This window comes from Enterocloster aldenensis, from assembly GCF_003434055.1.
Taxonomy (GTDB): domain Bacteria; phylum Bacillota; class Clostridia; order Lachnospirales; family Lachnospiraceae; genus Enterocloster; species Enterocloster aldenensis.
Genome location: NZ_QVEX01000004.1, coordinates 173015 through 230685 on the forward strand (window position 1 = coordinate 173015; position 57671 = coordinate 230685).

Annotated in this window: 60 protein-coding genes (2 of these 60 running past the window's edge); 37 read left to right on the top strand and 23 right to left on the bottom strand. The window is 47.1% G+C overall.

Going from position 1 to position 57671, the window contains the following annotated elements; genetic code table 11:
* From DWX59_RS10850 to DWX59_RS10875, 6 genes are all read left to right on the top strand, one after another.
* Positions 1-290, top strand: the end of a protein-coding gene (locus DWX59_RS10850; RefSeq protein WP_117558941.1) for a LysR family transcriptional regulator. The gene continues 604 nt to the left of window position 1, outside the view; the window shows 290 of its 894 coding nt (coding positions 605-894); the start codon falls outside the window, past its left edge; it ends in the stop codon at positions 288-290.
* A gap of 79 nt (positions 291-369) precedes the next feature.
* Positions 370-2145, top strand: coding sequence for an ABC transporter ATP-binding protein (locus DWX59_RS10855; RefSeq protein ID WP_117558943.1), 1776 nt, complete (start codon positions 370-372; stop codon positions 2143-2145).
* Between the two features lie 26 nt (positions 2146-2171).
* A complete protein-coding gene (locus tag DWX59_RS10860) occupies positions 2172-3041 on the top strand; it encodes a DegV family protein (protein WP_117558945.1) in 870 nt (289 codons plus the stop codon).
* An 18-nt stretch (positions 3042-3059) separates the two neighbouring features.
* Complete coding sequence (locus DWX59_RS10865) at positions 3060-4511, top strand: sensor histidine kinase (RefSeq protein WP_409337934.1); 1452 nt, start codon at positions 3060-3062, stop codon at positions 4509-4511.
* Positions 4508-5455, top strand: coding sequence for a GerMN domain-containing protein (locus tag DWX59_RS10870; protein ID WP_117558949.1), 948 nt, complete (start codon positions 4508-4510; stop codon positions 5453-5455). Before DWX59_RS10865 ends, DWX59_RS10870 begins: the two co-directional genes overlap by 4 nt.
* 77 nt (positions 5456-5532) lie before the next feature.
* A complete protein-coding gene (locus DWX59_RS10875) occupies positions 5533-8154 on the top strand; it encodes a ComEC/Rec2 family competence protein (RefSeq protein ID WP_117558951.1) in 2622 nt (873 codons plus the stop codon).
* 90 nt (positions 8155-8244) lie between these two features.
* On the opposite strand, the gene DWX59_RS10880 is transcribed toward DWX59_RS10875, so the two are convergent.
* The 14 genes from DWX59_RS10880 to DWX59_RS10940 form a co-directional block, all read right to left on the bottom strand.
* The gene (locus DWX59_RS10880) at positions 8245-8715 is read right to left on the bottom strand and encodes a low molecular weight protein-tyrosine-phosphatase (protein WP_117558953.1); all 471 of its coding nucleotides are present in this window, start codon (positions 8713-8715) and stop codon (positions 8245-8247) included.
* Between the two features lie 160 nt (positions 8716-8875).
* Positions 8876-10138: a site-specific integrase gene (locus tag DWX59_RS10885; protein ID WP_016439055.1), complete on the bottom strand. Its 1263-nt coding sequence runs from the start codon at positions 10136-10138 to the stop codon at positions 8876-8878.
* An 86-nt stretch (positions 10139-10224) separates the two neighbouring features.
* Entirely contained in the window at positions 10225-10428 is a 204-nt protein-coding gene (locus DWX59_RS10890; RefSeq protein ID WP_009243293.1) for an excisionase, read from the bottom strand.
* Positions 10429-10530: 102 nt separating this feature from the next.
* Positions 10531-12438: an AAA family ATPase gene (locus DWX59_RS10895; RefSeq protein WP_117558955.1), complete on the bottom strand. Its 1908-nt coding sequence runs from the start codon at positions 12436-12438 to the stop codon at positions 10531-10533.
* A gap of 15 nt (positions 12439-12453) precedes the next feature.
* The gene (gene mobQ / locus DWX59_RS10900; RefSeq protein WP_117558957.1) at positions 12454-14001 is read right to left on the bottom strand and encodes a MobQ family relaxase; all 1548 of its coding nucleotides are present in this window, start codon (positions 13999-14001) and stop codon (positions 12454-12456) included.
* 1 nt (position 14002) lies between these two features.
* Positions 14003-14518: a DUF3847 domain-containing protein gene (locus DWX59_RS10905; protein ID WP_235845010.1), complete on the bottom strand. Its 516-nt coding sequence runs from the start codon at positions 14516-14518 to the stop codon at positions 14003-14005.
* A gap of 109 nt (positions 14519-14627) precedes the next feature.
* Positions 14628-15032 carry a single-stranded DNA-binding protein gene (locus DWX59_RS10910; RefSeq protein WP_117558959.1) on the bottom strand — a complete coding sequence of 135 codons (405 nt, stop codon included), beginning with the start codon at positions 15030-15032 and terminating at the stop codon, positions 14628-14630.
* Between the two features lie 335 nt (positions 15033-15367).
* A complete protein-coding gene (locus DWX59_RS28690; RefSeq protein ID WP_165854708.1) occupies positions 15368-15538 on the bottom strand; it encodes a glycine zipper domain-containing protein in 171 nt (56 codons plus the stop codon).
* 27 nt (positions 15539-15565) lie between these two features.
* Entirely contained in the window at positions 15566-15778 is a 213-nt protein-coding gene (locus DWX59_RS10915) for a helix-turn-helix transcriptional regulator (RefSeq protein WP_117558961.1), read from the bottom strand.
* Positions 15778-16092, bottom strand: a complete 315-nt coding sequence (locus DWX59_RS10920; protein WP_111918945.1) for a DUF6442 family protein — start codon at positions 16090-16092, stop codon at positions 15778-15780. The genes DWX59_RS10915 and DWX59_RS10920 overlap by 1 nt, the downstream gene beginning before the upstream one ends.
* A gap of 182 nt (positions 16093-16274) precedes the next feature.
* The gene (locus DWX59_RS10925; RefSeq protein WP_117558963.1) at positions 16275-17183 is read right to left on the bottom strand and encodes a radical SAM mobile pair protein B; all 909 of its coding nucleotides are present in this window, start codon (positions 17181-17183) and stop codon (positions 16275-16277) included.
* Positions 17171-17860, bottom strand: a complete 690-nt coding sequence (locus tag DWX59_RS10930; RefSeq protein ID WP_055170004.1) for a radical SAM mobile pair protein A — start codon at positions 17858-17860, stop codon at positions 17171-17173. Before DWX59_RS10930 ends, DWX59_RS10925 begins: the two co-directional genes overlap by 13 nt.
* Positions 17857-18294, bottom strand: coding sequence for a radical SAM mobile pair system MarR family transcriptional regulator (locus DWX59_RS10935; RefSeq protein WP_117558965.1), 438 nt, complete (start codon positions 18292-18294; stop codon positions 17857-17859). Before DWX59_RS10935 ends, DWX59_RS10930 begins: the two co-directional genes overlap by 4 nt.
* A 143-nt stretch (positions 18295-18437) precedes the next feature.
* Entirely contained in the window at positions 18438-18770 is a 333-nt protein-coding gene (locus DWX59_RS10940; RefSeq protein WP_008373705.1) for a winged helix-turn-helix transcriptional regulator, read from the bottom strand.
* Between the two features lie 142 nt (positions 18771-18912).
* Between DWX59_RS10940 and DWX59_RS10945 the strand changes: the two genes are divergently transcribed.
* Positions 18913-19266 carry a cupin domain-containing protein gene (locus DWX59_RS10945; protein WP_004614173.1) on the top strand — a complete coding sequence of 118 codons (354 nt, stop codon included), beginning with the start codon at positions 18913-18915 and terminating at the stop codon, positions 19264-19266.
* 107 nt (positions 19267-19373) lie between these two features.
* Here DWX59_RS10945 and DWX59_RS10950 read toward each other — a convergent pair whose 3' ends face one another.
* From DWX59_RS10950 to DWX59_RS10960, 3 genes are all read right to left on the bottom strand, one after another.
* Positions 19374-19811, bottom strand: a complete 438-nt coding sequence (locus DWX59_RS10950) for a DUF2651 family protein (protein WP_270416974.1) — start codon at positions 19809-19811, stop codon at positions 19374-19376.
* 623 nt (positions 19812-20434) lie between these two features.
* On the bottom strand, positions 20435-21895 hold the full coding sequence (locus tag DWX59_RS10955; RefSeq protein WP_117558967.1) for an anti-phage protein: 1461 nt from the start codon (positions 21893-21895) through the stop codon (positions 20435-20437).
* Positions 21896-22048: 153 nt separating this feature from the next.
* Entirely contained in the window at positions 22049-23086 is a 1038-nt protein-coding gene (locus DWX59_RS10960; RefSeq protein WP_117558969.1) for a PDDEXK nuclease domain-containing protein, read from the bottom strand.
* A gap of 928 nt (positions 23087-24014) precedes the next feature.
* Here DWX59_RS10960 and DWX59_RS10970 point away from each other — a divergent pair.
* The 5 genes from DWX59_RS10970 to DWX59_RS10990 all read left to right on the top strand — a co-directional run bounded on the left by DWX59_RS10970 (position 24015) and on the right by DWX59_RS10990 (position 28649).
* Positions 24015-25406 (top strand): serpin family protein, encoded by a 1392-nt coding sequence (locus DWX59_RS10970; protein WP_117558973.1) that lies wholly within the window; start codon positions 24015-24017, stop codon positions 25404-25406.
* A gap of 114 nt (positions 25407-25520) precedes the next feature.
* Positions 25521-26414 (top strand): DUF1266 domain-containing protein, encoded by an 894-nt coding sequence (locus DWX59_RS10975; protein ID WP_166460199.1) that lies wholly within the window; start codon positions 25521-25523, stop codon positions 26412-26414.
* A gap of 54 nt (positions 26415-26468) precedes the next feature.
* Positions 26469-27446 (top strand): DNA polymerase III subunit delta, encoded by a 978-nt coding sequence (gene holA / locus DWX59_RS10980; RefSeq protein ID WP_117558977.1) that lies wholly within the window; start codon positions 26469-26471, stop codon positions 27444-27446.
* A gap of 17 nt (positions 27447-27463) precedes the next feature.
* Entirely contained in the window at positions 27464-28036 is a 573-nt protein-coding gene (locus DWX59_RS10985; protein WP_207660422.1) for a TIGR01440 family protein, read from the top strand.
* 28 nt (positions 28037-28064) lie between these two features.
* Positions 28065-28649: a cytidylate kinase-like family protein gene (locus tag DWX59_RS10990; RefSeq protein WP_117558981.1), complete on the top strand. Its 585-nt coding sequence runs from the start codon at positions 28065-28067 to the stop codon at positions 28647-28649.
* 196 nt (positions 28650-28845) lie between these two features.
* On the opposite strand, the gene DWX59_RS28695 is transcribed toward DWX59_RS10990, so the two are convergent.
* The 4 genes from DWX59_RS28695 to DWX59_RS11005 are packed head-to-tail and all read right to left on the bottom strand — an operon-like array spanning position 28846 to position 30806.
* The gene (locus tag DWX59_RS28695) at positions 28846-28989 is read right to left on the bottom strand and encodes a hypothetical protein (protein WP_165642949.1); all 144 of its coding nucleotides are present in this window, start codon (positions 28987-28989) and stop codon (positions 28846-28848) included.
* A gap of 52 nt (positions 28990-29041) precedes the next feature.
* A complete protein-coding gene (locus DWX59_RS10995; RefSeq protein ID WP_034576109.1) occupies positions 29042-29191 on the bottom strand; it encodes a hypothetical protein in 150 nt (49 codons plus the stop codon).
* Positions 29192-29244: 53 nt separating this feature from the next.
* Entirely contained in the window at positions 29245-30021 is a 777-nt protein-coding gene (locus DWX59_RS11000; protein WP_165642950.1) for a DeoR/GlpR family DNA-binding transcription regulator, read from the bottom strand.
* Positions 30022-30041: 20 nt separating this feature from the next.
* The gene (locus tag DWX59_RS11005) at positions 30042-30806 is read right to left on the bottom strand and encodes a DeoR/GlpR family DNA-binding transcription regulator (protein ID WP_117558985.1); all 765 of its coding nucleotides are present in this window, start codon (positions 30804-30806) and stop codon (positions 30042-30044) included.
* 445 nt (positions 30807-31251) lie between these two features.
* Here DWX59_RS11005 and DWX59_RS11010 point away from each other — a divergent pair, with 445 nt between their 5' ends.
* The 10 genes from DWX59_RS11010 (at position 31252) to DWX59_RS11055 (ending at position 41096) form a co-directional block, all read left to right on the top strand.
* A complete protein-coding gene (locus DWX59_RS11010; protein ID WP_117558987.1) occupies positions 31252-32763 on the top strand; it encodes a CoA-acylating methylmalonate-semialdehyde dehydrogenase in 1512 nt (503 codons plus the stop codon).
* Positions 32764-32779: 16 nt separating this feature from the next.
* Complete coding sequence (iolC, locus tag DWX59_RS11015) at positions 32780-33796, top strand: 5-dehydro-2-deoxygluconokinase (protein WP_117558989.1); 1017 nt, start codon at positions 32780-32782, stop codon at positions 33794-33796.
* Between the two features lie 13 nt (positions 33797-33809).
* Positions 33810-34634 (top strand): class II fructose-bisphosphate aldolase, encoded by an 825-nt coding sequence (locus tag DWX59_RS11020; RefSeq protein WP_117558991.1) that lies wholly within the window; start codon positions 33810-33812, stop codon positions 34632-34634.
* Between the two features lie 31 nt (positions 34635-34665).
* Entirely contained in the window at positions 34666-35427 is a 762-nt protein-coding gene (locus tag DWX59_RS11025; protein WP_117558993.1) for an SDR family NAD(P)-dependent oxidoreductase, read from the top strand.
* 15 nt (positions 35428-35442) lie between these two features.
* Positions 35443-36687, top strand: coding sequence for an ABC transporter substrate-binding protein (locus DWX59_RS11030; protein ID WP_117558995.1), 1245 nt, complete (start codon positions 35443-35445; stop codon positions 36685-36687).
* Positions 36688-36917: 230 nt separating this feature from the next.
* Positions 36918-37790, top strand: coding sequence for a branched-chain amino acid ABC transporter permease (locus DWX59_RS11035; protein WP_117558997.1), 873 nt, complete (start codon positions 36918-36920; stop codon positions 37788-37790).
* Positions 37791-37814: 24 nt separating this feature from the next.
* Positions 37815-38786: a branched-chain amino acid ABC transporter permease gene (locus DWX59_RS11040; RefSeq protein WP_117558999.1), complete on the top strand. Its 972-nt coding sequence runs from the start codon at positions 37815-37817 to the stop codon at positions 38784-38786.
* The gene (locus tag DWX59_RS11045) at positions 38773-39540 is read left to right on the top strand and encodes an ABC transporter ATP-binding protein (RefSeq protein ID WP_117559001.1); all 768 of its coding nucleotides are present in this window, start codon (positions 38773-38775) and stop codon (positions 39538-39540) included. Before DWX59_RS11040 ends, DWX59_RS11045 begins: the two co-directional genes overlap by 14 nt.
* Positions 39541-39553: 13 nt before the next feature.
* Positions 39554-40252: an ATP-binding cassette domain-containing protein gene (locus DWX59_RS11050; protein WP_165642956.1), complete on the top strand. Its 699-nt coding sequence runs from the start codon at positions 39554-39556 to the stop codon at positions 40250-40252.
* A gap of 13 nt (positions 40253-40265) precedes the next feature.
* A complete protein-coding gene (locus DWX59_RS11055; protein ID WP_117559003.1) occupies positions 40266-41096 on the top strand; it encodes a sugar phosphate isomerase/epimerase family protein in 831 nt (276 codons plus the stop codon).
* A gap of 108 nt (positions 41097-41204) precedes the next feature.
* On the opposite strand, the gene rpsT is transcribed toward DWX59_RS11055, so the two are convergent.
* Positions 41205-41468, bottom strand: coding sequence for a 30S ribosomal protein S20 (gene rpsT, locus DWX59_RS11060; RefSeq protein ID WP_007870206.1), 264 nt, complete (start codon positions 41466-41468; stop codon positions 41205-41207).
* 303 nt (positions 41469-41771) lie between these two features.
* Here rpsT and gpr point away from each other — a divergent pair, with 303 nt between their 5' ends.
* The 5 genes from gpr to DWX59_RS11085 all read left to right on the top strand — a co-directional run bounded on the left by gpr (position 41772) and on the right by DWX59_RS11085 (position 48408).
* Positions 41772-42782, top strand: a complete 1011-nt coding sequence (gpr, locus tag DWX59_RS11065) for a GPR endopeptidase (RefSeq protein ID WP_117559005.1) — start codon at positions 41772-41774, stop codon at positions 42780-42782.
* A gap of 171 nt (positions 42783-42953) precedes the next feature.
* On the top strand, positions 42954-44267 hold the full coding sequence (locus tag DWX59_RS11070; protein ID WP_117559007.1) for a stage II sporulation protein P: 1314 nt from the start codon (positions 42954-42956) through the stop codon (positions 44265-44267).
* Positions 44268-44436: 169 nt separating this feature from the next.
* Positions 44437-46251 (top strand): translation elongation factor 4, encoded by a 1815-nt coding sequence (gene lepA, locus DWX59_RS11075; protein WP_117559300.1) that lies wholly within the window; start codon positions 44437-44439, stop codon positions 46249-46251.
* 106 nt (positions 46252-46357) lie between these two features.
* Complete coding sequence (gene hemW, locus DWX59_RS11080; protein ID WP_117559009.1) at positions 46358-47548, top strand: radical SAM family heme chaperone HemW; 1191 nt, start codon at positions 46358-46360, stop codon at positions 47546-47548.
* Positions 47549-47661: 113 nt separating this feature from the next.
* The gene (locus tag DWX59_RS11085; RefSeq protein ID WP_117559011.1) at positions 47662-48408 is read left to right on the top strand and encodes a DNA alkylation repair protein; all 747 of its coding nucleotides are present in this window, start codon (positions 47662-47664) and stop codon (positions 48406-48408) included.
* Between the two features lie 91 nt (positions 48409-48499).
* Here the strand turns inward: DWX59_RS11085 and DWX59_RS30275 are convergent, their stop codons facing one another.
* Positions 48500-48586, bottom strand: a complete 87-nt coding sequence (locus DWX59_RS30275) for a DUF6783 domain-containing protein (protein ID WP_369910533.1) — start codon at positions 48584-48586, stop codon at positions 48500-48502.
* 112 nt (positions 48587-48698) lie between these two features.
* Here DWX59_RS30275 and ahpC point away from each other — a divergent pair, with 112 nt between their 5' ends.
* The 10 genes from ahpC to dhaK all read left to right on the top strand — a co-directional run.
* Positions 48699-49265: an alkyl hydroperoxide reductase subunit C gene (gene ahpC / locus DWX59_RS11090; RefSeq protein WP_117559013.1), complete on the top strand. Its 567-nt coding sequence runs from the start codon at positions 48699-48701 to the stop codon at positions 49263-49265.
* A 4-nt stretch (positions 49266-49269) separates the two neighbouring features.
* Entirely contained in the window at positions 49270-49935 is a 666-nt protein-coding gene (locus tag DWX59_RS11095; protein WP_117559302.1) for a thioredoxin family protein, read from the top strand.
* Positions 49936-50180: 245 nt separating this feature from the next.
* Positions 50181-50750, top strand: a complete 570-nt coding sequence (locus DWX59_RS11100; RefSeq protein ID WP_117559015.1) for a glycerol-3-phosphate responsive antiterminator — start codon at positions 50181-50183, stop codon at positions 50748-50750.
* A 183-nt stretch (positions 50751-50933) separates the two neighbouring features.
* Positions 50934-52430: a glycerol kinase GlpK gene (glpK, locus tag DWX59_RS11105; RefSeq protein WP_117559017.1), complete on the top strand. Its 1497-nt coding sequence runs from the start codon at positions 50934-50936 to the stop codon at positions 52428-52430.
* A 51-nt stretch (positions 52431-52481) separates the two neighbouring features.
* Positions 52482-53195 carry an MIP/aquaporin family protein gene (locus DWX59_RS11110; protein ID WP_117559020.1) on the top strand — a complete coding sequence of 238 codons (714 nt, stop codon included), beginning with the start codon at positions 52482-52484 and terminating at the stop codon, positions 53193-53195.
* Positions 53196-53313: 118 nt separating this feature from the next.
* Entirely contained in the window at positions 53314-54753 is a 1440-nt protein-coding gene (locus DWX59_RS11115; RefSeq protein ID WP_117559022.1) for an NAD(P)/FAD-dependent oxidoreductase, read from the top strand.
* 15 nt (positions 54754-54768) lie between these two features.
* A complete protein-coding gene (locus DWX59_RS11120; protein ID WP_117559024.1) occupies positions 54769-56034 on the top strand; it encodes an NAD(P)/FAD-dependent oxidoreductase in 1266 nt (421 codons plus the stop codon).
* 3 nt (positions 56035-56037) lie between these two features.
* A complete protein-coding gene (locus DWX59_RS11125) occupies positions 56038-56394 on the top strand; it encodes a DUF1667 domain-containing protein (protein ID WP_008722744.1) in 357 nt (118 codons plus the stop codon).
* Positions 56395-56627: 233 nt separating this feature from the next.
* A complete protein-coding gene (locus tag DWX59_RS11130; RefSeq protein WP_117559026.1) occupies positions 56628-56822 on the top strand; it encodes a hypothetical protein in 195 nt (64 codons plus the stop codon).
* Positions 56823-56962: 140 nt separating this feature from the next.
* Positions 56963-57671, top strand: the 5' portion of a protein-coding gene (gene dhaK / locus DWX59_RS11135) for a dihydroxyacetone kinase subunit DhaK (protein ID WP_117559028.1). The gene runs 278 nt beyond the window's last position; 709 of the gene's 987 nt are visible here — the first part of the coding sequence; it begins with the start codon at positions 56963-56965; the stop codon falls past the right edge of the window.

Sequence of the window (57671 nt, forward strand, 5' to 3'; positions counted from 1 at the left end):
TGTTTGAAAAGCATCTTGGGGCCAGGAACCTGAGCCTCTCTGAATTTAATGTTATGATGGAGCTGGATAATGTGTCCATGATCAAGGAGCTGGTCAGCATGGACTTAGGGATAACAATCATCGCAAAAAGCGCGTGCCGGGAAGAGCTGGCAAGCGGCCGGCTGTCCATCATCCCCATTGAGAACTCTACCATGGTCCGGCAGATTGATATGGTTTACCAGAAGGATTTCATCCATCCGGAGCTGATAGAGAACATACGCAGGATATATGAAGAACTGAAGGCAAAATAGCCCTTCCATTTTTATGGGAAATAGGATAGAATGGATGATAGTGATTTGCTGAAAATGAGTTAACAGGAGTAATGGAACCGTGAGTGGGAAAAAAGGCATGAGGACAGGAAAACTGCTTAGGAGTTTCCTTCCCTATTATGGAAAGTATAAAAAGATATTGATATTTGACCTGGTGTGCGCGGCATTGACCACATTGGGGGAGCTGGTGCTGCCCTTGATGCTGCGCTATATCACCAACCAGGGAATGCAGGACCTGACGGCCCTGACCGTGGGAATCGTGGTAAGGATAGGCGTGCTTTACCTGGTCCTGCGCATCATCGATTCCCTGGCAGCCTACTATATGGCTTATACCGGCCATGTGATGGGCGTTTATATTGAGACGGACATGCGTCAGGATGCGTTTGAACATCTCCAGATGCTGTCGGACAGCTATTACAGCAATACAAAGGTGGGACAGATTATGTCCCGTATAACCAGCGATCTTTTTGATGTCACGGAATTCGCCCACCACTGTCCTGAGGAATTTTTTATCGCGGCCCTGAAGACAGTGGTTTCATTCGTCATCCTTTCCGGCATCAACCTGGAGCTTACCCTGTTGATTTTTGTGCTGATACCGGTTATGATCGTGTCCTGCACATGGTTCAACATGAAGGTGAAGGAGGCGTTCCGCAGGCAGCGCAACCAGATTGGCGAACTGAATGCCCAGATTGAGGATACCCTTCTCGGCAACCGGGTGGTCAGGGCTTTTGCCAATGAGCCTGTGGAGATTGAGAAGTTTGGAAAAGGCAATGAAGCCTTTATGAACATTAAGAAATATACCTACCGCTACATGGCTGCGTTCCAGATCACGACCAGATCCTTTGACGGACTGATGTATGTGGTTGTCATTGTGGCCGGAGGCATTTTCATGATACAGGGCAAGGTGGAGCCGGGAGACCTTGTGGCTTATACCATGTATGTGACCACCCTTCTGACCACCATCCGCAGGATTATTGAATTTGCCGAGCAGTTTCAGAGAGGGATGACGGGAATTGAACGATTCCAGGAGATAATGGACGTTGTGCCGGATATCAGGGACAGGAAGGACGCCGGGAACCTGGAAGGAATCAAAGGCGCCATTGCCTTTGACCATGTAAGCTTTGAGTATCCGGACGACCATGTGCCGGTTTTGGAAGACATCAACCTGCTTGTGAAGCCCGGGGAGCGCATTGCGCTTGTTGGGCCTTCGGGAGGCGGCAAGACAACGCTCTGTAACCTGCTGCCCAGGTTTTATGATGCCACCACGGGAAGCATTTCCATTGACGGACATGATATCCGTGGGGTAACCTTAAAAAGCCTGCGCTCCAACATCGGCGTGGTCCAGCAGGATGTATATCTGTTTTCAGGGTCTGTTTTTGAGAATATCAGTTATGGACGGCCCGGGGCAACCAGGCAGGAAGTGGTGGAAGCAGCCAGGCTGGCCGACGCCCATGAATTCATTTCGGAGCTTCAGGATGGATATGACACCTATGTGGGTGAGCGCGGCGTCAAACTGTCGGGAGGACAGAAGCAGCGCATCAGTATTGCCAGGGTTTTCCTTAAGAACCCGGCTATCCTGATTCTGGATGAAGCAACCTCTGCCCTTGACAATGAAAGCGAATACATGGTGTCCCGGTCCTTGGAGAAACTGGCCAAGGGCCGTACCACCATCACCATTGCGCACCGTCTTACCACCATACAGGGGGCTGACAGGATTCTTGTGCTGTCCGGCAGCAGGATTGTGGAAGAGGGGAACCATGAGGACCTTCTCGCCAGAAAGGGAATGTACTATCAGCTGTATACAACAGCCAACCGTTTGAACCAGGGAATTGCATAGAGGAGATTGTAAGGAGAATTCATTATATGAAGATTGCTATTGTTGCTGACAGCAACAGCGGTATTACGCAGGATGAGGCAAAGAATCTGGGGGTATCCGTACTCCCCATGCCTTTTATGATTGACGGAACTGTTTATTATGAAGGAATTGACTTAAGTCATGAGGAGTTTTATAAAAAGATGGAGGAAGGGGCGGATATCACCACGTCACAGCCATCCCCAAAAGATGTGCTGGAATGCTGGGACTCCCTTTTGGAGGAACATGACCAGGTTGTCTATATTCCCATGTCCAGCGGGCTCAGCGGCTCCTGCCAGACCGCCCTTATGCTGGCAGAGGATTATGACAAAAGGGTGCAGGTGGTGAATAACCAGCGCATTTCCGTAACCCAGCGCCAGTCGGCCCTGGATGCCAGGGACCTGGCTGCAAAAGGGTACTGTGCAAAAGAGATAAAGGATATATTGGAGGCAACCAAGTTTGACAGCATCATCTATATAACGGTGGACACCCTTAAGTATCTGAAAAAAGGCGGCAGGATTACGCCTGCGGCCGCGGCCCTTGGCACCCTGTTGAAAATCAAGCCGGTGCTGACCATAGAAGGGGAGAAGCTGGATGCATTTTCAAAGGCAAGGACCATGAAGCAGGCAAGGCAGACCATGCTGACTGCATTGGCCCATGATTTGGAGGAACGGTTGGGCGACAAGGAAGCAGGACATACCTATCTTCAGATTGCCCATACCTGCAATGAGGAAGCAGCGGAGGAACTGGCGGGTATGGTAAAGGAACTGTATCCCCTGGCGCCGGTATTTGCAGCCCCTCTTTCACTGAGCATTGGATGTCATATTGGGCCGGGAGCCCTTGCGGTGGCCTGTACCAAAAAGTTAAAGGAGCTGGAATAATTGCCCAAGGAAAAATTCATGGATAGACTCCGCACCTATGGCATGAGCATAAAGGTGCCTCTGACCGGGCTTGTGATTGCAGTGGCCATCCTGCCCCTGTTCCTTCAGGCCGCGGTCATGCTGGGATCCTTTAACCAGGGACAGCTGGATGCAAGGACCATAGAGATACAGAACCAGTGCGTCATCCTGAGTAATAAGATGACAAGGTCAGGCTACATGACTGCGGAGAAGAAGAACGCCACAGGATTGGACAGCCAGATGCAGGCCATTGCAGATGTCTATAATGGAAGGATTGTCATTGTGAACACCAACTTCCGTGTGGTCACGGATACCTTTAACCTGGCAACCGGCAAATACTATATATCAGAGGAAGTCATCAAGTGCTTTAAAGGAGAGAACAGCAGCCATTATAACAAGGATATGCAGTATCTGGCCCAGACCATACCCGTATATGACCCGGCCAATGAAAAGAATATTAACGGAGTGATTGTTGTCACTGCTTCCACTGAGAATATCCTGTCCCTGACAGACAAGGCCATGGGTAAATCCAACCTGTTCCTGGTGTGCATGTGCCTGGTGCTGGCCGTCCTGGCAGCAGCTGCGGTCCACATCATCATGAGGCCCTTTAAGAACCTTCAGATGTCCTTTGACCGTGTGGCCCAGGGGGACCTGGACGCGGACATCTCTGAGGACACCTACAGGGAGACAAGGCAGCTATCCCATTCCGTGCAGAAGTCCCTCAGCAAATTGAAGGCAGTGGACCAGTCCAGGCAGGAGTTTGTTTCCAATGTGTCCCATGAACTGAAGACGCCCATTACCTCCATCCGCGTGCTTGCGGATTCCCTGATGGGGATGGAGGAGGCTCCGGTGGAACTGTACCGTGAGTTCATGACTGACATATCCGATGAGATAGACAGGGAGAACCAGATCATTGAGGACCTCCTGATGCTGGTGAAGATGGACAAGTCTGCGGAAAGCCAGATGAATATCGGGCAGGTCAATATTAACGCAGAACTGGAACTTATATTAAAACGCCTGCATCCCATTGCAAAACGGGGGAACGTGGAGCTTGTGCTGGAAAGCATACGCGAGGTGACTGCGGATGTGGACAAGGTGAAGATTTCCCTTGCCATTACAAACCTTGTGGAAAATGCCATCAAATATAACCGGGATTCCGGTATGGTAAGGGTAACATTGGATGCGGACCACAAGTATTTCTATGTAAAGGTGGCGGATACGGGGATCGGCATTCCGGAAGACGCCCTGGAGCATATATTCGAGCGGTTCTTCCGCGTGGACAAAGCGCGTTCCAGGGAGGTGGGAGGTACCGGACTGGGCCTTGCCATTGCCAAGAATGTAATCCAGATGCATCATGGCATTATCGATGTGGAAAGCACGCCGGGAGAGGGCACTACCTTCAGCATGAGGGTTCCCCTGACCTATGTGCCGAGACTGGAGGTGAAGTCATGATCAGGCCGGGATTAAGGAAAATGCTTCTGTTTTGGGTACTGATGATTATGTCCGTATGGGTGTTCATGGGCTGCAGCAGGGATGAGGCTCCTATTGCTGCGCCGGATGAAGGCACCTACCTGATTTATTACCTGAATTCAGCCATCACAAAGCTGGTGCCCAGGTCATATGAGGCTGTTTCCACCAATCAGGAGGACCTTGTGGCAGAACTGATGGACCAGTTCATCCATGTGCCCAAGGATCTGGACTGCCAGCCTGGTCTTACGGATAAGGTGACATTTCAGGGAAGCCGCCAGGAAGAGCAGGTCCTGTACCTGTATTTTGATGTGAACTACACGGCCATGAAGCCTGAACGGGAGATACTCTGCCGGGCAGCCCTGACCAGGATGATGACCCAGATAAAGGGGGTTGACTATATCAGCATATATTGCGGGGACCAGCCCTTGATGGACCGCCAGGGCAATCCGGTGGGGGTGCTGACATCCGGTGATTTCATCATGAATACCAGCAATGTAAACGCGTACGAAAAAACAGAACTGACCCTTTATTTTGCAGATGAAACCGGCACAAGCCTGGTGGAGGAAAAACGCGAGGTGGTCCATAATATCAACACCTCCCTGGAACAGCTGATTGTGGAACAGCTGATTGCAGGGCCGGGGCAGGAGGGACATTACCCGACCCTTCCGGAGGACTGTAAGATACTGAGCCTGTCCGTGACAGACAATGTGTGCTATATCAACTTTGACTCAGCTTTTCTTGCAACCACGCTTCCGGTCAGCGAGTATGTGCCTATCTATTCCATTGTGGATTCCCTGTCAGAGATGACATCGGTGACCAAGGTACAGATCCTGGTAAACGGTTCGCAGAATGTGATGTTCAGGGATGTGATTTCCCTCAATACCGCCTTTGAGAGGAGCCAGGAGTATATTGAAGGCGCGCAGTAATGTTTAACGGTTCGGCTTTAAGGATCCACATCCTCCGTGGGATGTGTCCCAAACAGATCTGAAAGGAAAAACTTAATATGAAAAGACCGCTTATTGTATTGGCAGCTGGTTTTGTACTTGGAGAGGTGCTTGCCCTGCAAGGTCAAAAAGCGGTGTCCCAGGGGCTTTTGTGGTGGCTGTATGCCGCCGCAGGGCTTTTTGGGATGTGGTCATACCGGATATCATTCCCGCAATCCGGCGGAAAAAGACAGGGCAGCAGTGCTGGAAAAACAGCGCTCCTGCTCTTTTTTGTGCTGGTACTCACAGGAGGATGCGCAGGATATGCCAGGGGGGCTTGGGAAAAGGAAAGGCTGGACCGTGAAGAAGTGTCTGCCCGGGAATTCACAGGCACCAGGGTCACGCTTCAGGGAAGGATTGGGAAAACAGAACAGGGGAACGGGAGTTTATCCCTTGTGCTGGAGGATGTCAAGGCCCGGGTGGGAAAGACAGATAAAAGATATGGCCGGGTGATTGTTTACGTGAAGGATGATGGGGGTGGGAAACATGGCAGGAGTGGAGTTGATGACGGAGGTGGAAATGATGGAAGGGGTGGAGCGGATGGCAGGAAAAAAGGAAATACCGGATTGCCAGACCTGCTTCCGGGAATGACGGCTGAGATAAAGGGGAAGATGGAGGCAATAGAGGGTCCCAGGAATCCGGGAGAGTTTGATTTTAGAAGGTATTACCGTTCCAAGGGCACTGCCTGCAGGATGTTTGGGGAACAGATAAAGATTATAGATGGGGAATACATTCCATATCAGACATTTCTTATGAAATTCAGGGCAGGATGTGGAAAAATACTCGACAGGATCTGTCCTCCGCAGGACAGCGCTGTGTTTAAGGCCGTTCTGCTTGGGGATACGTCCGGTATGGAACCAGAGGTGCGCTCCATGTACCAACGCCACGGTATTTCCCATCTGCTGGCGGTCAGCGGCCAGCACCTGGCCATTATAGGGGGAGGAATCTATCTTATCATGCGCCGTCTGGGGCTGGGTTATAGCCGGGCCGGGATACTGGGGGCGGTGATGGTCATAAGCTATGGAGTCATGACAGGAAGTTCCGGCTCTGCAATCCGGGCCGTAATCATGATTATATGCCTGTGGCTGGCAGCGTCCAGGGGTAAAAGTTATGATACCCTGTCTGCCCTGGGGCTTGCAGCAGCCATACTTCTGTGGAAATCTCCCTATCTGTTGTCTGCCAGTGGATTCCAGCTGTCATTTGGCGCCGTATTTGCCATTGGAGGTCTGGGCAGCTGGCTCAAGTCTGGTTTCAAAGCAGACAAAGGGTGGAAGAACACGGTTCTGATGAGCCTGTGCGTCCAGATTGTCATAACGCCAGTGGTGCTTTATCATTATTACCAGCATCCCCTATACGGCATTTTCATGAATCTTCTGGTCATACCGCTGATAGCCGTGCTTATGTACTCGGGTATCCTGGGAATCGTGCTGGGCAGTTTCTGGCTGAAGGGAGGAACCGCCGCGGTCGGGGCAGGCCATTATGTGCTGTGTTTTTACGAATGGCTGTGCAGGCAGGTGGAACACCTGCCGGGATACTGCCTTGTGATGGGAAGACCGTCCTGGATTCAAATCATCCTGTATGGGGCCGGGATGGCCGGGACTCTGTATTGGCTTAGACGGCTGCGGTTTGAGGAAAATGGGGATGGTTTGGAAGATGGGGGGGACGATGGTGTAAAAGGTGGCGTAAAAGATGCCATAAACGATAGCAATAGCGGCAAGGGAATTGGTGGAATATGCAGATATCATATATCCAGGTTCCCTATAGCGGTAACTGCGTGTCTATATGGACTTTTCTTCCTGACTCTGCTGCCTGTGCCGGAAAAGGGATTAAAGGTCATAATGCTGGATGTGGGACAGGGAGACGGAATCGTAATGCGGACAGAAGCATTTACCATATTGGTGGATGGGGGAAGCAGCAGTGATAAGAGTCTGGGAGAGAAAACCCTGGAGCCATGCCTTAAAAGTATGGGCATAGATACGATTGATTTTGCTGTGGTGAGCCATGGGGACAGTGACCATATAAGCGGTCTGCTGTATCTCATGGAACACTCAGAGGACATTGCGGTCAGGAACCTGATATTGCCCATGCCTGGCCGGGGACAGGAAATATATGATGAGTTGGAACGGGCTGCGGAGGATTCAGGCGGAAAGGTATTCTATATGGCTCCATCAGACCGCATACAGGCAGGCGGGCTTAATCTGACATGCCTGTATGCAGGGGGAGGACTGCTGCCGCCAGATGACCGCAATGCCCATTCACTGGTCCTGTGTGCGGATTACAAAGGCTTCCATATGCTTTTTACCGGGGATATGGGGACAGAGCAGGAAAAGGGACTGCTGAAACTGGCAGAAGAAGAGGGAAGCCTTCAGCAGGAACATCTAAATCATGTGCAGGTGCTGAAAATGGCCCATCATGGTTCCGATACGTCCTCTGGCGAGGGATTCCTGGACTATTTGGATCCGGACCTGGCGCTTGTCTCATATGGAAGGGGCAACTCCTACGGCCATCCGTCCCCTGATGTGATGGAACGGATGAAAAAACGCCGTATCCCTGTGATGGAAACGGGATACGGCGGCGCAGTCATATTGCGTACGGATGGGAAAGGGCTGCGGTGCGTATATTTTATGGAGGAAGGGAGATAGGCATCCGTCAGTTTTTGCCGGTAAGTGGAGCGCGCATATGGCGGGAATGATTTCTTAAACAGGACCTTACGCACGTCTGGCAGTTTGCTTTTATTCATCCGGGCTGCACAATATTTTTTCTAAAAGGGCATTGCATCCTGTGGTAATGTCATTCCAGGTGGTTTCGAAATCACCTGTATACCAGGGGTCCGCCACATCCCTGCTGCTGCCGGCAAATTCCAGCAATTTATGGATTTTGTTATCCGGGTCGCCGCCGGAGATGCGTGTCATGTTACGGATGTTCCAGTCATCCATTCCAATCAGGTAATCAAATGTCCCATAGTCCCTGGGCTTCATCTGCTTTGCCTGATGTCCCTGACAGCTGATGCCTGCCTGGCGCAGCTTTTCCCTGGTGCCCCGGTGGGCGCTGTTTCCAATCTCCTCTGTGGAGGTGGCGGCTGAATCGAGGAAAAACATGTCCTCCAATCCTTTTTTGCGGACCAGGTCCTGGAAATAGTAGAGGGCCATGGGGCTTCTGCATATGTTGCCGTGGCAAATGAATAGTACCTTTATTTTCTCCATTTTATCTCCTCATATCCTCTCAAAGCCTTATAAATACTGGCTTTTCAGCCTTTGTGCATTTTTTACTTGAAAGGTTCTTTTTCTTGTAAATTCTTGTATTTTCTCATGTTTTTTCGGGCATTTGTGGTACAAATGGGTTATTTTTAAAGTCCCAAATCCCTTATGAGATAAGGCTTACATGAGTTGTTTGTGCATGTTTTTGGGTTATAAACTTTTTCTTTTCCAGTTCATCCCTTGCTTCTTTTAATCTGGCAAGTTCTTTCTTTGCATCATCATAGCCGGTATGCGTATAAATATTAAGTGTTACAGATATATCTGAATGCCCCATCAGATATTGCAGTGTCTTTGGGTTCATCCCTGAATTGGCCATATTTGTACAATAAGTATGCCTGCATATATGTGGAGTAACTGGCGGCAATTGCAACAAATTCTCACGATTATATTTTTCTCTTGCATGCTGCATGTACTTTTCCCAATGAAGTGCAACCATTGGCCTTCCATTCTTGTCCAGAAACAGAAATCCTCCATATCCATCCACCATCGGCTCACGTTTTGGTTTCCTTCTATTCTTCAAGATTCGAAGAAATGCTTCTTTTACATCCGCTTCCATCGGAAGTAACCGCGTACCACTTGTTGTCTTTGTAGATACGATGATATACTTCATTTCTCGAGTTCTTTGCAACTGATGATTCACATTGATAATATCTTCTTTAAAGTCCAAGTCTTTTACAGTAAGTCCACAAAATTCAGATATTCTAAGACCTGTCTTGAATAAGATATAAAATGCATCATAATACTGATTATAATGCGGATCATTCTTTACAAAATCAAGAAATTTAGTTTCATCTTCCGGAGAAACAGCTTGTCTTTTCTGACTGTCATTAACAAGTACTGTACCTAATTCAAATCCAAATGGATTTTTTAGAATCAAGTCATCATCCACAGCCATTTGAAAAGCAGGTCTTAAAACACCTCTGATGGAATGAATGGAACTATATCCTCTACCATCTCTTTGTAGTTTTATCAGAAAAATCTTTGCGTCAGAAAGTTTCACATCATCCACTTTCTTATAAGCGAATTCTTCCTTTTTCAATACATTCACCACAAATTTGTAATTCGCTAAAGTATTATGCTTTACTCCTGTTTTCAGGGAAAGATATCGTTCCACAAGTTCAAGCACTGTAATGTTACTTCCTGTAATCCCTTGCATCTGTAAGGACTGAACTTTTCTTTCTTTTTCCCTGAGAGAAAGATCCGCCCGTTTACCTTCCGGCATCTTATCTGCTTCTGTCAATCTCCAACTATATAATATTTTACGCTTGCCAAGTGAATCTGTATATTTATAGCGGTAACGTCCACTTGGTTCCTGCCATTCTCCTTGCTGGAGAACTCTGCCTTTATCATCACGTCTCTTTGAAATCATATCCTACCTCCAAGGGGACGCAACATGATATTGTTAGTATATCATGTAACCCCTAATTCGAACACCTCCTTCTTTTAAATTTCATTTTATATCGCACTGAGTGTATCAATAAATTTTTCAAATCTTGTTCGTTTTATCTGTACACGATTCCCATTCCAAAGCAAATACTCTGCATTTGGATTGTCACTGACTAACTTACGAAGCTTTCCTTCTCCAATACGAAAATAGGATGCTGCCTCTTCAATGGATAATGTATACTTCTTCCAATAAGGTATATCATAACTTGTCATTTGTATGCCTCCTTCTATTATCTTTGTTTTTGACATTGGCGGCTGGCAAAGGTATCTATAAAGACTGCCAATGCCAAAGTATTTTTTTGCCAATGTCATCTTTTATTCTGTGATTAACGCAACTGTTTTTCTTCCCTGACACCAGTCATAGCTTAATCTACTTTCCAATTGCTTTCTTGCATCTCTTCCTGTTCTGGAAGAAATCCCATAGGCTAGCAGTTCTGCCTCTAATTCTTCTAAACACATCATTTTCCGTTTGCTCAATAATTCTAGGATCAACTTCTGTGCCTTTTTCAGTTTCGTTTCCTTTTTCGTTCCTGCTTTCCCCATTAGCAGATCTTCAATGGATATATCGTATTCTCCTAACCATTTTAAGCCTTCTTCTCCTAAAGAAAATGCTACCGGATTTTCTTTTTTAGCAAGAGAATCCTTTTGCTGATATACCACTCGAATATCCTGTTCCTTCTCTTTTTCCACTTTTTCTACAAATAAGATGCTTCGTACTGCCGCTGCGATATCAATGGATCCCAGGGAACGGTAATCGCTCTGACTTCCCGATGACTTATTCAAATGTCCAATGAGAACAATGGCACATCCAGTTCTCTCTGCAATCGTACTGAGATGCCGGAATAAGGGACGGATCTCATTTGCCCGGTTCATATCCACATTGGCTCCCAGATAAGCCTGTATGGGATCCATGATCATGAGGCGTACATTGTTCTGGCGGATAGCTTTTTCAATCCGATCATCCGTCATAGAAAGCTGTTTTTCATCTTCATTGATGAATCGCACCCTTGTCATATCTGCACCACATTTTGCTAATCTAGGCTTAATGGTATCTGCTATCCCATCCTCTGCTGTTTGATACAACACATTAAAGGGTTCTATGGGAAGTGCATTGGGAAGTTCTTTTCCATTCGTACAGTATGCGGCGATTGCCATTGCAATCCATGTTTTTCCTTTTCCCGGATTCCCCTGAATCAAAGTAACCTTTCCAAAGGGAATAAATGGATACCATAACCACTGAACCACCGTTTCCTCAACCTCTGACATCTTCATGACCGGCACTGGTTTTTCTCTGTTGTCTCGCAAACAGATCTGTTTTGCCATTTCTTTTACAGGCAGTCCTGCAACTAGACATTCATTCCAATCTTTTTTGGCTGGCTCTAAACGAAATACACAAAGTTCCTCTGGAATCATAGAAACAAATTGCCTGCATCTCTCATTTCCAGGCTCATCATTATCCAGGCATAAATAGATAGACCTAATGTTTTTATGCTCCATATAGACCTGTTTCATTGCTTTTTCACTCAATCCTCCCAGGGAAATATAACTATGCTTTTCCCATTCTTCCGGAACTGCAGTAATATAAGACAGAAGATCAATGGGAGATTCAAACACGAACAGCTTTTCATTCGTTCCTATATGGCCAAATCCATAGATTTTTTCTGAACCTTTTGCTTCCCCACGATATCGTTTCTCATCAGTTCCCCGCATAGCTGCATATCTGGGATTCTGTTCTTTGTCTCTTCCAACGAATACCACATTGTGATAGTTTTTACTTTCATAAATATCCCCCTTTGCAATCATCTGATCTATCAGCCATTCCGATAGTTTCCTCTGCTCAATGAGATACTTCCTTGCAATCTCACAGCTTTCATTTCTTTCTGGCAATTCCAATCCAGGCAAGGGGATGGGGCAGACCTTCTGTCTGCCTGCATCTTCCTTGGCCGTTCTTCTGTTGGTTTCTCCAACTCCCTCTTCTCCTAATAATTCTTTGACTGCCTCTGCAAAAGAAAGGCCATAGAATTCTTTCATAAAATCAATGGCATGACCGCCTTTATTCTGACTAAAACGATACCATTCGCTCTTGTTGATCATCACACTGTCATGTCGTAACCACCGGTATTCCTTTCCACATCGTTTGAACTGTTCTCCTCTCCCAGAAAGAAAAACATATAAATCGGTATCATCTGCTCTTTGGATCTGTTCTCTTGTATATTCTTCCATCTTCTAAAATCCCTCCTATAATTCCATTCCATGATGTTTCTTCTTTCGTTTCATGGTTCTCACTGCTTCTTTTGTTTCTGTGGATTGCTCCCGCTTGTTTGTTTCCGGAAGAGAGACACCTTCTCCTTCCTCTGCCATCAAAGCCTCCACATGATTTTTGATTCCCTCATACTTTCGTAACATCGCATGGATCCGTTTATCTTCTTTTCGTAAAGCAGCTATCTCTTCTGATAAACGAGCGGCTTCTCGTTTCCATTGTCCTTCCGGGATCTTCCCACTTGGGTCTAGATTTTCTTTTAAGATTCTTTCCGAACGATAATATCCGCTAAGTTCCTTCTTATGTTCCTCTTTGAATTTTTCCCTGCCAAAATATTTCTTCTTTAATTCCAGATAAACAGGTCTTGTTTCAAAATACTCTTTCATTGCATAAAGATTGCTGTTGACACTTCTCAGAGCAGACAGTTGTTGATTCAACCGCTGACTCACCTCATTCAGCTGTATATCTAATTCCTGGATTTTCTCCGTCAGCTGTTCTGGGGTTCTCACATCCTGCTCTTCCAGAAAGCGGATCGTCTCTGCAAATTGTTTCAGATTTGTATTCTTCGCCTTTTGTGTTCCATAAGCGTAGGATTCTGCAACTGCATTTCTCTTATCACAATAGTTTCTCAGATAATCCGCTAAGGTTGGCTGATGTAAGAACACCATCCGTTCCATCAGTTGGCTTTCTCGAAACAAGGACCATTGAAGAAGATTCTTTGCCCGTTCTTTCATATCATTTAAGGCTCGGATGAGTCGGTTTAAACTTCCCAGTGCGGTTGAAATCCCTCTTGCTTCCATTGCCTGTACATTCGGTCCTTCATGCACCATCGGGATCTTATCAATCCCCCGTTCCTCATAAGACCTGGCATCGACTCTTTCTGTAAGTCCTTTTTCTTCATACAGTTCGTTACACATCTTCGCCCAGGCACTTCTCAATTCTTCCAAGGTTTCTTTCCTACTCCAATCCGTTGTATGTACCGCCCGAAATACCGGTTGTCCTTTCTGATTCAAAACCGGCTGTCCATCCGGTGTCAGTACTGGAACCTTTTTTTGCTTTTGTCCCCAGGTACCATCTTCCTGTAAAGGACGAATGGGCACCATGATGTGCATATGAGGATTGGGGATTTTATCCTTTGCCTTCTTCGGATCATGGATTGCCAGATCTGCAATCATCCCTCTTGCGACTAACTGTTCTTCTACGAATCTTCTTGCAAGCTCAATATTTTCTTCCATGGAAAACTCATTCATCAAGGCAATATCAAAGCTGTGTGCCAGCTGTGCTTTCTTATTCCCTTCGATCCATTCCACCTCATTCCAAAGGGTCTCCCTGTCTTTGAATCTCTCCGGAGCCTGTTTGGGAAGATGAATCTCCGCTAATACCACACCGCCTTTTCTCGTATAATCACTTACTTCTCCATAATACGTACATTCCAGTTTTGTACCGGCTCGATAAGCAGCACTGGCAATGGCAGACTGCCCTTTTCCTCTGGATAATTGATTCAGATGAAAGTGATAACATCCCATCTTACTCATCTCCCTGTGGCAGTTCACCTCGTTGCATTGCCTTTAATAGTGCTTCCTCTTCTGCGAATTCTCGTTCCTTCGCTTCTGCAGTTTCCGCCCGTCCACGAACCATTTCATGAACGACATCACAAAACTTACAAGCGGGATCATGAAGAAGTTCATCCATCAGCTGATAAAATTCCGCCTCGGTCAGATATTTGGTATCTTTACAGATTGCTTCTATGGCTGCTCCTTTCTGAATCAACAGATGGGTTCGTGCCTTTCGTTTTTTCTTTTTCTGTGTATCCAGATAATTCAAGGATCTCTGGATCCTATGCTCTGCCTGTTCCTTCTCAAGCTTTGCCTGTTTCAATGCAGCTTCTGTTTTTTCAATCTCAAGAAGTGCTTCCTGCGTATATTCCTGAAATGTTTTCTTCTTCGCCATATCGTTCTTTTTCTCCTTTTTAAACTCTTCAATTTTCTCTGTTACGGGATAGGCATTTCTGCCGGAAGGGGAACCCTTCTTCGGATGGATCATCCGCAAATACTTTCGGAATTCCCCTTCAGAAAGATGCTACTTCCGTAGGACGCACATACCTTTTAAGGTATATAAGTGCGCTCTTCTGCTTTCAGCATCCGAGTTATTCTTACTCAAACGGAAGTTCTTCTCCGTCTGGAAGATTCATAAATCCATCTGGATCGGTATCTTCTTTCTTTTCTGATCCTGACAGTTTCTTCCCTTCTGCGAAATAATGTTCTTCTACAATCACGTTGGTGGCATAAACTTTATTCCCCTCCTGATTCACATAGCTTCCTGTCTGGATCCGCCCGCTTACTAAAATCTTCAAACCTTTTTTCAGATATTTTTCTGCAAACTCAGCATTCTTCCCAAAGGTGACACAAGAAATAAAATCTGTTTCTGCCTTTCCATCCTTTCGATATCGTCTGTCTACTGCCAGCGTGTATCTGGCCATTGCAGTATTGTTTTCATCCTGGAGATATTTCACCTCCGGATCTTTTGTCAGTCTTCCCATTAAGATTGTTTTGTTCATGTAGTTTCTCCTTTCTCTTTTCGTTTTTTCTTTGTTCTTGAATCAGGTCCGATTCTTTTAAGGCAAATGTAATTTGTTCCTCATATATCAGAACGTAGAGAGGGCTTTTTACAAATAAAAAATGAATGTTATTTTTTTACCCTCATATAACGAAAGGCTCAGAGGGGAAAATACAGGGTGGAAAAGGAAATTTTTTATTTTTCCGCACAAAAATACCCCTATGACTTCAAAATCGAAATCATAGGAGTATTTAATTCAACCTACTCAGTGGGGTGTTTTATATTTTGTTTTACACATGTCATTACAGTGTTTTTCAGTTCGACAAGCTGAAATTGTTATTCATCTTTTGTTTTTTTCTTATAAACAATTGTTCCAACAGAACTTCCAAGACATATGCCAATTGCTATGCCTAACGCAAGATTATCTAAAATAATTCCGAATACTACACCTAAACATAACCCGACTGAAATTCCATTTCCAAAATAATTTTTTTTATCCTTCATCATAATACCTCCTGCAAAGTCAACTTTTTATTATTCATCAAAATAGAATAATTCCTCAAATTTTTTATCAAGTGCTATACATATAATCAATGCTAATTTCGCCGTTGGATTAAATTGTCCTGTTTCAATAGAACTAATTGTATTTCGGGATACCCCAACCATTTCTGCTAATGCCGATTGCGAGAGTTTTTTTTCTGTTCTTGCACTCTTTAAATTATTTTTTAATACCAATTTATCATCCATTAGAATAACCCCATACAAAATTTATAAAAAAAGTAAACTGCCAATAGTAAAAATACAACACCGCAAATTATACTCCATTTCTTCTTAAGTTTAATCCCTTCATAGGTAAATCCCAATCCTGATGTACAAAACAAAATAGAAATTATATCTGCCGGAGACTCCATACAAAATAGTTTAATGAACATTATAATAATGCCTAAAACAGTAAGCCCCCAAAGAGAAAAAGCATCTCGTTTTGTACGCACACTCTTTTCACGTTCATCTCCATAAATATTTTCTTTTTTACTTCTAGCTAAAATTTCTTCCTTATTCATTGATATTCCCCTTTCTTAAATGCCAAGTTTTATTTACATTCATAATATACCACTACCAAGTTTACTTGTCAATTATTTTCCAAGTTTTCTTTGCATTAAATCAATGAATATAGAAGCAAGAGAAAATACTTACTTTCATAATTTTAAATTTTCTTAACTCTTTTAATTCAATAAGCTGAAATTTAGCGATTTCTTTTTCCGGTATTCTCTGTCCCACGGATTTCCTCATGATAGAAATAATCTACGATTACCGGATGTCCCTGCGGGACTCTGCCATAAGGCATTTCATTATCCACAAAGGCACAATCATACTTCTTAGCCATTTTCTCAGCTTTTACTTCAAGTGCTTCAAAGTAGCTGCGGTTATGCTTGTTATAGATCTCGTCGTAAAGTGGTACAAGATCAGGATATTTTCCGGCGATATAATCCATAATTGTCTTTTTGAAACCGCCTCGAAGATTGAGATTTTCGAGCCAGAACAGATCGCACTGATCCTTTACCCGCTCAAAGATTGCTTCAAAATCCGTGATACCGGGGAATACCGGGGATACGAAACAGACTGTACGGATACCTGCCTCATATACCTGCTTCATAGCAGCGATACGGTGCTCAATGCTCGAAGCAGAATCCATATCGTTCTTGAAATTTACATCTAGTGTGTTGATCGACCATGAAACGGTTACACGTCCAAGCTTCTTCAGCAGATCAATATCCCGTACCACAAGATCTGACTTTGTGCAGATCAGAATATCTGCGTCACTGCCGATCAGCTGCTCCAGAAGTTTTCTGGTATTCCCGAATTGCTCCTCCTGTGGATTGTAGCCATCTGTCACAGAACCGATGACCACCCGCTGTCCGGCATATTTCTTCGGATTTTTAATTTCCGGCCAATGCTTCACATCAAGGAAAGTGCCCCATTCCTCCTTGTGCCCGGTAAAGCGCTTCATAAAAGAAGCATAGCAATACTTGCAGGCATGTGTACAGCCCACATAGGGATTGACCGAGTAACCGCCTACCGGCAGACTAGACTTAGTCATGATGTTCTTTGTTTCCACCTCACGAATGAGGATTCCATTTATTACTTCTTCCATGATTTCTGTACCTCTAACACTTTATTAAATTCTTCCGGCATTTCCTGAATCATATTTTCATCCCCTATGATAGGGACAAGGTCTTCCTTCATAAACACCGGAATGCCGAGCTTATGTGCCTGGTTCGTCAGAGACCATGCCCATTCCGGCTCCGTATGAATCTTCCTGCTCTGAGCTCCGGTCATGGTGCCCACAACGATCCAATTGATTCCGGAAAGGTCAACTGTGCCGGGATCGTCGAATAACGGCTCAAAGGTAACATGGTAATGTTTTGCTCTAACGTTTTTCCGAAGGGCGTCGATACGCCACAGTTCTGCTTTCCTCGTCACCGTAATGCCAAACCATGCGTTTTCCAGATCGGTATCAAAATCCAGCAAATCAGGTCGCTTGGTAAGGAACAGGAACTGATGCTGTGGATTTTCACGGATCTTTGCAAATACCTCGTCTCTCCATTCCGGCTTCCATCCGGAGAGATCGCTCATCCCAGTAAGAAGAAAGTTCTGCGGACGTTTCTTTTCCATCATCTTGAGCTTACCCGGAAAGAATTCAGGGTCAGCGAAGTCATCAATCATATGCCAGCGTTTCACGTTGTTGCGGGCATAGCAATATGCACACCCCACTGTGCAGCCAATGACGATATTCATGTTCTGAATCTGATCTTTGATACAAATACTCATGACTTCTGCCACTCCTCAAGATTCTTTCTGATGCGGTCGAGGCATTCCTCAAACCGGGTAATTTCTTCCTCTGAAAAACCTTTGTAGTAAATACTGCCCATCTCATCAGATACAGAATCGTACTCGCCCTTTAAGGCATGTGCTTTCTCAGTCAGAAACAGGAGTGTTTTCCTTTTGTCCGTTTTAGACTGAACACGGCTTATCAGCCCTTGATTTTCCATTCTTTCCAGCATCGTAGTAAGAGATGTTATCGCTAATCCGCATTTAGTCGAGAGTGACCTGATTGAGATACCATCCTTCTGCCACAGCACATAAAGAATACGTCCCTGGGCTCCATTAAACGCATCAATATTCTTTTCACTGAGAATCTTCTCGAAAATCCGGTCTCCAAGCTGTTTTATTTTGGTGACAAGAAATCCTCCATTCATTTCCATACAAAAGCTCCTATATAGTAGTTTATTAAAAACATACTATATAGGAGCTTTATTGTCAAGAGTTTATATGTCTTAATAGGTAAATTCCGTTTTTTTCAATTCTCCAAACTGTGATTGTTCGATCTTTTCAAATACTAACGTCCTTAATTCTGTTCAATAATTGATTTATAGTAGTTACCAAAGTCAGCAAGTGAATTAACAATTGGAAGCATTTTTGTTCCGAGTTCCGTTAAGCCGTATTCAACTCTCGGTGGCTGCTCATGGTAATCGTGGCGATATGCCAGCCCATCACTCATCATTTGTCTTAAACTATCTGTCAAAACCTTTTGTGAAATACCATCTATACTTCGTTGTAGCTCATTGAATCTCCATGGACGCTCTTTCAAGTTACGCAAAATCAGCAGTTTCCATTTTCCTCCGATAAGAGATACTGCTGTTGCAACTGGGCATTCCGGTAATTCTTCTTTTGCTCGCATAATTCTCACCTCCGAGTCTATTGTAACACATTCATTTTTGAGTGTACAGTTACAAAAAGGTGCGTACTTGTTTTTGTATGTATCTCACACTATACTAATACCAAGCAACCAGAAACTACAAATTAACTATGGAGGTATTATTATGGCAAATTACACAAAAACAACTATTGGAAAGGAAAACCGAATTGAGCTACATGAAAAGTTGTCTTTAACAGGTGCAGAAATCAGTTTAAACGAACTACCTGCAGGAGCAAATGTCCCATTTGTTCATTCTCATAAAGAAAATGAAGAAATCTATGGAATTCTTTCAGGTAACGGCAAAGCCATAATTGATGGAGAAGAAATTAGCCTTTCAACTGGAGACTGGCTAAAAATCGCACCTGCTGCAAAGCGTCAGTTTTTTGCATCCGATATTTCTGGAATTACTTATATCTGCATTCAGGTAAAAGAAAATTCTCTGGAACATTTTACAGCAGAGGATGCCGTAATCGGCTAATTAAAAGTATTTATTTACAAAAATGCACAGTTCACGATAAGCTAAGAACTGTGCATTTCTTTTTTGTTCAATATTACGTTTTCTCAATTTTTCAAACAAGAATTTGTTTAACCTCTTAAATTCTTTTTCTTTACAAACATGGAAATTAACTCTGCTACAATTCCTAAGAGCAAATATCCCAACGCATATAAAATAAATGCCTTTTCTCCCATACTAAAGAACAGCCATGTCCCAAGCAAAAAGAATAGCGCTATGATAATTGGTAGTGTCCAAAATATTTTTATGTCCTTGCCGGCGTATGCTCCGGAGCAAATTGCATAAATAGGATTCACTGCAAAAAACAGAATGAAGCAAACTGCCATGCCGCCATCACCTTTTATGAATGTAACCGCAAGCCATGGAAACACCAACATAATTACTGCTGTCGCTAATATCATCTTAGTACGGTATCCTGTTCCATCTGGTGTAAGTTTTACTACACTTATTATAACTTCAAAAGCAAACGCCCAAACTGCTTTCTTATTAAAAAAACTTAGAAGAGACATTCTCCTCTAAGCCTTTATACTTTATCATAGAATACTTTTTACTTTTATATTTCCTCATGGTCACGATGCTTTTTTCGCTTAAATCCTACCTTTTGAACACAGGATATTACATGTAAAGATTTTACCCCCACTAAAGACTCTTACCTCACCTCATAAACAACCTTCACAAAAACGCCTCTTTTGTTACATCTATATGTAAAGAACTATCTGCTTTTTTACATTTAAAACACGCTATACCAAATTGTAAAGATTTTACTTTCAAATTTATTTATAAAAAAAGCTGTAAGATTCCACTATTAGAATTCTTACAGCTTTCATTCTCATCATGTCACATCCCTAAATTATAATTATTTATCTTGTAACACTCACACAAAAATCTATGGGTTATTTTCGGGTTATTTCTTCCACACAAATACCTTCCAAGTATTGATTTTACTGACTTTTTAAGGAGTTCTTCAAAGAGTGCCGTGGCAAACGAATAGTATTTTTATCATCTTGATTATATCCTTTCATAAACCTGTAATTATTGGTTTTCTGGCGCTTTCTTGATTTTCTGTTTTCACCCCGCTCTACGCATATCTACATAAATCTATATAAATTATCGGGCAAATGGTGTAAGAAAATCATCTTTTAGATATTTCAATATCGTTTTTTATTGCATAAATGATTTTTGGATCATTTATCCTATATAAAACTCCACCATTGTTCTTTACTCCTGTATTCACAACTAACCCAATATTCTCCATACCAACTACATAATTATTTGTGGAACTTCCTGTATTAGCTTGTATATTCAATTGATTTTTCGTAAATTCTATTGTATTTAATTTCATCAAATGTTTTATGTAACTATATATATCCATTGAATTTGACTTTGCCTTTGGATTGCGTGGATAATATTCATAAAAATTAAATCCTTTCACGAATTCCACTATACCAGCTTTTATTGCATTTTCAGAAATCTTATTGCTATTTGAATCCACTTCATATTGTTTTAAAAATATACAGTTTAAAACATGCCACAAATCTCTTGGATTTCCATTGGATAATCCAAAAATTTCATCAATACTTTCTCTTTGCACACTCTCCTCGAATATAAACTTATAATTTACTACTTTTCCATCACTAAATACTGACAATCGCTGGTTCAAAGCTTTTTCAAGCGACTCTATAGACCATGATAATAATGGGCAAAAATGTTTTTGTGTTCTAACTTCTGTCAAAATCCTTTTGAATGGAATTTCCCAAACACTAATAATAAGTTGAACATTTTGATTCTCGAGTATCTTATTATCTGATAATAACGGAATCAAGAATTTTGACACTGTTTCTGCATTGTTTTTCATTCTACCATCTTCATCAAACTTGTCGAATATAATAGTAATTCTGCTATATCCAATTTTTTTTAATATGTTACATAATTGGATAATCAAATTGTAGGATGCATCAATTCGTTCAAAATCTGTATCAATATCTAACTTAATTGTAGGCAAGAGATTTCTTATTTCATCCTCCTTAACAGGTGGAAGCAGAGTATAATAATTTCTCAAAGCATCATTTACTATATTAACTCCTGTAGTAAGCCCATAATTAAATATAAATCGAATCAAATTAATATATTTTTTTATTAATTTCCTGGTTTTTGATAATTGTATGGCTTCAATTTTCTGTGCCAATATAGTTTTCGTTGTCGAAGTGGTATATTGACTCAATATCATAGACAAAAAAATTCGTTCATTTCGATTTAACTTCTTAAGCTTTTTCGTATTGCCAATCAGATATTCAAAGAAACAGGCCCCCATGTTACGAATAATTAAATTATAGTATTCTTCTGTTTTTGGCTCTATATTTAACATAGAATAGTCATCAATCATACACAAAAAATGTTCTTTAGAATTCACCCCTCTTTGTAAATCAAAAAGAAGTGCAGTTTTTCCGATTCCCCTATTGCCCCTTACAATAATGCTCCTATTGCCTTCATAACTACCTTTTATTGAATCGTAATTATCTGCTCGGACAAACAATCTATCCGCATATTCTTGCTCATTCTCTGCAGTATATAAATTGAAAGGATAATTAACCAATCCAATACTCTTTAAAAAATCATTGAAACCTCTTTAATCCATGTAGTACCTTCTTTCTTTTGTCAATGAAAATATTGTTAATCCGTTATACACTCTTTGTATTACCTGCTAAAATTTTTCAATCACTTCAAAAATATATTTAGACTTTTCTTATTAGTCACTTTCCATCAACTTTTTCAATTCTTCTTTGCTGGGCAATACGGTTAGATATTTACTTGCAAATATCTGGCTATTATCCTCCGGCAAAGTCATTTCTACTACTGCATCATTTTTATTTTTGCATAACAGAATTCCAATTGTTGGATTTTCATCTTCCAATTTCACCTTTCGATCATAATAATTCACATACATCTGCATTTGGCCTATATCCTGATGCTTTAATCGTCCTATTTTTAAATCAAAGAGTACAAAGCAACGTAATAAACGATTAAAAAATACCAAATCCACTCTGTAATGCTCATCTTCAAAAGTGAATCTCACTTGTCTTCCAACAAAAGTAAATCCTCTTCCTAATTCCAAGAGGAACTCCTGTAAATGATCAATTATCTTTGTTTCCAAATCCGTCTCTGAATATTTTGCAAGTTCTGGCAAACCTGTAAACTCTAATACATATGGATCTTTCAATAAATCTTCGGGTTTCTCAATTATTTGTCCTTCTGTTGATAACCGCTCTACGCCCTCTTTGTCTCTGCTCAATGCTAACCGTTCATATAATGCACTATCATATTGTCTTCCCAGTTCTTTTACGCCCCATCCGTTCCTAACCGCCTCGATTTCATAAAAATGTCGTTCATCTATATTGCTAATCCGCATAAGTGATACATAATGTGAAAAACTCAGAAAAAATTTTCTTCCCTCTTGCGTTTCTGGTAAATTTTCAAATTGGGCAGACACCTTCTGCCCAATTTGGTCTTGAGAGTACACCATGTAAAATCTACGCATCAACTTCAAATTCTCTACAGAAAAACCTTTTCCTAAACTCTCTGTTAAACATTCTGACAACTCTTTAAGAATCGCTTTCCCATATTCGGCACGCTGTTTCCCATTCTGTTCTTCTTCTACAATCATACGTCCCACCTCATAATAGGAATAGACCATAGAAATATTCAATGCCATTTTTGCCTGTTTTCTGGCATTTTTTAAAACTTCTAATACTCTATCAAAAAAATTACCTTTCACCATATTTTCCATACAATATCCTTCCAGTTGAATTGGGTAGAAACTGTCTACCCAATTCATATCATAACAAAATATCCCTCAAAAATCTACAATAATGCAAATCTCATCTCATTCCCACTTTTCCTTGCCATATCAAGGCTCTAACCCAATTCAAAAATGGTGTGGTAGTGGTGTAGTAAGCGCCTTTCCCTGTCTTAAAACCATTGATTTTCCAGGCTTTTCCGGGACTTTTCAAGATACTGCCGTGGCATACGAAAAGTATTTTTATCATTTTATATACTTTATGCAGGCAGTCCCTGCTGCCGGGTGGCTTCCATCTCCGATGGAGGTGGTATGACATGAGTACATATGGGATACTTTCGTTGATGATTGCGTTTGGAGTACTTGATATTATGTTTATAGGTACAAAAAAATAGTCACCCGCCTACCACGGCAAATGTGACTATTTTTGAGTTAAGATTCTTTGGACGCCACTCACTGGAGTGAACTGCCTTTTTTGTACCTTTATTATAAGCCGATTTCAATTCATCTGTTAATCATGATTTTTCCGTGCTTTCCTGCGTTTTTCCTTTCATATATATTTAATTCTCTGGGAATGCCTTGCAGCATATTGTTGTGCCAGAAAAAGTTTTGTTTATCCAGGAGGATTTCCAAATAAATTTGGAGTGACATTAGCCGAATCAGCAGCGTTGCCGAAGGGATTTGGAGTCTTGCCAGATAATTTAGAAGGCTTACCGGACAAATTACAGGGTCATACCGGCCGCTCTGCGTACCGGCCTTATGGCCGGGGAGAAATGATTTCCTTAAATGGACCGGCTTATGGTATAATAAACCCATAATATGACAGTTCAAACATACGATGGCAATTCCAAGGTGTTTTATCAGACTAATAATAAAACGCAAAGATGGCGGAACGTGATTGCAGGAGGATAAATGGTTTATGGGAAAAGGATGGAAAAGAGAAGGGAAAGGGGGCTGGGTGCATACGTCTGTCACCATCTGCACATCGGCTTTCCTATGCGTGTCTGCAGCCTTCTGCGGGGGAGCGCTTCTGAGCGGCTGTGCAGGAACCGGCGGTAACAGTGTAAAAGCCCTGGAGCCCAAAACAGTCAGTTACAAGGCTGATGACTATGACAGCTGGAATGAACTGATGCAGGAGAACCAGATATCAGATTCCTTTCAAGAGGCACTGGAGCAATTTGCCTTTCAGAGCGCAAGCCGGGTCCTTGAGGAGAGCCATGGGAATGTCAATTATAGTCCCCTTAGCCTGTACTATGCGCTGGCCATGGCTGGATGCGGGGCAGAAGGTGGGACCGCTGCCCAGATAATGGACAGCCTTGGCGTGCAGGATCAGGTCCAGCTATCCGAGCAATGCAGAAAACTCTATCAATGGTTTTATTATGATAGGCAGTATCGGAAGAGCCGGATTCAAGAATACTATGAAGAAAATGACGGTTCCATCGAGCTGGCCAATTCCCTCTGGATTTCCAATCAGCTGAAACTGAAAAAGGATTACCGGGAAATGGCTGCCGCCCGGTTTTTTGCGTCCTCCTATCAGGTGGATTTCACCAGCCGCGAAGCCGGGCAGCAGATTGGAAACTGGATTTCCCAGGAGACAAACGGTGTGATGCAGCCTGAATTAAAGCTGCCTTCTGACACAATGATGGCGATTTTGAACACATTGTATTTTTATGGAGGCTGGAAGGATGCTTTTTCTGAGGTAGAGACAGCCGATGACAACTTTACAAAAACCGATGGCAGTCAGGTCTCCTGTCCTTTCATGAACCGTGTGGACAATTCCGGAAGGTTCATGAAAGGAGATGGCTGCACGGTGTCTGCCCTGGCCACAGGCAATGATTGCAGCATGGTATTCCTGCTGCCGGACCAGGGGCGCAGCGTGGAGGAGTTCCTTAACACGCCGGAGCGGCTGGAAACCTCGATGGACACGGATTACAGGAAATGGAAAAGCGGTAAGGTGACCTGGAAAGTGCCTAAATTCTCCTTTGGCAGTACACTCCAACTGGCCGGACTGCTGCAAGACATGGGCATGGAGAAAATGTTTGCTCCGGGAGCTGAGTTTGGAAAAATATCAGGGTCTCCCTTGTTTGTGACCGATGTAATACAGGAAACGCATATGGGGATTGACGAAGACGGTGTGGAAGGAGCCGCTTATACCATGATACTTTTAGAGGAAACAGGCATATTCATACCTGAAGGGAACCGGGAGGCGGATATGATTCTGAACCGCCCGTTTATCTATGGGATACAGGACAATAAAACCGGTACATGGCTGTTCCTGGGCGTGTGCCGCAATCCGGTGGACGGGCGATAGGATGAATTGGTATATGAGCTGATGTGCTGTAAACCTGCATATTGCAAAATATAGAAATACTGCAAATATATGAATATAGGATATACTGTAAAATATAAGATTAAATGGAGGACTATGATGAGATGTAGTAGAGTTGTAACAGCAATGCTGCTCGGTGCGGTATGTTCCGGTACGATTCCTTCCGCCCATGGAGAAAGCCTGGCATCCCATACAGTAATGTCCCAGGCGGTGACGCCCAATGCGGTAACAGCCCAGGCATCGGCAACCCATACAGCAATGCCACAGATGGCGGTATCCCAGGCAGCAACGGCCCAGGACACACAATCCCGGACCTATCCTGATACGGTGCGCTGGCTCACAGCCACCTATGCGGTCTGGAGTGTGCGCAATGGAGCGGACCTTTATACGCCGGGAGGAGGGACGCCGGATGATGCATTCTATGCACTGGTCATTAAAAGCGTCATGGAGCGGGATTGGGGAATCAGGGACCGCCAGTCTGCCCAGGCAATGATTTCATGGCTGGAGGAGGAGGGCCATAACCAAGCGCTTCTGAAGTACTATGAGGAGCATAATCTGGGGCAGTATGAGACAGATGTGGACCTGAACGCATCCTGGGACAGCGGCCAGGGGGAAATCTCTGATGGGGAAGCGGCCCGTCAGATGGCTGCATATATGGGATACAGGACATATGGGGCGTACGCTGCCTCGGGCTGGGACTATAGCCGCGCCCTGATGCTTTTAGGCCAGTGTTATGTGGGGGGATATTATACGTATGAGGAGGCCATGGACAAGTCCCTGGAACTGGGTAAAGAGCTTCAGTCCATGTTCACTTCCTGGGAGGATTTCATGCAGAGTTATATGTACGGATTCGTGTACTGGAGCAAATCAGACCCTACAAAACCGCAGTCCGAGTTTCAGTACCGCGCAGGCATTTATCAGTATCTGAACTCCCTGGAGGACGGTCCTTTTAAGATGGATTGGAACATGGAACTGAAAAAAGAGTGGTGATTATGGCCGGATCTGTGCTATACTTAATACAGAATATGGAAGGACAGCCCTTATATGCAGACATTAAACCAGGACATAAAGGACCACAGCTTTAAACCGGTGTACCTTCTGTTCGGCGAAGAGGCATTTTTGAAAAAGAGCTATAAGAACCGTTTAAAGGATGCCATCACGGACGGCGACACCATGAATTATAATTATTATGAGGGAAAGGGCATGAATGTGAACGAAATCATCGGCCTTTCCGATACCATGCCATTTTTTTCTGAAAAGCGGCTTATACTGATGGAGGACAGCGGGTTCTTCAAAGGCGGTGCCGGGGCGGATGAGATGACGCAGTACATGGAGCACATTCCTGAAACCACATGCCTTGTTTTTGTGGAATCAGAAGTGGATAAAAGGAGCAGACTATATAAGGCGGTTAAAAAGTATGGGTATGCGGCAGAACTGTCCCATCAGGATCCCGGCCAGCTGGCCAGATGGGCTGCCGGCATTCTTTCTAAAAACGGGAGGAAGATAACAGGGCGTACCATGGAGCTTTTCCTCAGCAAGACCGGGGATGATATGGAGAATATAAGTTCGGAGCTGGAAAAGCTTATCAGTTATACCTTGGGCCGCGATATTGTTACGGATGAGGATGTGGAGACAATCTGCACCACCCAGGTGACCAACAAGATATTTGACATGATCAGTGCCATCTCAGCCAGGCAGACAAGGAAGGCCATGGACCTGTACGAAGACCTGCTGACGCTGAAGGAGCCGCCCATGCGTATCCTTTTCCTGATAGCCAGGCAGTTTAACCAGATTCTTCAGGTGAAGGAACTGGTGGGAAAAGGAATGGATAAGGGGACCATTGCATCTAAGCTTAAGCTGCAGCCCTTTGTGGTGGGGAAAATCATGCTCCAGGCAAAGACATTTTCAAAAGAGCAGATCCTATCCTATGTGAACCTCTGTGTGGACGCAGAGGAAGGTGTGAAGACAGGTAAGCTCCAGGACAGGCTTGCCGTGGAACTTTTGATAACCAATCAATATTAATAAGAAGGATGAAGGCGATGGATATGATGGAGACAATTGAACTAAAGGATATTGAAAGCCAGGTAAAACAGGTGTTTAGGGAACTGCTTGAGGCTGCCCGTTTAAAACCTGGGCAGTTACTGGTTGTGGGCTGCTCCTCCAGCGAGATAGACAGCTTTAAGATTGGTTCCCACTCCAACGGGGATATCGGGATGGCTGTTTATACAGCCCTCAATGAGGAGTGCAGGCCTCTTGGGATTTATCTGGCGGCGCAGTGCTGTGAGCATCTTAACCGTGCGTTAATCCTGGAAGAGGAGGCGGCGCTTAAATATGGCTATGATCCGGTCAACGTGGTCCCCCAGCTCAAAGCAGGAGGTTCCTTTGCAACGGCAGCATATGCAACCCTGGAACACCCTGTGGCAGTGGAACACATAAAGGCGCATGCGGGGATTGACATCGGGGATACCCTTATCGGCATGCATTTAAAGGATGTGGCTGTGCCTGTGCGCATCCAGACCAAGGAAATCGGCAGCGCCCGCGTGGTATGCGCAAGAACCAGGCCTAAGTTCATCGGCGGCATAAGAGCCCGCTATGATGAGGAGAATATGTAGCAAAAACAATAACAAGGAGGAGTGGTTTATGGACAGAGCGATTACAATCAGCCGTCAGTACGGAAGCGGGGGAAGGGAGTTAGGGGAAAAGCTGGCAAAGAAGCTTGGGATTCCTTTCTATGACAAGGAATTGATTGCAATGATAGCCAAAGAGGGCAACATAGAACCATCCATACTGGAAGCAAATGATGAGGTGGAACCGGACCTGGACAACTATTCCACCCGCCTGATTGAGCCGGAATACCAGATTGCCATGACACAGCGCATTTATGCGGTTCAGGAGACAGTCATCAAATCATTGGCGGAAAAAGGCGCATGTGTGATTGTGGGCCGCTGTGCAGATGCCATACTTCCTGATGCAGTGAATATCTTCGTGTTTGCGGATATGGAGAGCCGCATCAAGCGGATCATGTCCCTTAATCCTGGTCTGTCCAGGGACGAGGCTGTGAACAGCATTGAGATTGTGGACAGAAGGCGTAAGGCATACCATGAGTATTATTCCCCGATTGAGTGGGGGAAAATGGATGCCTATGATATCTGTGTGAACAGTGGATTGATAGGCGTGGACGGTTGTCTGGATGCGGCCCTGGCCTACATAAGACATGTAAGGTAGCACATAATAACGCAGAACATGATAAAGCAGTAAATGATAAGTATATCTTAAAGCCCTGATAGCCGGCCATGTGATGGCTGTGTCCTCAGGGCCTCTTAAATTTATAATGGAATAAAAATGGATTAGATTCATATAAAAGCCAGGGATAACGCCATATCGGAAACCGTCCCTGGCTTTTGTGCCCTTCAAAGAGCTATTAATTCCCTCCGGGACCATCCCGCCGTGGTCTTGAGGATTCCGGAAGCGGTTCCACATAACCGCAGCTTTTTTTCTTTACATGGTCCGTGTCATTGGAACAGTCCCTGTTGGTTGCAGGGGCCGTATCTTTTTCCTGATGCATCGTTATCACCTCCTGTTTCGGATATTATGTCTGTTTGCGAAAAAGGCAGCTGTCAGCTGCCTTCTTTCACGATCTTTTCCAGAACCTGAATTAAATCCTGCAAGGTTTCCAGGTGCACATTGCGCTTCAATATGTCATTCTTCAGGTCAATGGAAAGACTTTCAAATTTGTCCCGTATTTTCGGGGAAACATAGGATGCCATTACTATCACCTCGGTGTTAGTATGCGGCAAAACCGGGACTTTATTCATTATCCCTATCCATTATTTTGGGTATCAGGAGCCAGCAGGCTGATGTTGTGGTTCAGACAGAACTCCACGTACCTGGGTTCCGGCAGCTTGTTGGTGCATATGGCATCGGCCAAACGGAGCGGTCCCATATTCAGCAGGGCTTTCACACCGAACTTGCTGTTGTCAACAATAAAATAATGTTGTACTGGTTTTTCCAGAACAGCCTGTTTTAGAGGCCGTTCCGATATGTAGCTGTGGGAAAATCCATGGGTCAGGCTTACTCCGGATGCTGCCATGAATGCCTTGGAAAAATTAAAATGGTTTAATATATCCGTGCCTGTTACTGGAGACAGGGAGTTGTTTTTGCGGTTCAGCTCCCCGGAACAGACCAGCAGGCTGATGTTCTCCATGGAGGTTGCCCTTAATATTATATCGAGGTTACTGGTAATGACGGTCAGATTTTTAAAAGATGCCATAAAATCCATTAGATGGCAGGTGGTGGAACCGCTGTCAATAAAAATGGTATCGTTATCCTGGATTAAAGAAGCAGCGGCCGCGCAGGCATCCCGTTTTTGTTCTTGATTAATGGTACTGCGTACGTGGAAGGGGATGATCTTGGCGGCGGAGTAGTTATACAGGATGCAGCCATAGGCCTTTTGTACACAGCCCATTTGCTCGAGGGTATTGATATCCCTGCGCAGTGTACTCATGCTGACACCGAATTTTTCGCATAATGTTTCTGGTGATACTTTCTGCTGGACCTTAATATATTCCTCCAGCTGCAAGAGACGTTCTTTTCCCATGATGCCTCCCTGTCCTTTTATCATTCGCTGTCACACAACACGATGTGGTGTCCGTTTTCTTCAATAATCTGCCTGAATTCCGGGGCCGGATTCCTGTCGGTGATAATATAGTCAATATCGCTTAAGGGACAGTAGGTCATAAGGGTAGAAACGCCGAACTTACTGCAGTCCGCCATAAGGAAAATCTGGTCGGCTTTGCGCACGGCTATCTTTTTGTTGGTAAATTCGGCAGAAAAGGAGTTAGTCGCCCCGTCGTTGATACTTAGCCCTGTACATGCCATGAATGCCTTGTGTATGTTTAACGATTCCAGGTATTTAAAATTTTCACCGTTAAAGGACAGGGTCCTGCGGTCCAGGATGCCGGGAAGATTAATCAGTGTTATTTCCGGCCGGTCCACGGCTGAATGGATGATGTGATAGCTGTTGGTTATGACAGTCACATGCATGCTGGAGGGGACATAGTCCAGGATGTACATGGTTGTGGTGCCGGAATCAATATATATGATATCATTTTCCTTGATGTATTCGGCTGCCTTTTTGCAAATCAGCTGTTTGGCTCGGCTTTGTGTCTGGTTCCGTTCCGTGAATGTGGGGAGGGAAGAAACTGGGGACTGGACCTTCACGCCTCCATAAACCTTCTTGATGGCTGAATCTGCTGTGATTTCGTTAATGTATCTGCGCACTGTATTCATGGAAACGTTAAATGTATCGCACAATTCTTTTAAGGAAACTGACTGGTGCAGGAGAATATATTCCTGCATTTCTTTTATTCGGTTATCTTTCATGGTTAAACCCCCTGCATTAGCTTTGAGTATATTATATCACTATTTATTAAAATCACAACAAAATATTACCAAAATGTACGCGGATTGAAAAACTTATGATTATATATGACAGAAAGTAACCGATATAATATGAAAATATAACCAAAAAATATTATATATTGGAAAAAAAGATTAAAACGCCATATCATAAAGATATCCAAGGTAATTAAAATATAGACAAAAACACTGTAAAACAGGAGGAGAGGGGGATGCATTTGTTGGAAAATCTGCAACTGTGATGAATAACATAATTAAAATGATTAAAATATACACATATAAATGTCGAATTTAAATCAAAAACTATTTAAAATAACAAAAATATACTTGAAAAATGATGAGATATGGTATATAATCTACTCAATAAAACCAAGATAACCAAAATATAATCAAAAGGAGAAGGCGTGTAATGGGAGATGTAAAGAAAATCTGTTATTATGTGAATGGGGAATTCAAAGAGTCGAAATCCGGTGAATACCGGGATGCGTTTGACCCAAGTACCGGAAGGGTGATAGCCAAAGTACCCTGCTGTACCAAAGAAGAGGTAGAAGAGGCTATTGCAAGTGCAAAGGCTGCATTTCCGGCGTGGTCATCCACACCTGTCCTAAAACGGGTGCAGATTCTATACAGGCTCAGGGACTTGCTGATTGAACACATGGATGAGCTGACACATCTGGTAGCCCTGGAAAATGGAAAAGCCTGGGAAGAGGCGAAAGGGGATGTACTCAAGGCAAAAGAAGGCACGGAGCAGGCCATTTCGGCCCCGTCCCTGATGATGGGGGAAAGCATGATGGATGCCTCGCTGGGATATGATACAGTGTTGTACAGGGAACCCCTTGGTGTATTTGCCGGGATTGTACCGTTTAATTTCCCGGCCATGATCCCCATGGGATGGATGACCCCTATGTGCATTGCCTGCGGCAATACTATTGTTTTAAAGGCGGCCAGCTTTACACCGCAGTCATGCATGCGTATTGCAAAGCTTTATAAAGAGGCAGGGCTGCCGGACGGCGTAATCAATATAGTTACATGTTCCAGACATGAAGCCGAGCTGTTCCTGGAGCACCCGGATATTAAGGGAATCACATTTGTAGGTTCAACATCCGTTGGAATGCACATATACTCCACGGCAGCGGCACATGGAAAAAGAGTGCAGGCCTTATGTGAAGCCAAGAATCATGCATTGGTGCTGGATGATGCGCCGGTTAAGAGGGTTGCGGCCGGAATCATTAATTCTGCGTTCGGATGTGCGGGAGAACGCTGCATGGCGCTTCCGGTAGTGGTGGTACAGGAAGGGATTGCGGACCGGCTGGTAGAGGAGATTGTAAACCAGGCAAGGAAGTTAACCGTAGGGCCTGCCTATGATAAGTCATTCAAGCTGGGGCCGGTTATCAATGAGGAACATAAAAAGTCCGTCATTGCGTGGATTGAGAAAGGGCTTGAGGAAGGGGCGGTCATGGCTTTGGACGGAAGGGATGTTACGGTTCCCGGATATGAACATGGATTTTATCTGGGGCCTACCATTCTGGACCATGTGAAACCGGGCATGAGCGTAGGCGATACGGAAATATTTGGACCTGTTCTGTGCATCAAGCGTGTGAAGACCTTCGAGGAAGGGCTTGAAATCATGAACAGTAACCCATTTGCAAATGGATCCGTTATATTCACACAGAACGGACATTATGCAAGGGAGTTTGCAAGGCACACAGATGGAGGAATGGTAGGCATCAATGTAGGAATCCCTGTTCCCGTGGGAATGTTCCCGTTTTCAGGCCATAAAAAGTCCTTTATCGGCGACCTGCACTGTCTTGGCAAGGACGGATTCCGGTTCTATACAGAAACAAAGGTGGTGACAACCCGATGGTTTGACGATGAACAGTCAAAATCAACCCATGTAACCACATGGGACGGGACAATCTAAAGGAAGGGGGAGGGATATGGCGTACATAAATTTTGATTCAACCAGGCCGTTTGATGTGATTCCTCTGGGGAGGATTGCAATTGATTTTAATCCCATTGATTATTTTAAACCGTGGAAGGAATGCAGTACATTTAAAAAATATGTGGGAGGTTCGCCTGCCAATATCGCGGTAGGGCTGAGCCGTTTGGGAAAAAAGGTGGGCTTTATCGGATGCGTGTCGGATGACCAGATGGGGGATTACTGTGTCAGCTATTTTCAGAAAGAGGGGATTGATACATCGCACATAGTCCGGGCCAGGAACGGTGAGTCCCTGGGGCTGGCCTTTACAGAGATATTGGACAAGGATACCTCAGGACTGATTATGTACAGGGATAATGTGGCTGATTTGAAACTGGAACCCCTGGATGTGGAGGAAAGTTATATTAAAGCAGCTAAAATACTGATTGTAAGCGGTACCGCGCTATCCGAGAGTCCATCCAGGGAAGCTGCATTAAAAGCAATGACTTATGCAAGAAAAAACGGGACTGTGGTTGTATTTGATATTGATTACAGGGCTTATACATGGAAGAACAAGGACGAGATTTCCATCTATTACACAGCCGCAGCCGCAATGGCGGATATCATCATGGGATCACGTGAGGAATACGATTTGACGGATGGATTGGTATATCAGGGGTTGGATGATATATCCACAGCCAAACGGTGGTTTGATGAAAATGCAAAAATCGTGGTAATCAAACATGGTAAACAGGGATCCGCTGCCTATGCCATGGATGGGAGGTCTTACAGTATTAAGCCGTTTCCTGTTACTGCCATAAAGAGCTTTGGAGGAGGAGACGGGTATGCAAGTGCGTTCATTTATGGCTTGCTGGAAGGGATGGAGATGATGGATTGCCTGGAACTGGGAAGCGCCTCAGCTTCCATGCTGGTGGCCAGCCATGGATGTTCGGATGATATGCCGGACATTGGGACGATACGCCGGTTTATTGCTGAGGAGAAGAAACTGTACGGTGAAATGATAGCCAGTGTATGAAGAAGGTAGAGCTATGTTATATAACTTAAAGGATATCATCCGGTTGGTGGATAAGGAGGACAGGGGAATTGCCGCGTTTAATGTGTTCGGATATGAAGATTCCCAGGCTGTGATTGAAGCAGCAGAATCCATTGGCCGCCCCGTAATCATCATGGCCAACAAGGATGCGGTAAATCATATGGGCGTGGAGCTGATAGGGGAAATCATGCTTCATGTGGGTGCCCAGGCCAAGGTACCGGTGGACGTGCATCTGGATCATGCCACGGATATGGAAGTGATAGAACGGGCAATCCGGAGCGGCTATACATCGGTTATGTTCGATGGTTCACAGCTGCCGTTTGATGAGAATGTGGAGAGGACCAGACATGTGGTGGAAATGGCCCATGCCATGGATATCAGTGTGGAAGCTGAAATAGGAGCAGTGGGATACAGTGACCCGGATATCCGGTTCAATGCCAGGTTTACGGAGCCTCAGGAGGCAAAACGGTTTGCGCAGCTGACCGGGGTGGATGCACTGGCAGTGGCGGTGGGGACCGTGCATCGGATGGAGATGCAGAAGGCGGAACTGCAGTTTGACCGTCTGCAGGAAATCGCAAAGCAGGTGGATATTCCGCTTGTGATTCACGGTTCTACCGGTGTGGCTGATGAAGATCTGGCAAAACTGGTCCGGTTTGGCGCCAGGAAAATTAATATTGGAACCGCGCTGCGCATGGAGTTTGGACAGACCCTGAGACGGCAATTTGCAGACGATCCAAAAGAATTTGACCGTATTAAGTTGTTTGGCCCGTGTATGGAAGCAGTAAAGGATAAAGCGGTACAGAAGATGGAACTGTTATAAAACAATATTACAGAAAAGAGGGCGGAAGCAGATGGGAGAAGCATTTACATTCAAAGGACGTGTGGCGGTTGTGACAGGGGCGGCCCAGGGCATTGGATTCCATTCGGCAAAAAAATTATGCGAGAATGGAATGAAGGTGGCGTTTGTGGATCTGAATGAAGAAAAGGTGAAACAAATGGCAGCCGCGGCAGCAGAGGCAGGCGGGGAAGCAGTGGGGATTGCATGTGATGTTTCAGATGAATCTTCAATTGAAGCCATGATTACCCAGGTGGCGGAACTTTTTGGCACAGTGGATGTGGTGGTTAACTGCGCAGGGATCCTAAGTTCCACTAAAATTCCGGACATAAAGAGATGTGATTGGGATAAAATGCTGGCAGTCAATTTATCAGGAACATTCTTTACCATTCAGAAGGCGTGGCCCTATCTGATAAAAAGCAGATGCGGCCGTGTCATCAATATTTCATCCACGGCCGGAAGGATGGGAGGAGTGGAAAACTCAATCAGCTATACTGCGTCAAAGGGCGGAGTGTGTGCCATAACAAAGGGAATTGCAAGAAAGATGGCTCCTTATGGGGTGACCGTCAACGCGGTCTGCCCGGGTCCGACAGCCACGGATATTGTGAAGACGTATACAGAGGATGAACTGAAAAACCTGAATTCCAAAATCATGCTGGGAAGGCTGGGGGAACCGGAAGAGATAGCGGCAGCTGTCTGCTTCCTGGCAAGTGAGGAAGCCGGCTATATTACGGCGGCCATGATTGATGTTAACGGTGGTTTTTATATTGGTTCATAGAAAAATGGAGGACATATGATGAAGAGAAAAATAGCGGGACTTTTATTGGCAGTGACAATGGCGGTTGGAATGACAGGATGTGCAGGAAGCAGCAATACGGGAACGGCGGCACCAGCGGGAAATCAAACGGAAGCGGCTGCCAAGGAGGAACCGTCGGCAAATCAGCCCAAGGAGGAATCAGGGGATACGATTAAAATCGGATTTTACGGTCCTTTGACAGGGGCATCCTCCGTGGTAGGCGTGGAAGGACAGAAAGCAGTGGAACTGGCTGTCAAGGAAGCAAATGAGGCAGGCGGTATAAATGGAAGGCAGCTGGAATTAATCAGTTATGATGATGCCCAGAATACGGAGACATCGGTCAAGGTTGTTACAAGGCTGGTTGAATCTGATAAGGTAACGGCAATCATAGGTTCCCATATCAGCGGTTCCATCCTGGCTACCGTTGACATTTCAGAAGCTGCAAAGGTGGTGCAGATTGGTTCCGGTACCAGCCCTATATGGACCAACATAGGACTGAAATACACCTTCAGGGGAACTGCGTGTTCGGATCAGTTTAATATCGACTGCTATAAATCCATGGAAACAATGGGGGCTACAAAGATTGCTACCCTGGCAGGCGAGACGGAATATGCCCAGACAGCAGCCGGTACCATCCATGACCTGGTCAAGGACGGAGGTAAGATGGAAGTGGTTGCGCAGGAGAACTTTACCACAGGAGATACGGACTTTTCCGGTCAGATTGTGAAAATCATAGCCGCGGGCGCGGATGGGGTTTATGTGGTAGGCGGTTCCGAGGATATGGGAAAGATTGTAAAACAGTTAAGGCAGAAAGGTTATGAAGGGTATATTTACGGCATTGAGCCATTTGGGGCGCCTGATGCGAAGAGCGTTGCAGGCGATGCCTTTGACAATATTGTTTTCTCATGCTGCTATTTTGTGCCTGATTCAGTGGAAGAGGCCAGTTCGGAAATTGAGAAGGAGTTCCTGGAAAAGTTCGTGGCTGAATTTGGCGCCCTGCCGACCTCCGAGGTTGCTTACAGGGATTATGATGGTACCAATATCCTGATTGAAGCCATGAGAAACGCCAAGACCCTGGACGGAGACGGCATCCGTGAGGCGATTCTTAGCATGAAGTATACGGGGATTGGCGGAAACTTTGATTTCTCGGCAGATAATGGGGAAGGACTGAGCACAGGTAATACATTTATCGCTGTGAAAGGAAAAATCCAGATGTTGGACGAATACCTGAAGAATAAGTAAAAGGCTCATAACTAACGGAAACTTGGCGTTACTAAGCTCGAAAAGACCTTGCCAAGTAACGCCAAGTACTTTCGCACATAAGCGCCTGAAGGACAGGCGCAAAGTGCTCAATGTATGGAAACTTGGCGTTACTAAGCTCGAAAAGACCTTGCCAAGTAATGCCAAATACTTTCGCACGTAAACGCCTGAAGGACAGGCGTAAAGTGCTCAATGCAAGGAGATAGGGTAATATGGTTGTTTCATTAATTATTAGTGCTTTGGTAATAGGGAGTGTATATGGTTTGATTGCGTTAGGATACAGCCTTATCTATTCAGCCTCCGGCCTGATGACGTTTACGCAGGGGGAACTTCTGATGTTAGGAGCATATCTGGGCCTGACCTTCTACAAATTCCTGGGATTTCCCTTTATTGTGGCTTTGATTCTTACGCTGATCATCATGTTTGTGTTCGGATTAATGATAGAGCGTTTCCTGATCCGTGTCTTACTGAATAAGAAAGCATCCCCCATCTATGTAGTCCTGTCCACGATTGCGCTGAGTATTGTCCTCATGAACATGGCGCAGCAGATTTGGGGGAGCCTTACGCTTCAATTCCCGTCAATATTCTCAGTGGTTACGGTGGATGTTCTTGGTTCGGCTATCCAGCCTGAGTCATTCCTTGTGATGATTGTAGGGCTGATCAGCATGGTCACCATGCATATATTCATGACAAAGATGAAATTTGGAACCTCTATGAGGGCTGCGGCCATGAATCCGCTAGCCGCATCATGCGTTGGCATAAATGTGGGAAGGACAACGGGCATAACATGGGCCATGGCGGCAGCTCTGGCGGGATTGGCCGGAATCCTTCTGGGCCCTGTCCAGGGTGTCAGCCTTGGTATGGGGACCATGATTGGATTGAAGGGATTTGCGGCAGCAGTCATAGGCGGTTATGGAAACATGTACGGAGCTATCCTGGGAGGACTGATCATAGGCTTTTGCGAAACCTTTACAGCCGCTTATATCACTTCCAGCTACAAAGATTTTATTGTTTTCTTCCTGCTTATCCTGGTTATGATTTTCATGCCCAGAGGAATCTTCAAGGCAAAGGTTTATGATAGATAGTTTGGAAGCGCGGAGGATGATTAAATGAAAATAAACATAAAGGATATACCGGTGTCCATATGGTTTCTTGCAGCCGTGTCCCTGGCCCTGGCCTTCATAAGTAAGGACCAGTATCTGCTGACGCTGTTTGCATTTGCCGGAATCTATGTGATTGCCGTTTCGGGGCTGGATCTGCTGTTTGGTTACAGCGGACAGATATCCATGGGTCATGCTGCTTATTATGCCATTGGGGCATATACATCGGCGCTCCTGTCCACTAAACTTGGTGTGCCGGTGTTTCTTTCCATGATTGCAGCCATGGTTGTTTCGGGGATTTTCGGGATTATTGTGGCATTCCCGGCCGCCAAGCTGGTCCGTCATTTCCTGTCCCTGCTCACCATTGCCTTCGGACAGATGGTATACATATTTGCCTGTAAGGCAAAAGCGGTTACAAATGCAATGGCAGGTGTGAAGCGGATACCAAAGCTGAATCTGTTCGGTTTTGAATTCAGGAGCAATTTAAGCTGTGCTATCCTGATTCTTGTACTCTGTGTCCTGTTCCTGATTGTGAAACAGCGCATCGTCCACTCATCGTCCGGCCGGGCGCTTATGGCAATCAGGGAAAATGTGGTGGCGGCCGACGGTATGGGAATCAATATTAAAAAGTATAAAATCATGGCATTTGCAATCAGCGCCGTATACACAGGGATGGCCGGGGCCTTGTATGCCCATATCGTAAGTTACATCAGCCCGGAAAGTTTCCAAAGCAGCCAGTCGCAGCTCCTCATGACCATGCTTCTGTTTGGGGGAATGGGAAATCTGGCAGGCCCCATTATCGGAGCTGTGATTGTTACCATACTGAACGAGACGCTTCAGGGTTTTTCCAGCTACAGGATGCTGATTTATGGTTTCATAATTCTGGCTTCTGTGCTGTATATGCCGAAAGGACTGTACGGTATTGTGGAAAAAATAAAAGGATTATTTGGAAGAAGGGTGAAAGCGGATGCTGACAATTGATAAAGCGACAATTAAGTTTGGCGGTCTGACGGCTGTAAATGAAGTGTCATTTGAAGTGAAGGACGGCTCCATCTTTGGCCTGATAGGTCCCAACGGCGCCGGTAAGACCACCTTGTTTAACCTGATCAGCGGTGTCCATTCCCTGACCAGCGGGGATATCCTGTTCCAGGATAGGAGTATTAAGGGGCTGCAGCCCTATCAGATTAACAGCAGGGGCATTGCCAGGACATATCAGAACATCAATCTGTTTTATACGCTGAGTGTGCTGGATAATGTCAAGATAGGACGGCACAGCAGGATTCAGTCAGGGCTTGTAAGCAATATATTGAGGACTCCGGCACAAAAGAGGGAGGAACAGGAAATCATCGGGACGAGCATGGAACTGCTCAGGTTTGTGGGCCTGGAGGATAAATGCGGCTATATGTCCAAGAACCTGTCTTATGGGGACCAGCGGCGTCTTGAAATTGCCAGGGCACTGGCAGGCGACCCCAAGCTTCTGCTGTTGGATGAACCGGCGGCCGGCATGAATTCCAAGGAAAAGATGGACCTGACGGATTTAATCCACAGAATCAACGACCGGGGGATTACCATTCTTCTGGTAGAACATGATATGAAGCTGGTGATGAATATTACCCATGAGATAACAGTAATCAACTTTGGAAAAAAGATAGCGCAGGGAACCCCGAAGGAGATTCAGGAAAATCCGGAAGTAATTGCTGCATATCTGGGAGGTGGCTTGATTGGGAGCAAATAAGATATTAGAAGTGATGAATTACAGTTATTACTATGACCAGATCTGTGCTGTCAGGGAACTGTCCTTTCATGTAAATGAGGGGGAGGTGGTTACGCTCATAGGAAGTAATGGGGCAGGCAAGACAACTACGCTGCGTTCCATATCAGGCTTAATCCGCGGCGGAGGAAGGGGAGGGATTAAATATATGGGAAAGAATATTGAAAACCTCCCCCCGCACAGAATCAGCAGCATGGGGATTGCCCAGTGCCTTGAAGGCAGGCAGGTATTCCCCCATCTGTCGGTTAAGGAGAACCTTCAGATGGGAGCATTTACTAGGACGGATAAAAAAGGGATTTCGGATGATTTTGATTATGTATATAATCTGTTCCCCCGGCTTTTGGAACGGGAAGGGCAGATGGCGGGAACCCTTTCAGGCGGCGAACAGCAGATGCTGGCTGTGGGAAGGGCCCTGATGCAGAAGCCGAAGATCCTGATGATGGATGAACCGTCCCTCGGACTGGCGCCTATTGTCATCAATGAGATTTTCCAGACCATAAAAAAGATAAAAGATGATGGGATGACAATTCTTCTGGTGGAGCAGAATTCCCAGGCGGCCCTGACTGTGGCGGACAGAGGTTATATCATGGAAACCGGTATGCTGAAGATTGAGGATACGGCAGAGAACCTGCTGGACAACGATATCATCAAGAAGAGCTATCTGGGAATTGAATAGGAGGGGAAACACCATGGAGCATAATTTTAAATTTGGCGTATCTTATGCCGGGCAGAGGCCGTTGACGGCACCGCTGCCATTATGCGGGGATGTCTGTGATGCATTCCGGTATGCAAAGGATATCGGACTGGATGGTATTGAGATTCATGGACGGGAATACGAGTTTACGGATGAGCAGGTGGAGCGCATTAAGGTGTGCTGCGGTGAGCTGGGCATGAAGGTGGCGGCAGTGGTCACGGGCCGGGTATACACGCAGACAGGGCTGTCGCTGGCAGACCCGGTAAGTGAACGCAGGACCTGGGTGGTGGATCAGGTGAAACGTTATATCGATGTGGCTGCCAGCCTTAAGACGGATGTGGTGATAGGATGGGTAAAAGGCAGGTTTTCGTTAGATAATCCCCAGTCCCTTTATTACCGGCTCCTGACGGAAAGCATGAAAGAACTGGATGCATATGCTGGTATGAAATGCGTCCGGCTGGTGGTGGAGGTTATCAACCGCTATGAGGTGGACTGCTTTATCACGGCCAGGGAAACCCTGGATTATATTGAGGGCAACGGGCTGGAACATACATATCTCCATCTGGATACATTCCATATGAATCTGGAAGAGACGGATATGTACGAAGCCATACGCCTGGCAGGCCCCAGACTGGGTTATATGCATGTTGCTGACAATACGCGTCTGGCACCGGGGACCGGCTGCCTGGATTTTAAAAAGATTTTTGAAACACTTAAGGAAATCGGATACGAGGGCTTCATCACTGCGGAATGCTTTCCGAAGCCGGATGGAAAGGCAGCCGCAAAAGCAGCCGCTGAATATCTGAAGAAGATTGTATCATTGTGATGATGGGGACAGAATGGACGGCAGGCAATATGTAAACAAAAAATCCTCTCCGGTGGGTTGGTCCGGAGGGGATTTTCATTTTACCGATTCATTCGTCATCTCTATAAATTAAGCGATGGAATTAACAGCCTTGGATAAACGGGATACCTTGCGGGAAGCCGTATTGCTGTGATATACTCCCTTGGTACAAGCCTTATCAATCTCAGAAGTAGCAGCCAGCAGTGCGGTCTGGGCAGCAGCCTTGTCCCCAGCAGCAACAGCAGCATCCACCTTCTTGATAGCAGTTTTAACCTTGGATCTAATCGCCTTATTTCTTGCAGCCTTAGTCTCGTTTACTAAGATTCTTTTCTTTGCAGATTTAATGTTAGCCAATGAAATACACCTCCGTTCTTTACGTATAATCTTTGTGTTTTCCATCAAAGTCTGGACACGGACAGTTTAATGTAAACATACTATTGTATTCTAGCTGATCTGGGACGGAATGTCAAGACGAAAATGGCGGAATTTTCAAGAAAAACAATATACTTTCCGCAGACCGCCTTTAATAGGAACCGGATTGTCATTGCCAAACCGCATCCATCATAGGCTTTGCCCTGTATGATGGAATAAAAACATGTTATTTTGCCTAAAATAACCATAGTTAATTTACAAATATCAGGCAAGAGGTGAATGGGTATGCAGGGAAATGATGCCGACAAGGCAGTGAATACAGGGTTGCAGGGAGGATTTGACATAAGGACCGACCTTGCGCTGGAGCAGAGGGAGAGTTTTGAGGGGGACGGCGGCGAGATATCCGGGGTTAAGCTTAAGGAGTGGCACCACCAAAAAAGCCAGGTTAAGCTGACCGAGGTAAAAATACTCAATGACCAGGGAGCCAAGGCCATGGGCAAGCCCAAGGGCACCTATCTGACGCTGGAGGCCGACCGTCTGTCCAAGGAGGATGATGAATATCACAGTGAGATATCGGAGGAGCTGGCCCGCCAGATAAGGAAGCTGATGGGGGAAATGATTAACTGGAAGGAAAAGGACCTTCCATCTGTCCTGGTGGTGGGTCTCGGCAACCGTTCGGTCACCCCGGATTCCCTGGGGCCGAGGGTGCTTGGTAACCTGCAGGTGACCAGGCACCTGGACGGACAGTACGGGGAAAACTTTTTAAAAGACAGGAAGCTTCCTGCCATCAGCGGGATAGCGCCCGGTGTCATGGCCCAGACAGGGATGGAGACAGCGGAGATCCTGAAGGGGATCATCAGTGAAACCCATCCTGACCTGATCATTGCCATTGACGCCCTGGCGGCCAGAAGCGTGCGCAGGCTTGGGACCACCATACAGCTTACGGATACCGGCATCCATCCCGGCTCAGGCGTTGGGAACCACAGGCACAGCCTGACCCGGGAAAGCCTGGGGGTTCCCGTGCTTGCAATCGGGGTTCCCACCGTGGTGGGGGCGGCTGCCATTGTCCACGATACGGTGTCTGCCCTGATCCGGGTTCTGGCGGACAACGATAAGACAAAGGGGACGGGCAGCTGGATTGAGGATATGGATTCAGACCAGCAGTACCAGCTCATAAGGGAACTGCTGGAGCCGGAATTCGGTCCCCTGTATGTGACCCCGCCTGACATTGACCAGTCTGTGAAACAGCTGAGCTTTACCATATCGGAGGGAATCCATCAGGCTGTTTTTCCGTAGGAGAATCAGTACTCCAAAGAATCCTGCCTGCTGGCAAGATGCAGTTACACCTGTCAGGGAATAAAAAACGCAATATCCATATCACACCTGCATATCATGATATTAGGGCGTATTTGGGAATCCATTTCCGCCACCTTCCCTAAGTTAGCATGATGACAGGTGAAAAATAATATGAGATTAAGACGTGGAGGCTCAGGACGGCTGATGCGCCGGTTTCTGGCCGGCACGGTCCTGCTTATGCTGCTGCTTCTCGGCGGCCGTTTGATTGGCCGTGCAGCAGGCAGTATCCCGAGAAATGATTACAGACGCATGATAAAGGCCGGAGGCCAGTGGCTGGTGGGGACCATATGGACCCAGGCCCATCCCGGGGAACAGGCAGGAACAGGACAGGACGGTGACAGCCCATATCAGGGTATTGCTGACCCGGACCCCTCTTACCGGAAATACCAGACTGTCAAGACGTTTTACCAGGAGCACCAGTACCTGGCCTGGTACGGCAATGAGGAAACCGGGCAGCAGTCGCTTGAGGAGCCGGGCAGCCTGGCCGCGTCAGGTCAGGGGGATACGTCAGGCAAGGGGGATGCGCCGGGCAAGGGGAATGCGCCGGGCCAGGGGACCCCGGGCAGCCAGGCGTATGCCGCGGGCCAGAACGGGGTGCTGCCGGGCGGCAATGCCCTTCAGGCATCGGAAACCCTTACCGGCACCCTGAACCGGCCGGTTACCGGCAATACATATGTAATGGAGCAGCTGGCGGATTATGACTTCCTCATGAAACATTTTTACAGTGTACATACTTCTACCACCGCCGGAAGGGACCTGATGGATGCAAAGACCCTTCTGGGCAGGGACATGTCGATGAAGGGGGACAATTCCAAACCCCAGATACTGATATACCATACCCATTCCCAGGAAGCATTTGCGGATTCCGGTCCGGGCCAGACCGTGGTCGGGGTAGGGGATTACCTGACAAAGCTTCTGGAGGACAAAGGATATAATGTATATCACGACAAGTCTGTATATGATTTGAAAAATGGACAGCTGGACCGCAGCAAAGCCTATAATTACGCCCTGGACGGTATAACGAACATCCTGCAGCAGAATCCGTCCATTGAGGTGGTGCTGGATATCCACCGTGACGGGGTGGGGGAGGACCTGCGCCTGGTGACCCAGGTGGACGGAAAGGACACTGCCCAGATCATGTTTTTTAACGGCCTGAGCCAGACGCCGGAAGGTCCCATTGAGTATCTGCAGAACCCCAACCGGGAGGATAACCTGGCTTTCAGCCTTCAGATGCAGCTGGATGCAGCGGCCTATTATCCTGGTTTTACCAGGAAGATTTATCTTAAGGGGCTGCGCTATAATGAGCACCTGCGTCCCAAGTCCAGCCTGATTGAGGTGGGGGCGCAGACCAACACATACCAGGAGGCGCTGAATGCCATGGAACCCCTGTCAGAGCTGTTGCATATGGTGCTGTCAGGGAAATAAAGGTAGCTCCGGGGGCTTTGCAGATATTGCAGCGGCATTATCAAAACAAAAAGTTGCACTTAGAAGCAAAAAATGGTATATTCTACTAAGCGAAACCAGTGTGCGGGGCCTTCCCCGCAGTGCCTGGCTGATAGACTGTAAGAAACCTGAATGTGAGAAAGGAACCAATATGGCCCACGTTGACCAAAGTAAAATCAGAAATTTTTGTATCATAGCACATATCGATCACGGTAAGTCCACCCTGGCTGACCGTATTATTGAGAAAACCGGTCTGCTGACCAGCAGGGAGATGCAGGAACAGGTACTGGACAATATGGATCTGGAGCGGGAGCGTGGGATTACCATCAAATCCCAGGCGGTCCGCACCGTATATAAGGCAAAGGATGGAAATGAATATATTTTCAACCTTATCGACACCCCCGGACACGTAGACTTTAACTATGAGGTGTCCCGCAGCCTTGCGGCCTGTGACGGCGCGGTGCTGGTGGTGGATGCGTCCCAGGGCATAGAGGCACAGACACTGGCCAATGTATACCTGGCCCTGGACCATGACCTGGACGTGTTCCCTGTCATTAATAAAATTGACCTGCCAAGCGCGGAGCCTGAGAGGGTGGCTGCGGAGATTGAGGATGTGATTGGCCTGGATGCCAGTGACGCGCCCCATATATCTGCCAAGACAGGCGTCAATATAGAGGATGTGCTGGAAGCCATTGTCCATAAGATACCGGCCCCTGCAGGGGACCCCCAGGCGCCGCTCCAGGCCCTGATTTTCGACTCTACCTATGATTCCTATAAAGGGGTCATCATTTTCTGCCGTATCATGGAGGGGACGGTGAAAAAAGGCACCCCCATCCGCATGATGGCAACCGGGGCAGAGGAAGACGTGGTGGAAGTGGGGTATTTTGGGGCAGGACAGTTCATACCATGTGAAGAACTGAGCGCGGGCATGGTAGGATACATCACGGCCAGCATTAAAAATGTAAGGGACACCCGGGTCGGCGATACGGTGACAGGACGGGACAACCCCTGCGCTTCCCCGCTGCCCGGCTATAAGAAGGTAACCCCCATGGTGTACTGCGGCCTTTATCCGGCTGACGGTGCCAAATACAACGACCTGCGGGACGCGCTGGAGAAGCTCCAGCTCAATGATGCCTCCCTGTTTTATGAACCGGAGACCTCCCTTGCCCTGGGCTTTGGATTCCGCTGCGGTTTCCTGGGCCTGCTTCACCTGGAGATAATTGAAGAGCGTCTGGAGCGTGAATACAACCTGGACCTTGTTACCACTGCACCCGGGGTCGTGTACCGCGTCTATAAGACCACGGGTGAGATGATTGAGCTGACCAACCCTTCCAACCTTCCGGACCCAACGGAGATTGAATATATGGAGGAGCCTATTGTCAGTGCAGAAATCATGGTTACCACTGAATTTGTAGGACCAATCATGACATTATGCCAGGAGCGCCGCGGCAATTACCTTGGCATGGAATACATTGAGACAACCAGGGCGCTGTTAAAATACGAACTGCCCCTGAATGAAATTATTTACGATTTCTTTGATGCCCTCAAGTCCCGTTCCAGGGGATATGCGTCCTTTGATTACGAATTAAAGGGATATGAGCGTTCCAGCCTGGTGAAACTGGACATCCTGGTCAACCGGGAGGAAGTGGACGCCCTTTCCTTCATAGTCCACGCGGATTCTGCTTATGAGCGGGGCAGGAGGATGTGCGAAAGGCTTAAGGAGGAAATCCCCAGACACCTGTTTGAGATTCCCATCCAGGCTGCCATCGGAGGCAAGATCATTGCCCGGGAAACGGTGAAAGCCGTGCGCAAGGATGTGCTTGCCAAGTGTTACGGCGGTGATATCAGCCGTAAGAGGAAGCTTCTGGAGAAACAGAAGGAAGGCAAGAAGCGCATGCGCCAGATTGGCAATGTAGAGATACCGCAAAAGGCATTTATGAGCGTGTTAAAGCTGGATGAAGAGTAATCGTCCCATGAATTGCAGGTGTTATAACAAGCGTAATAAAGGCCGTGACGATTTTTTGGAGGGCGTTTAACCGCCCTTCATACAGAACGGATGAGAATACCATATTATGACAAGCAGATATAAAAAGCCCATGGAGCTGTACGTCCATATACCCTTTTGCGCCAGGAAATGCTTTTACTGTGATTTCCTGTCCTTTCGGGCGCCGGAACCGGTCCATGAGGCGTATAGCGCACAACTGATACGGGAGATAGAAGCGCAGGGCGCCTTTTGCCGTGAATACCAGGTAACATCCATATTCATAGGGGGAGGCACTCCTTCTGTCATGGAGCCATGTCTGATAGCGGATATCATGCGCGCGCTCAAATATCATTTTGACGTGGCAACGGACGCGGAAATCACCATTGAGGTGAACCCGGGAACCCTGCTTCATAACAAACTCCATATTTACCGGGAAGCAGGGATCAACCGGCTGAGCATCGGCCTGCAGTCCACGGACAACCAGGAGCTTAGGGACCTGGGAAGGATACACACCTTTGAGGAATTCCTGAAAAGCTACCAGTGCGCCAGGATGGTGGGCTTCCCTGACATTAACGTAGACCTGATGAGCAGTATTCCGGGACAGACCCTGGAATCCTTTAAGAATACCCTGAAAAAAGTAACCATGCTGAAACCGGAGCACATATCGGCCTACAGCCTTATCATCGAGGAGGGGACTCCGTTCTGGGACCGTTACGGGCAGGGCAAGGCTGCTACCGTGTCTTTTCCGCCCCTTCCGGATGAGGACACGGAAAACAGGATATATCACCTGACCAGGACATTCCTTGGGGAACAGGGATACGGACGTTACGAAATCTCCAACTATGCAAAGCCTGGCCATGAGTGCCGGCATAACATCGGCTACTGGACAGAGGTACCCTATCTGGGACTGGGACTGGGCGCATCCTCCTATCTGGGCGGGTGCAGGTTCAGCAATACCGGTGACATGGATATGTACCTGGGCCTGGATTTTGCCGGGACACCGGAGGAATCCCTTGAACAGCTTCACGGCCCCCTCCAGGAACTGTCCAGGGAAGCAAGGATGGAGGAATTCATGTTTCTGGGACTGCGCCTTACCAAAGGGGTATCTGAGATTGATTTTGTTGCCATGTTCGGCATCAAGCTGGAGACCGTGTTCGGTCCTGTCATAGACCATCTGATATCCAACGGGCTCATGGAGAAAAACGGGGTCCGGTTATCCCTGACCGAGTGGGGGATGGATGTGAGCAATTATGTGCTGGGTGAATTCCTGCTGCCGTGATTTGGGGCCGCGGATGAAAACCAGGAAAATATATGGTATACTCACGGAATCCCGGCTGCAAAGATAGGCGCCGGGGAGACGCCGGGAGTACACGATGGGGAAAGGGAGGGCGGATGATGCCGGACATGACCATACGTGAACATATGAGGGAGCGGCTGAGGGCGGAAGCAGACCCTGAATACAGGGAGTTCCACAGCAGGCTCCTGCCTGGAATCACGGGAATCGTAGGGGTACGCACCCCGGTTCTGCGCACCCTGGCAAAAGAACTGCTGAAAGGGGACTGGAAGGAATACATAAGCCAGGTCTCGGCTGCCTGGAAGGCAGAGGGACAGGGGGAAGACGGGGTTTATTACGATGAGCTGATCCTCTGGGGGCTCTGCATATGCAAAGGCTTCAAAAAATGGGAGGATGCAGCGCCCTATATTACCGGATTCATACCTGCCATCAACAACTGGGCCGTATGCGACATTTTCTGCGGCTCCCTGAAAATGGCCGGCCGATACAGACAGGAAGCATGGGAATTCATCCAGCCCTACCTGGAGTCGGCACAGGAGTACGAAATCCGGTTCGGCGTTGTCATGATGCTTTCCCACTTTGCGGATGAGGGGCATGTAAAAGCGGCGCTGAGGCGCATGGATGGAATCAGGCATGACGGATATTATGTGAAAATGGCCGTGGCCTGGGCCCTGTCCATATACTTCATCAAGCTTCCTGGGGCGGTAATGCCTTATCTGGAACACAATCATCTGGATGACTGGACCTACAACAAAGCGCTGCAGAAGATTACGGAATCCTTCCGGGTGGACCAGGAGACGAAAACAATCATCCGGTCCATGAAGCGTCCGCTAGGGCCTGTCTGAAAATTCATTCCCGCCATCTGCCCTAAGGAATCCACCATAGGTACCCCTTAGGGCAAAGTACGCCCCACTTCGCGGCATATTCGGCCCCAATTCAGTCAGCGTAGCCCACTACGCCTCCTTCATCGGGGCCAAATCTCCCACAAAGTGTGACGCACAGCTGACGGAAAGCAATTTTCAGACACGCCCTAAGGCAGGCGTGACCAGGAAAATAGTTGTGATATCAGATTACTTGTGCTACAATCGAATTAATTCTGAAAACGTTGGCAATCAATACAGAAAGGAGCGTAAGTATGGGCAATCTGATTAACAGGACAGTGGATGATTTTAAGGTACAGGCATATGACCAAGGCAGGTTCAGGGAGATTACCAGGGAAGACACATTGGGACATTGGTCCGTGTTTTTCTTCTATCCTGCCGATTTCACCTTTGTATGTCCTACGGAACTTGGGGACCTGGCTGACTTCTATGATGACTTTAAAGAGGCTGGCTGCGAGATTTATTCTGTCTCAGAGGACACTCATTTTGTCCACAAGGCATGGGCGGATGCTTCGGATACCATCAAGAAGATCCGGTATCCCATGTTAGGCGACCCCGCAGGCGTGCTGGCAAGAAGCTTCGGCGTGCTGGCGGAGGAAGAGGGCCAGGCCTTAAGGGGGACTTTTGTGGTGAACCCGGAAGGAAAGATTAAAGCGTACGAGATCCATGACATGGGTATTGGCAGGAACGCGCAGGAGCTTCTGCGCAAGGTCCAGGCAGCCCGGTTTGTGGAAGAACACGGTGACCAGGTGTGTCCTGCCAGGTGGAAACCGGGTGAGGAAACATTGACTCCCAGCCTGGATCTGGTTGGAATGCTGTAAGGAGGTGGCTGTTACGATTGATCTTGCAAGGATTCCGGAGGAAAGCAGCCTGATTGACCAGGGGCTGAAGACACAGCTTTCCGGTATTTTCGGTAAAATGGAAGGACAGGTGGCCATAAAGGCGGTGGTGGATCTTTCAAGGGAAAAGGACTGTGAGCAGGCGGCATTTTTAAGGGCGGTTTCAGCCTTAAGTGATAAACTGGACCTGGAGCTTTATGGGCCGGATGAGGCCGGGCAGGTGCCTGAGCTTAATACGCAGTGGCTGCCCGTGACCGGGCTTTACAGGGACGGCCGGTATGGCCGGGCATCGTTTCACGGAGTGCCGGGCGGCAAGGAGATTAATTCCTTTGTGCTGGCAATCTATAACCTTGCCGGCCCCGGACAGGAGATGCCCAGGGGATTGAGGAAGAAGATTGAAAAGCTGGATAAGAAGACCAACATCAAGATCTGCGTTTCCCTGGCCTGCCATCACTGCCCGGTTGTGGTGGCTGCCTGCCAGCGTATTGCCATCCTCAATCCGAACATTGAGGCTGAGATGATTGATGCGGCGCTTTATGAGGACCTGGTGGCAAAATATGATATCAAGAGGATACCCATGATGATCTTTAATGACAGCGAAATCCACATGGGCGGCAAGGAAATTGAGGAAATCGTCACTTTGTTAAAATAATAACTAAAAAATGGAAAATAAAGCAAAAAATTCGTGAAATATTTACAAAAGTCAGACCTGTTATTGATAAAAAACTGTAAGAATTTTAAGAAATAAATATAATGTGTTGCAAATCTATGTGCATTATGCTATATTGGTTTTAGACAAATAATGGTGCTGAGATGATGAGAGCATAGTAGAACGACAGAAATGTTGGTTTAACGCTATGCTCTTTTTTGTTTTTGTTTGAGAGGGAGGGGATTCCAATGGACCAGAAGTTTTACGACCTGATTGAATCAAACCCGGTCATAGCGGCTGTTAAGGACATAGACGGACTGAATGCCTGCTGTGCCAGGGAAGAAATCAAGGTGGTATTCATTCTATTCGGGGACATATGCAACATCGGCACGATTGTCAGCCAGATCAAGCAGGCAGATAAAGTGGCAATGGTACACGTTGACCTGATAACAGGACTCAGCGGCAAGGAAGTGGCAGTTGACTTCATAAAGAACAATACATTGGCGGACGGCATCATTTCCACGAAACCCGCGCTGATCAAGCGGGCCAGGGAGCTGTCCCTTTATACGACACTCAGGGTATTCGTGCTGGATTCCATGGCATTTGAGAACATTGAACATCAGATGGCCGTGGCCAGACCTGACATCATAGAAATCCTGCCGGGGCTTATGCCAAAGGTAATCCGCAGGGTGTGCAGACTGGTCCGGGTACCGGTCATTGCAGGGGGACTTATATCAGACAAGGAGGATGTGATGGCTGCATTGTCAGCCGGGGCCATATCCGTTTCAACAACCAACCCAAAAGTATGGCTCATGTGACACAAAGGATATTAAAGCGGAACTGAACTGGATTCCACGGGGAATGGAAGACAGTTTTAGTATAAATGGTACATAAGGAATCTCCGTGGCAGAAAACGCCGTGGAAGGAAATGGAGTGTATCACAACAACAAGTTAGGAGCTTCCGCGATAGGAAACATCGCGGAAAGAAAAGGAGGGTTTTTATGGCAAAGTATGTAATGGCACTGGATTCAGGAACAACAAGCAACAGGTGTATCCTTTTTAACGAGAAAGGTGAAATGTGCAGCGTTGCCCAGAAAGAATTCACACAGTATTTCCCGAAGCCAGGCTGGGTAGAGCATGATGCCAATGAAATCTGGTCCACACAGCTGGGCGTAGCAGTAGAGGCCATGTCGAAGATTGGGGCGACGGCAGAGGACATTGCTGCTATCGGCATCACGAACCAGCGTGAGACCACCATTGTATGGGATAAAGAGACGGGCGAGCCTGTATACCACGCAATCGTGTGGCAGTGCCGCAGGACATCTGAGTACTGTGACAGCCTGAAGGATAAGGGGCTGGTTGACACCTTCCGTGCCAAGACAGGACTTGTGATTGACGCATATTTCTCAGGAACCAAATTAAAATGGATTTTGGATAACGTAGAAGGCGTGCGGGAACGCGCGGAAAAAGGAGAGCTGCTGTTCGGCACCGTGGAGACATGGCTGATCTGGAAGCTGACCAAAGGCAGGGTCCATGTAACCGATTATTCCAATGCTTCCCGTACCATGCTGTTTAACATCAATACACTGGAATGGGATGACGAAATCCTGGCAGAACTGAATATTCCAAAGTGTATGCTTCCGGAAGCAAAACCGTCCAGCTGTGTATATGGCCAGTCCGATTCCTCCTTCTTTGGCGGGGAAATCCCCATTGGCGGCGCGGCAGGCGACCAGCAGTCCGCATTGTTCGGCCAGACCTGCTTCAATGCCGGCGAAGCAAAGAATACATACGGAACCGGCTGCTTCATGCTGATGAATACGGGCGAGAAACCGGTGTTCTCCAGCAACGGCCTGGTTACCACCATTGCATGGGGGCTTGACGGCAAGGTCAACTATGCCCTTGAAGGTTCCATCTTTGTTGCGGGCGCGGCCATCCAGTGGCTCCGGGATGAGATGAGGATTATTGATTCCTCACCGGATTCCGAGTACATGGCTAAGAAGGTTAAGGACACCAACGGCTGTTATGTGGTTCCTGCATTTACAGGACTGGGAGCCCCTCACTGGGATCAGTACGCAAGGGGAACCATTGTAGGCATCACCCGCGGCGTGAATAAGTACCACATTATCCGCGCAACCCTGGATTCCCTGTGCTATCAGGTAAATGACGTGCTGCAGGCCATGAAGGCTGATTCAGGCATCGAACTGGCGGCCCTTAAGGTGGACGGCGGCGCAAGCGCCAACAATTATCTGATGCAGACACAGGCCGACATCATCAATGCTCCTGTCAACCGTCCGCAGTGCGTGGAGACAACGGCAATGGGCGCTGCATACCTGGCCGGCCTGGCAGTGGGATATTGGGCCAATAAGGAAGAGGTGCTTAAGAACTGGGCAATTGACCGGACATTCACACCTGAAATCTCTGAAGACAAGAGGACAGAGATGGTAACCGGCTGGAACAAGGCAGTAAAATGTTCCTATGGATGGGCAAAAGAAGATTAATCGTACGGGGTATGGAACTGTTGATGACAAATTAGACAAGGGGGTTTCTATATGTTGCCATATATTGCGGAGTTTTTAGGAACAATGATACTGATACTTTTAGGTGACGGTGTTGTGGCTAACGTTACGCTGAACAAATCCGGTATGAAGGGCGCCGGTTCCATCCAGATTACCTTTGCATGGGGCCTTGCGGTCATGCTGCCCGCCTTCATCTTCGGCGCTGCGTCCGGCGCGCATTTTAACCCGGCCCTGACCATTGCCCTGGCAGTGGACGGCAGCCTGGCATGGGGACTGGTTCCCGGATACATAGTGGCACAGTTCGCAGGCGCTTTCGTGGGCGCGGTCCTGGTTTACCTGCTGTTCAAGGATCAGTTTGACGCAACGGAGTCAGCTGCAACCAAGCTGGGTGTTTTCTCAACAGGACCATCTGTCCCGAATATGGGACGCAACATCTTAAGTGAAGCAATCGGCACATTCGTACTTGTATTTGCCATAAAGGGTATTGGCCAGGTAGCAGGTATTCCCGCAGGCGTTGATAAACTGCTGGTATTCGGGATTATCGTATCCATCGGCATGTCCCTTGGCGGACTGACCGGTTATGCCATCAACCCGGCACGTGACCTTGGACCCCGTATTGCACATGCAGTGCTTCCGATTAAGGGCAAAGGCGGTTCCAACTGGGGGTATGCTCCGGTTGTCATCATCGGGCCGGTTGTGGGAGCAGTGGTTGCGGCATTACTGTACCAGGCAATTCCGTGGGCATGAATCAGTTTTAAATAATTACATATTGATTGCGTGAGAGTGGAGCGGAGCAAATGGGTATGGAAACATACCTTGTTTGCTCCGCTTTTTATGAGGCAGTCGAAGGAAGGGAACGAGGAAAATGTATGACGTAATAATAATCGGAGCCGGAGTTGCAGGCTCTGCATCTGCAAGGGAGCTGTCCAGATATAAGGTAAATGCCTGTGTGCTGGAAAGGGAGGAGGATGTGTGCTGCGGGACTTCCAAGGCCAACAGCGCAATTGTCCATGCCGGATATGACGCGGCAGAAGGCTCCCTGATGGCAAAGCTGAATGTGGAGGGCAACCAGATGATGCCCGGTCTTGCAAGGGAACTGGACTTCCCCTTTAAACAGTGCGGATCCTTTGTGGTATGCCTGGACGAAGAGCAGCTGCCCGACCTTCAGGCACTTTATGAGAGAGGCGTGGCAAACGGGGTGAAGGATATGGAAGTCATCACGGATAAGGCCAGAATCAGGGAAATGGAGCCTAACCTGACCGACCAGGTGGCGGGAGTCCTCTATGCACCGACCGCAGGAATCGTATGTCCGTTCAACTTAAACATTGCATTGGCTGAAAATGCATATACAAACGGTATTGACTTCAAGTTTAATACGGAAGTCCTTAGTATTGAGAAGATTGAAGGAGGCTGGGCCCTGAACACAAACCAGGGTGTGTATGAGACCAGATATGTGGTTAATGCATCCGGCGTCCATGCTGACACATTCCACAACATGGTCAGCCAGACAAAGATTCACATCACCCCAAGGCGGGGCGATTACTGTCTGCTGGATAAGAGCGCGGGAAACCATGTGAGCCGTACCATCTTTGCACTGCCTGGAAAGTATGGGAAGGGCGTACTGGTATCTCCCACGGTCCACGGCAACCTGATAGTAGGGCCCACAGCCATAGATATTGAAGACAGGGAAGCCACGGCAACCACGAGGCAGGGCCTGGACGAACTGATTGACAAGGCGGGGATGAATGTGAAGAACCTGCCCATGAGGCAGGTAATTACCTCATTTGCAGGCTTAAGGGCCCATGAGGACCATCATGAATTCATCATTGAGGAACTTGAAGACGCGCCTGGATTCGTGGACTGTGCCGGTATCGAATCGCCTGGCCTTACCAGCTGCCCGGCTATCGGCAGGATGGTGGCAGGCATACTGAAAGACAAGATGGGGCTTGAGCCCAATCCTGATTTTGTGGGAACCAGAAAAGGCATCCTGGATCCGGACACCCTTACAAAGGAAGAGCGGGCAAAGCTGATTCAGGAAAAACCGGCTTACGGCAACATCATCTGCCGGTGTGAGATGGTGACGGAAGGGGAAATCCTGGATGCGATCCACCGGCCCCTTGGCGCCCGCTCACTGGACGGCATCAAGCGCAGGACCAGGGCGGGAATGGGACGGTGCCAGGCCGGGTTCTGCACGCCAAGGTCCATGGAACTGCTTCACCGGGAACTGGGGCTCCCCATGACGGAGATAACCAAGTCGGGCGGGGACTCGAAGCTTGTAGTGGGAACCAACAAGGATAGGATATAGAAAGGAGCGCTTAAGATGAAAGAATATGATATCGTCATAATCGGCGGCGGTCCAGCGGGTCTTGCTGCAGCTGTGTCGGCCAGGGACAATGGGATTGAAAGCATCCTGATACTGGAACGCGACAGGGAACTGGGAGGAATCTTAAACCAGTGCATCCACAATGGTTTCGGTCTCCACACATTTAAGGAAGAGCTTACAGGGCCGGAATACGCGGCCCGCTATGAGGAACAGGTGTTCCGGCGGGGCATTGAGTACAAATTAAACACCATGGTCATGGATATCAGCCATGATAAGGTGGTGACAGCCATGAACCGGGAGGAGGGCCTGTTTGAAATCCAGGCCAAGGCCGTAATCCTGGCAATGGGCTGCAGGGAGCGCTCCAGAGGCGCGCTGAACATTCCGGGTTACCGTCCGGCCGGTATATTCTCCGCGGGTACGGCGCAGCGTCTGGTGAACATGGAAGGCTTCATGCCCGGGCGGGAAGTGGTGATCCTGGGGTCCGGCGACATCGGCCTTATCATGGCAAGGCGTATGACCCTGGAAGGCGCCAAGGTCAAGGTGGTGGCTGAGCTGATGCCTTATTCCGGAGGCCTGAAGCGTAACATCGTGCAGTGCCTGAATGACTATGACATCCCCCTGAAGCTGAGCCATACCGTGGTGGATATCCGGGGCAAGGAACGGCTTACGGGAATCACCTTGGCGGCTGTGGATGAAAAAGGAAAACCCATTCCAGGAACCGAGGAGGATTATACCTGCGACACCCTGCTTCTGTCCGTGGGCCTGATTCCTGAGAATGAACTGTCCGGCTCCATGGGCGTGGAGATGAACCGCGTCACATCCGGCCCGGTTGTCAATGAAAGCCTGGAAACCAACATTGAAGGCGTATTTGCCTGCGGCAATGTACTTCACGTGCATGACCTGGTGGACTTTGTGTCCGAGGAAGCCGCGGCAGCCGGAAAGAATGCGGCCAAATATGTGATGGATGGGGAACGGGCCAGGGGCGGACAGGAAATCGTCCTGAAGGCAGTGGACGGAGTCCGCTATACGGTTCCGTGCACGGTCCATCCGGAGCAGATGGAGGATACCCAGATTGTCCGGTTCCGTGTGGGGAATGTCTACAAGAACTGTTATATCGGAGTATACTTTGATGATGAACGGGTGATGCATAGGAAACGTCCGGTAATGGCTCCCGGTGAGATGGAGGAGATTAAGCTGGAAAAAGATAAATTACTATTGCATCCGGAACTTAAGACCATTACAATAAAGGTAGAGGAGGCATAAACCATGGAAAAGAGGGAACTTATCTGTATCGGTTGTCCAATGGGATGTCCTCTGACCGTTCAACTGGAGGACGGGGAAATCTTAAGCATCACAGGCCAGACCTGCAAGAGGGGGGAGGTATATGCCAGGAACGAGGTTACCAACCCCACCAGGATTGTCACATCCACCGTCATGGTGGAAGGCGGCAAGGTGGGAAGGGTTTCCGTCAAGACAAAGGACAGTATACCCAAGGGAAAGATTTTCCAGTGTGTCAAGGCCTTAAAGGGCGTGACCGTAAAGGCACCTGTGCATATTGGCGATGTGATTGTTGCCAATGTGGCTGATACGGGAGTGGACATTGTAGCAACCAGGAATGCATGAGTGGAACGTCCGCGGCAGGGAACCTTAGCGGGAAGGAGTGGAACGTCTGCGATAGGAAAAACTTCGCGGAAAGCAGCAGATAGTCGGCAGCTGTCCGGATGGAATCTGAAAGCGGCAGGAATGGAGCTTTCGGCGTCCGCCGGACAGCGGCCGGCTTCCTGTGGTTCATGAAGCAGGGCGGCAACTAACAGACGGGCCGTATGAAACCGGCCTCAGGTAAAGGAGGACTTTACATGGAGAAAAAGCAGCTGGACATCAACAACATGAACGGAATCACGGAAGAAGAGGATAAAACCTGCGGTCTTAATGATATGAACTGCGTGGCGGAAGAAGAGGATAAGACCTGCGGCCTCAATGACATGAACTGTGTGGCGGAAGAAGAGGACAAGACCTGCGGCCTCAACGACATGAACTGTTTAGGCGAGTAGCAGGGGACACAAAGCAGAGACTCCCGGAGGGAGTCCCTGCTTTGTGCGGTATTATAAGAGGCTGCAGACGGTCCTTTTTGAGACGGACCCTGCAGGCCGTCATTGGAAATCTATCATAATAATATAAGGGGGTTCGCAATATGAAGAAATTTATCAACGATGTAGCGCTGGTAGAGGAACAGATGATTCAAGGTATGGTCAAGGCTTATCCGCAGTATCTGAGAAAGCTGGACTGCGGCAACGTTGTGGTGCGCGCGCATAAGAAGGAGGGCAAGGTTGCCCTGATCAGCGGCGGCGGCAGCGGACATGAGCCTGCCCACGGCGGATTCGTGGGAACCGGAATGCTGGATGCGGCAGTGGCAGGAGCAGTGTTTACCTCCCCGACCCCGGACCAGATTTATGAGGGCATCAAGGCGGTTGCAACGGACGCAGGCGTGCTTATGGTTGTCAAGAACTACACGGGCGACGTGATGAATTTTGAGATGGCTGCTGAGATGGCCGAGATGGAGGGAATCACGGTCAGACACGTGGTGACCAACGATGATGTAGCGGTTAAGGACAGTCTTTATACCGTGGGGCGCAGGGGCGTGGCCGGAACCATTTTCGTACATAAGATCGCGGGCGCGCTGGCAGAGGAAGGCGGAACCCTGGATGAGGTGCAGGCCGTTGCCCAGAAGGTCATTGATAATGTGAGGACCATGGGCGCTGCCATAGAGCCGTGTATGGTTCCCGCGGCTGGAAAGCCGGGGTTTGAACTGTCAGACGATGAGATGGAAGTGGGAATCGGCATCCATGGGGAGCCGGGGACACACAGGGAATCCATGAAGACAGCGGATGAGATAACGGATA

What these genes read in the sequence shown, in the direction of transcription:
- DWX59_RS10860 (WP_117558945.1), top strand. Translation starts at nt 2,172, where the DNA reads ATGAAGATTGCTATTGTTGCTGACAGCAACAGCGGTATTACGCAGGAT.
- DWX59_RS10865 (WP_409337934.1), top strand. Translation starts at nt 3,060, where the DNA reads ATGGATAGACTCCGCACCTATGGCATGAGCATAAAGGTGCCTCTGACC.
- DWX59_RS10870 (WP_117558949.1), top strand. Translation starts at nt 4,508, where the DNA reads ATGATCAGGCCGGGATTAAGGAAAATGCTTCTGTTTTGGGTACTGATG.
- DWX59_RS10875 (WP_117558951.1), top strand. Translation starts at nt 5,533, where the DNA reads ATGAAAAGACCGCTTATTGTATTGGCAGCTGGTTTTGTACTTGGAGAG.
- DWX59_RS10880 (WP_117558953.1), bottom strand. Translation starts at nt 8,715, where the DNA reads ATGGAGAAAATAAAGGTACTATTCATTTGCCACGGCAACATATGCAGA.
- DWX59_RS10885 (WP_016439055.1), bottom strand. Translation starts at nt 10,138, where the DNA reads ATGATTTCAAAGAGACGTGATGATAAAGGCAGAGTTCTCCAGCAAGGA.
- DWX59_RS10890 (WP_009243293.1), bottom strand. Translation starts at nt 10,428, where the DNA reads ATGACAAGTTATGATATACCTTATTGGAAGAAGTATACATTATCCATT.
- DWX59_RS10895 (WP_117558955.1), bottom strand. Translation starts at nt 12,438, where the DNA reads ATGGAAGAATATACAAGAGAACAGATCCAAAGAGCAGATGATACCGAT.
- mobQ (WP_117558957.1), bottom strand. Translation starts at nt 14,001, where the DNA reads ATGGGATGTTATCACTTTCATCTGAATCAATTATCCAGAGGAAAAGGG.
- DWX59_RS10905 (WP_235845010.1), bottom strand. Translation starts at nt 14,518, where the DNA reads ATGATCCATCCGAAGAAGGGTTCCCCTTCCGGCAGAAATGCCTATCCC.
- DWX59_RS10910 (WP_117558959.1), bottom strand. Translation starts at nt 15,032, where the DNA reads ATGAACAAAACAATCTTAATGGGAAGACTGACAAAAGATCCGGAGGTG.
- DWX59_RS28690 (WP_165854708.1), bottom strand. Translation starts at nt 15,538, where the DNA reads ATGATGAAGGATAAAAAAAATTATTTTGGAAATGGAATTTCAGTCGGG.
- DWX59_RS10915 (WP_117558961.1), bottom strand. Translation starts at nt 15,778, where the DNA reads ATGGATGATAAATTGGTATTAAAAAATAATTTAAAGAGTGCAAGAACA.
- DWX59_RS10920 (WP_111918945.1), bottom strand. Translation starts at nt 16,092, where the DNA reads ATGAATAAGGAAGAAATTTTAGCTAGAAGTAAAAAAGAAAATATTTAT.
- DWX59_RS10925 (WP_117558963.1), bottom strand. Translation starts at nt 17,183, where the DNA reads ATGGAAGAAGTAATAAATGGAATCCTCATTCGTGAGGTGGAAACAAAG.
- DWX59_RS10930 (WP_055170004.1), bottom strand. Translation starts at nt 17,860, where the DNA reads ATGAGTATTTGTATCAAAGATCAGATTCAGAACATGAATATCGTCATT.
- DWX59_RS10935 (WP_117558965.1), bottom strand. Translation starts at nt 18,294, where the DNA reads ATGGAAATGAATGGAGGATTTCTTGTCACCAAAATAAAACAGCTTGGA.
- DWX59_RS10940 (WP_008373705.1), bottom strand. Translation starts at nt 18,770, where the DNA reads ATGCGAGCAAAAGAAGAATTACCGGAATGCCCAGTTGCAACAGCAGTA.
- DWX59_RS10945 (WP_004614173.1), top strand. Translation starts at nt 18,913, where the DNA reads ATGGCAAATTACACAAAAACAACTATTGGAAAGGAAAACCGAATTGAG.
- DWX59_RS10950 (WP_270416974.1), bottom strand. Translation starts at nt 19,811, where the DNA reads ATGTCTCTTCTAAGTTTTTTTAATAAGAAAGCAGTTTGGGCGTTTGCT.
- DWX59_RS10960 (WP_117558969.1), bottom strand. Translation starts at nt 23,086, where the DNA reads ATGGAAAATATGGTGAAAGGTAATTTTTTTGATAGAGTATTAGAAGTT.
- DWX59_RS10970 (WP_117558973.1), top strand. Translation starts at nt 24,015, where the DNA reads ATGGGAAAAGGATGGAAAAGAGAAGGGAAAGGGGGCTGGGTGCATACG.
- DWX59_RS10975 (WP_166460199.1), top strand. Translation starts at nt 25,521, where the DNA reads ATGATGAGATGTAGTAGAGTTGTAACAGCAATGCTGCTCGGTGCGGTA.
- holA (WP_117558977.1), top strand. Translation starts at nt 26,469, where the DNA reads ATGCAGACATTAAACCAGGACATAAAGGACCACAGCTTTAAACCGGTG.
- DWX59_RS10985 (WP_207660422.1), top strand. Translation starts at nt 27,464, where the DNA reads ATGGATATGATGGAGACAATTGAACTAAAGGATATTGAAAGCCAGGTA.
- DWX59_RS10990 (WP_117558981.1), top strand. Translation starts at nt 28,065, where the DNA reads ATGGACAGAGCGATTACAATCAGCCGTCAGTACGGAAGCGGGGGAAGG.
- DWX59_RS28695 (WP_165642949.1), bottom strand. Translation starts at nt 28,989, where the DNA reads ATGCATCAGGAAAAAGATACGGCCCCTGCAACCAACAGGGACTGTTCC.
- DWX59_RS10995 (WP_034576109.1), bottom strand. Translation starts at nt 29,191, where the DNA reads ATGGCATCCTATGTTTCCCCGAAAATACGGGACAAATTTGAAAGTCTT.
- DWX59_RS11000 (WP_165642950.1), bottom strand. Translation starts at nt 30,021, where the DNA reads ATGGGAAAAGAACGTCTCTTGCAGCTGGAGGAATATATTAAGGTCCAG.
- DWX59_RS11005 (WP_117558985.1), bottom strand. Translation starts at nt 30,806, where the DNA reads ATGAAAGATAACCGAATAAAAGAAATGCAGGAATATATTCTCCTGCAC.
- DWX59_RS11010 (WP_117558987.1), top strand. Translation starts at nt 31,252, where the DNA reads ATGGGAGATGTAAAGAAAATCTGTTATTATGTGAATGGGGAATTCAAA.
- iolC (WP_117558989.1), top strand. Translation starts at nt 32,780, where the DNA reads ATGGCGTACATAAATTTTGATTCAACCAGGCCGTTTGATGTGATTCCT.
- DWX59_RS11020 (WP_117558991.1), top strand. Translation starts at nt 33,810, where the DNA reads ATGTTATATAACTTAAAGGATATCATCCGGTTGGTGGATAAGGAGGAC.
- DWX59_RS11025 (WP_117558993.1), top strand. Translation starts at nt 34,666, where the DNA reads ATGGGAGAAGCATTTACATTCAAAGGACGTGTGGCGGTTGTGACAGGG.
- DWX59_RS11030 (WP_117558995.1), top strand. Translation starts at nt 35,443, where the DNA reads ATGATGAAGAGAAAAATAGCGGGACTTTTATTGGCAGTGACAATGGCG.
- DWX59_RS11035 (WP_117558997.1), top strand. Translation starts at nt 36,918, where the DNA reads ATGGTTGTTTCATTAATTATTAGTGCTTTGGTAATAGGGAGTGTATAT.
- DWX59_RS11040 (WP_117558999.1), top strand. Translation starts at nt 37,815, where the DNA reads ATGAAAATAAACATAAAGGATATACCGGTGTCCATATGGTTTCTTGCA.
- DWX59_RS11045 (WP_117559001.1), top strand. Translation starts at nt 38,773, where the DNA reads ATGCTGACAATTGATAAAGCGACAATTAAGTTTGGCGGTCTGACGGCT.
- DWX59_RS11050 (WP_165642956.1), top strand. Translation starts at nt 39,554, where the DNA reads ATGAATTACAGTTATTACTATGACCAGATCTGTGCTGTCAGGGAACTG.
- DWX59_RS11055 (WP_117559003.1), top strand. Translation starts at nt 40,266, where the DNA reads ATGGAGCATAATTTTAAATTTGGCGTATCTTATGCCGGGCAGAGGCCG.
- gpr (WP_117559005.1), top strand. Translation starts at nt 41,772, where the DNA reads ATGCAGGGAAATGATGCCGACAAGGCAGTGAATACAGGGTTGCAGGGA.
- DWX59_RS11070 (WP_117559007.1), top strand. Translation starts at nt 42,954, where the DNA reads ATGAGATTAAGACGTGGAGGCTCAGGACGGCTGATGCGCCGGTTTCTG.
- lepA (WP_117559300.1), top strand. Translation starts at nt 44,437, where the DNA reads ATGGCCCACGTTGACCAAAGTAAAATCAGAAATTTTTGTATCATAGCA.
- hemW (WP_117559009.1), top strand. Translation starts at nt 46,358, where the DNA reads ATGACAAGCAGATATAAAAAGCCCATGGAGCTGTACGTCCATATACCC.
- DWX59_RS11085 (WP_117559011.1), top strand. Translation starts at nt 47,662, where the DNA reads ATGATGCCGGACATGACCATACGTGAACATATGAGGGAGCGGCTGAGG.
- ahpC (WP_117559013.1), top strand. Translation starts at nt 48,699, where the DNA reads ATGGGCAATCTGATTAACAGGACAGTGGATGATTTTAAGGTACAGGCA.
- DWX59_RS11100 (WP_117559015.1), top strand. Translation starts at nt 50,181, where the DNA reads ATGGACCAGAAGTTTTACGACCTGATTGAATCAAACCCGGTCATAGCG.
- glpK (WP_117559017.1), top strand. Translation starts at nt 50,934, where the DNA reads ATGGCAAAGTATGTAATGGCACTGGATTCAGGAACAACAAGCAACAGG.
- DWX59_RS11110 (WP_117559020.1), top strand. Translation starts at nt 52,482, where the DNA reads ATGTTGCCATATATTGCGGAGTTTTTAGGAACAATGATACTGATACTT.
- DWX59_RS11115 (WP_117559022.1), top strand. Translation starts at nt 53,314, where the DNA reads ATGTATGACGTAATAATAATCGGAGCCGGAGTTGCAGGCTCTGCATCT.
- DWX59_RS11120 (WP_117559024.1), top strand. Translation starts at nt 54,769, where the DNA reads ATGAAAGAATATGATATCGTCATAATCGGCGGCGGTCCAGCGGGTCTT.
- DWX59_RS11125 (WP_008722744.1), top strand. Translation starts at nt 56,038, where the DNA reads ATGGAAAAGAGGGAACTTATCTGTATCGGTTGTCCAATGGGATGTCCT.
- DWX59_RS11130 (WP_117559026.1), top strand. Translation starts at nt 56,628, where the DNA reads ATGGAGAAAAAGCAGCTGGACATCAACAACATGAACGGAATCACGGAA.